General features: G+C 40.3%; 43 protein-coding genes and 1 pseudogene (2 of these 44 only partly in view). 29 read left to right on the top strand and 15 right to left on the bottom strand.

Translation table 11 applies throughout. The features are described from left to right. Positions 1-137: the start of a 4Fe-4S dicluster domain-containing protein gene (locus tag GD630_RS19350; RefSeq protein ID WP_007748547.1), read on the bottom strand. 1333 nt of this gene lie to the left of the window's left edge; only the first 137 of its 1470 coding nucleotides appear in the window; its start codon is at positions 135-137; its stop codon lies beyond the left edge, outside the window. A 218-nt stretch (positions 138-355) separates the two neighbouring features. Between GD630_RS19350 and GD630_RS19345 the strand changes: the two genes are divergently transcribed. From GD630_RS19345 to GD630_RS19325, 5 genes are all read left to right on the top strand, one after another. Continuing rightward, positions 356-1063 (top strand): DUF5039 domain-containing protein, encoded by a 708-nt coding sequence (locus tag GD630_RS19345; protein ID WP_143868034.1) that lies wholly within the window; start codon positions 356-358, stop codon positions 1061-1063. A gap of 796 nt (positions 1064-1859) precedes the next feature. Beyond that, on the top strand, positions 1860-2132 hold the full coding sequence (locus GD630_RS19340; RefSeq protein ID WP_004314007.1) for a co-chaperone GroES: 273 nt from the start codon (positions 1860-1862) through the stop codon (positions 2130-2132). 43 nt (positions 2133-2175) lie between these two features. Then, positions 2176-3813, top strand: a complete 1638-nt coding sequence (gene groL, locus GD630_RS19335) for a chaperonin GroEL (RefSeq protein ID WP_007748528.1) — start codon at positions 2176-2178, stop codon at positions 3811-3813. Between the two features lie 142 nt (positions 3814-3955). Further along, positions 3956-5239, top strand: coding sequence for an AAA family ATPase (locus tag GD630_RS19330; RefSeq protein WP_143868030.1), 1284 nt, complete (start codon positions 3956-3958; stop codon positions 5237-5239). After that, entirely contained in the window at positions 5223-5741 is a 519-nt protein-coding gene (locus GD630_RS19325; RefSeq protein WP_143868028.1) for a hypothetical protein, read from the top strand. The genes GD630_RS19330 and GD630_RS19325 overlap by 17 nt, the downstream gene beginning before the upstream one ends. A gap of 67 nt (positions 5742-5808) precedes the next feature. On the opposite strand, the gene GD630_RS19320 is transcribed toward GD630_RS19325, so the two are convergent. From GD630_RS19320 to GD630_RS19305, 4 genes are all read right to left on the bottom strand, one after another. Next, complete coding sequence (locus tag GD630_RS19320; protein ID WP_143868026.1) at positions 5809-6306, bottom strand: GDYXXLXY domain-containing protein; 498 nt, start codon at positions 6304-6306, stop codon at positions 5809-5811. Next, complete coding sequence (locus tag GD630_RS19315) at positions 6293-7264, bottom strand: DUF4401 domain-containing protein (protein ID WP_143868024.1); 972 nt, start codon at positions 7262-7264, stop codon at positions 6293-6295. The genes GD630_RS19320 and GD630_RS19315 overlap by 14 nt, the downstream gene beginning before the upstream one ends. Continuing rightward, the gene (locus GD630_RS19310) at positions 7248-8165 is read right to left on the bottom strand and encodes a DUF2157 domain-containing protein (RefSeq protein ID WP_143868022.1); all 918 of its coding nucleotides are present in this window, start codon (positions 8163-8165) and stop codon (positions 7248-7250) included. The genes GD630_RS19315 and GD630_RS19310 overlap by 17 nt, the downstream gene beginning before the upstream one ends. Before the next feature lie 167 nt (positions 8166-8332). Continuing rightward, the gene (locus GD630_RS19305) at positions 8333-10072 is read right to left on the bottom strand and encodes a thiamine pyrophosphate-dependent enzyme (protein WP_143868020.1); all 1740 of its coding nucleotides are present in this window, start codon (positions 10070-10072) and stop codon (positions 8333-8335) included. 236 nt (positions 10073-10308) lie between these two features. On the opposite strand from GD630_RS19305, the gene GD630_RS19300 reads away from it, so the two are divergent. The 5 genes from GD630_RS19300 (at position 10309) to GD630_RS19280 (ending at position 15072) form a co-directional block, all read left to right on the top strand. Beyond that, the gene (locus GD630_RS19300; RefSeq protein WP_007758501.1) at positions 10309-10527 is read left to right on the top strand and encodes a winged helix-turn-helix domain-containing protein; all 219 of its coding nucleotides are present in this window, start codon (positions 10309-10311) and stop codon (positions 10525-10527) included. Positions 10528-10793: 266 nt separating this feature from the next. Next, positions 10794-11993, top strand: coding sequence for a BamA/TamA family outer membrane protein (locus tag GD630_RS19295; protein WP_182505666.1), 1200 nt, complete (start codon positions 10794-10796; stop codon positions 11991-11993). Further along, positions 11980-13683, top strand: a complete 1704-nt coding sequence (locus GD630_RS19290) for a phosphoethanolamine transferase (RefSeq protein ID WP_143868018.1) — start codon at positions 11980-11982, stop codon at positions 13681-13683. Before GD630_RS19295 ends, GD630_RS19290 begins: the two co-directional genes overlap by 14 nt. A gap of 94 nt (positions 13684-13777) precedes the next feature. Further along, on the top strand, positions 13778-14743 hold the full coding sequence (locus GD630_RS19285; RefSeq protein WP_143868016.1) for a DnaJ C-terminal domain-containing protein: 966 nt from the start codon (positions 13778-13780) through the stop codon (positions 14741-14743). A 14-nt stretch (positions 14744-14757) separates the two neighbouring features. Continuing rightward, positions 14758-15072 (top strand): chaperone modulator CbpM, encoded by a 315-nt coding sequence (locus tag GD630_RS19280; protein ID WP_007758508.1) that lies wholly within the window; start codon positions 14758-14760, stop codon positions 15070-15072. A 94-nt stretch (positions 15073-15166) separates the two neighbouring features. Here the strand turns inward: GD630_RS19280 and GD630_RS19275 are convergent, their stop codons facing one another. The 3 genes from GD630_RS19275 to GD630_RS19265 are packed head-to-tail and all read right to left on the bottom strand — an operon-like array spanning position 15167 to position 18774. Next, on the bottom strand, positions 15167-16873 hold the full coding sequence (locus tag GD630_RS19275) for an acyl-CoA dehydrogenase family protein (protein ID WP_143868014.1): 1707 nt from the start codon (positions 16871-16873) through the stop codon (positions 15167-15169). A gap of 6 nt (positions 16874-16879) precedes the next feature. Beyond that, positions 16880-17899 (bottom strand): electron transfer flavoprotein subunit alpha/FixB family protein, encoded by a 1020-nt coding sequence (locus GD630_RS19270; RefSeq protein WP_007758514.1) that lies wholly within the window; start codon positions 17897-17899, stop codon positions 16880-16882. Between the two features lie 2 nt (positions 17900-17901). Beyond that, complete coding sequence (locus GD630_RS19265) at positions 17902-18774, bottom strand: electron transfer flavoprotein subunit beta/FixA family protein (protein ID WP_143868012.1); 873 nt, start codon at positions 18772-18774, stop codon at positions 17902-17904. A 274-nt stretch (positions 18775-19048) separates the two neighbouring features. On the opposite strand from GD630_RS19265, the gene GD630_RS19260 reads away from it, so the two are divergent. The 6 genes from GD630_RS19260 (at position 19049) to GD630_RS19235 (ending at position 28044) form a co-directional block, all read left to right on the top strand. Beyond that, a complete protein-coding gene (locus tag GD630_RS19260) occupies positions 19049-19633 on the top strand; it encodes an RNA polymerase sigma-70 factor (RefSeq protein ID WP_143868010.1) in 585 nt (194 codons plus the stop codon). A 24-nt stretch (positions 19634-19657) separates the two neighbouring features. After that, on the top strand, positions 19658-20638 hold the full coding sequence (locus GD630_RS19255) for a FecR family protein (RefSeq protein ID WP_182505782.1): 981 nt from the start codon (positions 19658-19660) through the stop codon (positions 20636-20638). 169 nt (positions 20639-20807) lie between these two features. Next, entirely contained in the window at positions 20808-24098 is a 3291-nt protein-coding gene (locus tag GD630_RS19250; RefSeq protein WP_007758522.1) for a SusC/RagA family TonB-linked outer membrane protein, read from the top strand. 15 nt (positions 24099-24113) lie between these two features. Next, on the top strand, positions 24114-25655 hold the full coding sequence (locus tag GD630_RS19245; RefSeq protein WP_143868007.1) for a SusD/RagB family nutrient-binding outer membrane lipoprotein: 1542 nt from the start codon (positions 24114-24116) through the stop codon (positions 25653-25655). A gap of 32 nt (positions 25656-25687) precedes the next feature. Next, on the top strand, positions 25688-26806 hold the full coding sequence (locus GD630_RS19240) for a glycoside hydrolase family 18 (RefSeq protein ID WP_143868005.1): 1119 nt from the start codon (positions 25688-25690) through the stop codon (positions 26804-26806). 29 nt (positions 26807-26835) lie between these two features. Further along, complete coding sequence (locus GD630_RS19235; RefSeq protein ID WP_143868003.1) at positions 26836-28044, top strand: BT_3987 domain-containing protein; 1209 nt, start codon at positions 26836-26838, stop codon at positions 28042-28044. Between the two features lie 170 nt (positions 28045-28214). On the opposite strand, the gene GD630_RS19230 is transcribed toward GD630_RS19235, so the two are convergent. The 4 genes from GD630_RS19230 to GD630_RS19215 all read right to left on the bottom strand — a co-directional run bounded on the left by GD630_RS19230 (position 28215) and on the right by GD630_RS19215 (position 34436). Next, on the bottom strand, positions 28215-28895 hold the full coding sequence (locus tag GD630_RS19230) for a hypothetical protein (RefSeq protein ID WP_143868001.1): 681 nt from the start codon (positions 28893-28895) through the stop codon (positions 28215-28217). 135 nt (positions 28896-29030) lie between these two features. After that, complete coding sequence (locus tag GD630_RS19225; RefSeq protein ID WP_143867999.1) at positions 29031-31880, bottom strand: TonB-dependent receptor; 2850 nt, start codon at positions 31878-31880, stop codon at positions 29031-29033. Positions 31881-31885: 5 nt separating this feature from the next. Further along, a complete protein-coding gene (locus GD630_RS19220; RefSeq protein WP_143867997.1) occupies positions 31886-33202 on the bottom strand; it encodes a DUF4925 domain-containing protein in 1317 nt (438 codons plus the stop codon). Between the two features lie 28 nt (positions 33203-33230). Beyond that, positions 33231-34436 carry a DUF4925 domain-containing protein gene (locus GD630_RS19215; RefSeq protein ID WP_143867995.1) on the bottom strand — a complete coding sequence of 402 codons (1206 nt, stop codon included), beginning with the start codon at positions 34434-34436 and terminating at the stop codon, positions 33231-33233. A 237-nt stretch (positions 34437-34673) separates the two neighbouring features. Between GD630_RS19215 and GD630_RS19210 the strand changes: the two genes are divergently transcribed. After that, positions 34674-35525, top strand: coding sequence for a helix-turn-helix domain-containing protein (locus GD630_RS19210; protein WP_143867993.1), 852 nt, complete (start codon positions 34674-34676; stop codon positions 35523-35525). A gap of 95 nt (positions 35526-35620) precedes the next feature. On the opposite strand, the gene GD630_RS19205 is transcribed toward GD630_RS19210, so the two are convergent. Both GD630_RS19205 and GD630_RS19200 read right to left on the bottom strand, forming a co-directional pair. Further along, positions 35621-36805, bottom strand: a complete 1185-nt coding sequence (locus GD630_RS19205; protein WP_007758534.1) for a C1 family peptidase — start codon at positions 36803-36805, stop codon at positions 35621-35623. A 178-nt stretch (positions 36806-36983) separates the two neighbouring features. Beyond that, entirely contained in the window at positions 36984-37514 is a 531-nt protein-coding gene (locus tag GD630_RS19200) for a hypothetical protein (RefSeq protein ID WP_143867991.1), read from the bottom strand. A gap of 222 nt (positions 37515-37736) precedes the next feature. On the opposite strand from GD630_RS19200, the gene GD630_RS19195 reads away from it, so the two are divergent. The 11 genes and pseudogenes from GD630_RS19195 (at position 37737) to GD630_RS19140 (ending at position 56089) form a co-directional block, all read left to right on the top strand. After that, positions 37737-38603: a patatin-like phospholipase family protein gene (locus GD630_RS19195; protein WP_143867989.1), complete on the top strand. Its 867-nt coding sequence runs from the start codon at positions 37737-37739 to the stop codon at positions 38601-38603. Positions 38604-38718: 115 nt separating this feature from the next. Beyond that, the gene (locus GD630_RS19190) at positions 38719-39699 is read left to right on the top strand and encodes a glycoside hydrolase family 71/99-like protein (protein ID WP_238482943.1); all 981 of its coding nucleotides are present in this window, start codon (positions 38719-38721) and stop codon (positions 39697-39699) included. Next, positions 39686-40189 (top strand): annotated as a pseudogene (locus GD630_RS19185) (fibronectin type III-like domain-contianing protein); the annotation flags it as partial. The gene GD630_RS19190 and the pseudogene GD630_RS19185, both read left to right, overlap by 14 nt. 680 nt (positions 40190-40869) lie before the next feature. Continuing rightward, on the top strand, positions 40870-43974 hold the full coding sequence (locus GD630_RS19175; protein WP_182505665.1) for a SusC/RagA family TonB-linked outer membrane protein: 3105 nt from the start codon (positions 40870-40872) through the stop codon (positions 43972-43974). Positions 43975-43994: 20 nt separating this feature from the next. Then, on the top strand, positions 43995-45704 hold the full coding sequence (locus GD630_RS19170; RefSeq protein WP_143867983.1) for a RagB/SusD family nutrient uptake outer membrane protein: 1710 nt from the start codon (positions 43995-43997) through the stop codon (positions 45702-45704). A 12-nt stretch (positions 45705-45716) separates the two neighbouring features. Beyond that, positions 45717-47108 (top strand): DUF4960 domain-containing protein, encoded by a 1392-nt coding sequence (locus GD630_RS19165; protein WP_182505664.1) that lies wholly within the window; start codon positions 45717-45719, stop codon positions 47106-47108. 28 nt (positions 47109-47136) lie between these two features. Next, a complete protein-coding gene (locus GD630_RS19160) occupies positions 47137-48726 on the top strand; it encodes a glycoside hydrolase family 32 protein (protein WP_143867979.1) in 1590 nt (529 codons plus the stop codon). A gap of 135 nt (positions 48727-48861) precedes the next feature. Then, positions 48862-50691, top strand: a complete 1830-nt coding sequence (locus tag GD630_RS19155; RefSeq protein WP_143867977.1) for a DUF4980 domain-containing protein — start codon at positions 48862-48864, stop codon at positions 50689-50691. Positions 50692-50792: 101 nt separating this feature from the next. After that, the gene (locus tag GD630_RS19150) at positions 50793-51959 is read left to right on the top strand and encodes an MFS transporter (protein ID WP_143867975.1); all 1167 of its coding nucleotides are present in this window, start codon (positions 50793-50795) and stop codon (positions 51957-51959) included. A gap of 35 nt (positions 51960-51994) precedes the next feature. Further along, a complete protein-coding gene (locus tag GD630_RS19145) occupies positions 51995-52882 on the top strand; it encodes a carbohydrate kinase family protein (RefSeq protein WP_007748309.1) in 888 nt (295 codons plus the stop codon). A gap of 429 nt (positions 52883-53311) precedes the next feature. Further along, complete coding sequence (locus GD630_RS19140) at positions 53312-56089, top strand: substrate-binding domain-containing protein (RefSeq protein ID WP_143867973.1); 2778 nt, start codon at positions 53312-53314, stop codon at positions 56087-56089. A gap of 79 nt (positions 56090-56168) precedes the next feature. Here GD630_RS19140 and GD630_RS19135 read toward each other — a convergent pair whose 3' ends face one another. Continuing rightward, complete coding sequence (locus tag GD630_RS19135) at positions 56169-57482, bottom strand: LruC domain-containing protein (protein WP_143867971.1); 1314 nt, start codon at positions 57480-57482, stop codon at positions 56169-56171. Between the two features lie 175 nt (positions 57483-57657). Between GD630_RS19135 and GD630_RS19130 the strand changes: the two genes are divergently transcribed. After that, a protein-coding gene (locus GD630_RS19130; RefSeq protein WP_143867969.1) for an MGMT family protein crosses the window boundary here: on the top strand, positions 57658-57671 show its 5' end (the start). The gene runs 325 nt beyond the window's last position; 14 of the gene's 339 nt are visible here — the first part of the coding sequence; it begins with the start codon at positions 57658-57660; its stop codon lies beyond the right edge, outside the window.

Genomic DNA, 57671 nt, shown 5'->3' with positions numbered 1-57671 from the left:
ATCGGCTTCGATCTTCGGGGACTCAGTTCTACGGGGAGCCGGTCTATCTTTTCTATTAACTGGTCGTTTTTCCAGAGTCTTACAAGGTCTGCCAGCAATTTGTGCCGGACAATCATAATATTATTCGTAAATGCCATATTGTAATAAAAATAAAGAGATTATTAGTTAGCCGGTGCAAAGATACGAACACTATTTCAATATTTAAGTTTTTTGCAATAAAAGAAAATAAACAGGCGAAGTGAGGTGGTTCGCTGGAAATTCCTATATTTGTATTATGAAAAAATGAAACCTCATGGAAGAAGATAATAAAGCATGGCAAACTGTGCATTTACTTACTTAATTTTAATTTATTATTATGAAAACAACATTATTAGGCGTCCTTTGTCTATTCATTTCGGGATGGGGGAGTATGCAGACCGCATTAGCGCAGGATTTACAGGAAATGGAGAAAAGTTTGTCGGCCATCAATGAAGAACTGAATCAGAAAACAAAAGAGTATAGTTGGCAACTTGTGAGTGCTTACGCAGACTATTGTGAAGCGAATAATAAGTATATCAGTTGGAATGATGTGCCTTACCTGCAGGAGATTGTTGAGTATAACCGTCCTGCTTCATTGGAAAATTACCGGTTTGAACATAAAGTCTGTAAAGATGCGCTGGATAAGTTCTTAAATACATATAAGGAATATAGGGAACTTAAAAAGAGACAAACGGAGGTTGTATCTAAGGAAGAGAAAGAGGCGTTGTCGGCAGCTTTTTCTGCTTTTTGGAAGAAGTTGAGAAGTGAAGACAATGCTTACAAAGAATTATATTATGCGGAACGGAAGACCGTTTGTAAATATAGATCGGAAGCTTTGCGATATATGATTGAACAATATAAAAAGGATAATAAGGCAGTGCCCACTTCCATGATAAAATACTCAGACCGTTCTTATCTGTTACAGAAAGGTTCAGCTTTGGAACTGTTGGATAAAGAAGTGAACGCATTGGAAAGTGTTCAAAGGGAACTTGTACGGAAAATCACAAGAGCGAAGTATGGCTTGACTGAGGCCGAAGAAAAGTAAGAAAAGACTTTCTATCTGTCTGATTTACCGGAATTAAGTTGTATGATGTCCGTGTGTCGTACAAATGTGGTATGCCCTTCACCTTTTCGCTATAACGCCTTATTCATGGGCGTTAGCTGGTGAAGGGCATATCTTTCACCCTCTTTTCTCTTTTTTTAAGGCTTTCTATGCATACCGACAATTGGTCTGATGGCGGGCGTATATTGTAGATAAACCTCATTCCTATAAGATCCGAACTCCCTTTTTATAGGCACTGAACTTCTTTTGGGTTATGGATAAACTATAAACGAAGGCTTTGATTATAAAAACGAAGCCTTTGTTTTTATAAACGCAAGCTTTGTTTTTACAAACGCAACTTGCGTTTATAGATTGCGACTGGTGCAAAAGAATTTTATATTCGGAAGAAGGGAGGTTTATCTATAATAGAAAAGAAGTTTAGTGCCTATGGAAAGCAAGCTTGTTATTAATGGACCTGAGGTGTAAGTGCGGGTGAAGATGTCGCCCTTCACCCGCTAACACCGATGAATAAGGAGTTACAGTGAAAAGGTGAAGGCTATTAATATATCAAACTCATGTTATAATAAGGTATAATATGATTCCTGTGCGAAAACTTTCGCACGGGAATCATTTGTTTTTGCCATAACGAGGTAGGCGGACAGCCATTTTGTCAGTTCAATTTCTGACAAAGAATCACTAAACTGCTTTGGCACACTTTTCGCAATGTTTTTAGCGTTCCGCCTAAAAATGACGGGTAACATCTAAACATTAAATGTATAACTAAAATATAAAAGTAACTATGAACATTAAACCATTAGCAGACAGAGTGCTTATCCTCCCTGCACCTGCAGAAGAAAAAACAATTGGTGGTATCATTATTCCTGATACAGCAAAAGAAAAACCTTTGAAGGGTGAAGTTGTGGCAGTAGGTCACGGTACGAAAGACGAAGAAATGGTATTGAAAGTAGGCGATACAGTTCTTTATGGTAAATATGCCGGAACAGAACTTGACGTTGAAGGTACTAAATATCTAATTATGCGTCAGAGCGACGTTCTCGCTGTTTTGGGTTAATTAATAATAGTAGATAGTAAAATTTTAAATAGTAAATAAAGAGATGGCAAAAGAAATATTATTCAATATCGATGCCCGTGACCAATTGAAAAAAGGTGTCGACGCTTTGGCGAATGCAGTAAAAGTAACTCTTGGTCCGAAAGGACGTAACGTTATCATTGAGAAGAAGTTCGGTGCTCCGCACATCACAAAAGACGGTGTGACAGTAGCTAAAGAAATCGAATTGGCTGACGCTTATCAGAATACTGGTGCACAGTTGGTAAAAGAGGTCGCTTCTAAGACAGGTGACGATGCAGGTGACGGTACAACTACTGCAACTGTTCTTGCTCAGGCTATCGTAGCTGAAGGTTTGAAGAACGTAACAGCAGGTGCCAGCCCGATGGATATCAAACGCGGTATCGACAAGGCTGTTGCCAAAGTGGTGGAATCAATCAAGAACCAAGCTGAAACAGTAGGTGACAACTACGATAAGATCGAGCAAGTGGCTACTGTATCTGCAAACAATGATCCGGTAATCGGTAAATTGATTGCTGACGCTATGCGTAAAGTTTCTAAAGACGGTGTTATCACTATCGAAGAAGCTAAGGGTACTGATACTACCATCGGCGTAGTGGAAGGTATGCAGTTCGACCGTGGTTACTTGTCGGCTTATTTCGTAACAAATACGGAAAAGATGGAATGTGAGATGGAGAAACCTTACATCCTGATCTACGACAAGAAGATTTCTAACCTGAAAGATTTCTTGCCTATCCTTGAACCGGCTGTACAGACAGGTCGTCCTCTGTTGGTAATTGCAGAAGATGTAGATAGCGAAGCGTTGACTACATTGGTAGTAAACCGTCTGCGTTCTCAATTGAAGATTTGTGCAGTGAAGGCTCCGGGCTTCGGTGATCGTCGTAAAGAAATGCTTGAAGATATTGCTATCCTGACAGGTGGTGTTGTTATCAGTGAAGAAAAAGGTTTGAAACTGGAACAGGCTACCATCGAAATGTTGGGTACTGCCGACAAGGTTACTGTTTCTAAAGACAATACAACAATCGTAAACGGTGCAGGTGACAAAGCCAACATCAAAGAACGTTGCGAACAGATCAAAGCTCAGATTGCTTCAACTAAGTCTGATTATGACCGCGAGAAATTGCAGGAACGTCTGGCTAAATTGTCAGGTGGTGTAGCTGTTCTCTATGTAGGTGCTGCTTCTGAAGTGGAAATGAAAGAAAAGAAAGACCGTGTAGATGACGCATTGCGTGCAACCCGTGCTGCTATCGAAGAAGGTATTATTCCGGGTGGTGGCGTAGCTTACATCCGTGCCATCGAATCTTTGGAAGGTCTGACAGGTGACAATGCTGATGAGACAACCGGTATTGGTATCATCAAACGCGCCATCGAGGAACCGCTTCGTGAGATTGTAGCTAATGCCGGTAAAGAAGGTGCTGTAGTTGTTCAGAAAGTACGTGAAGGAAAGGGTGACTTCGGTTACAATGCCCGTACGGATGTTTACGAAAACTTGCACGCTGCCGGTGTAGTAGACCCTGCTAAGGTTGCTCGTGTAGCTTTGGAAAATGCAGCTTCTATCGCTGGTATGTTCCTGACTACTGAATGTGTAATCGTAGAAAAGAAGGAAGATAAGCCAGAAATGCCGATGGGTGCTCCCGGAATGGGAGGCATGGGTGGAATGATGTAATTCCGGCTTTCGCAGAATGAATATAGAAGTCGCTTTCGGTTTACCGAAAGCGACTTTTTTGTTATAAACTGTTCTGAAACTTAAAAGAATCTCTTTTTGTTTCTTATCTTTGCATATCATCTATATTATAGAATATATCTGTATGGATAAAATAGTAGAACTGTCGGTTGAGAATTTTAAGGCTGTAAAGAAGGCGGATATCGCTTTGAATGGAATAACGGTTGTATCCGGTATTAATGGTTGTGGAAAGAGTAGTTTGTCACAACTGTTGTATTATTCATTTTATTATGCGAATCATTTTAATGAAATAATAGATTCTGCTTTAAATGATGAATTGCTTCGTTATGTTGAAGTTTTAAGGCAAATAGAGAGGGAAGTAAACGGTCTCACATCTGTCAATTCAATTATTTTACGTCCTGTTTCTGTCGCAGATAAAATGAAGTATTTGCAATATGTAGAGGAATTGTTTACTCGTTTTCTATCTTACAAAGATTTTGTATACAATCAGAAAGATGAGGATATAATAAATTCTTGTAAACGCATTGTGCGAATTATCAAGAATATGTTTGACGATTCGCTAGATGATTTGGATGAATTGTTAGGTCTATTTTATAAAGAAATAGAAGCATTGTTTGATGGCGCATCGAGAGATAAAGAAAAGCGACGATATTTCTTACTACACGATTATCTGGATTTTTATTTGAAAGGTGTGTATCCTCAAAAATGGGTGATTCGAGAATATGGGGTTTCTTTTGCAGGTGGAGAGACGAAGTCGGTTCCTTTACTTCATTATATAAAAAGAGTTGCCTATATTGATACTCCGATGATAGTAGGGAGTCAATTGACTGGTGGTAAAGATTATTGGATGAAGTTATCAACTTTATTGAATGATCATTCTCAAATAGGCGAAAAAGTTCCTTTATATAAGAATCTTACTCAAATAATGAAAGGGGAGCCTCTTATAGAAAAAGACGATATTCGTAACCCAAAATTGTCTTATAAAAGAGACGATGGAAAAATATTCGATTTGAAAGATTGTGCCACAGGAATAAAATCATTTTCTATTTTACAACTGCTGTTGAAGAATGGTTTTCTTCAAAAAGACACACTACTTATTATTGATGAGCCGGAAGCTCATTTACACCCTCAATGGATCGTGGAATATGCACGGATGATTGTCTTGCTCCATAAAGAGATTGGAGTAAAGTTTTTTGTAGCCAGTCATAGTACAGATATGATAAGTGCTATTCGATATATTGCCGCGAAAGAGGAAGTGCAAGACAAATTAAACTTTTATTTAGCCGAGGATTCGGAAGACACTCCTTATGAATATACATATCGTGATTTAGGTCTTGACATAGATCCTATTTTTAAATCATTTAATAAATCCTTAGATAAAATTGATGAGTATGGAGCCTGCGAATAAGTTGCAATGTAAGTGCCTTTCGATAGACTCTTATTGTTTTTCTGAAGAATTTGTAAAGCTGTATTCTGCATTTTATGTTAGTTTGGATGAATTGCTTATTCGGGAAGGAGCTCCTAAAAAAATCCCAGAGTGTAAAAGAACAATTTTAGTGGTTGACGTTGACCGATGGGAGATAGCACAAGCGAGAAGACAACATCGTTGTCTGAATAGTACGATGGATTTTGTTGCGTTACTCAGCAATAAAAAGATGCTTCTGGTTGATGCTAAATTTAGGGTAGAAACAAATGAACTTAATTCATCCTTCATTCAAGATATAAAAGCTAAGTTAGTTTATACAAAGCCTTTGTTTTATACTCATTTGCCTATTCATGAGAAGGTCATTTTATTGTTTCAAACCAAGAAGGTAGAACAATGTAGAAATAGAATAAGGCGATTGATGAATAATAAATCTGATATTGAAGTGATGGATATTGCATATTTCTATGAAAAGTATATTATCTGAAAATAAATGCTTGAAAGCATAAATGTAAAAGGTTGTGTCGGCGTTTTGATACAACCTCTTTCGTTTTTTATTTGCCAGGTTGAATACGATGAAAGTCTTTATCATACAGTCCTACAAGTAAGTTTTGTCCTTTATCATTCACTTTCAGTCCGCCATATACGGCTTTTTGATAAAGGGTATCCTGTCCTTCTTCGAAGAAGAAAGATTCGGCACCGAGGAAGAGCCTGTGATGTACTATTTTATATTTGATGACCAGTTCATCACTATTTACAGGTTCTAAAGTATTTTGCAGTCGCACTATTTCTCCTACCTGATTACTGTCAGTTCGAAGTACGGCATAACCGCGTGTGGCAGTTTGTTCGTCTACCGGAGCTGATGAGGCTTCCTGGTAGTTAAGTCTCATATAGTCTCCTTGCATAAGAGAGCGGGGATCGACAGGAACTAACTGTAACAAAACCAACCGTCCGTCTTTCAAGATTTGCTCTTTCTTATAAACCGACCAGTTGAAATACCCTAGTAACAGTATCAGGTTTACGATAATCAATATTCGGCTATATTTTTTCATGTCTTGTTCTTTTTTGAGTGAAGAAATACCAGGCTGTAATACATGCAATTCCGATGAAGAAAAGCGTAATGGATTTGGTGAGCAGGCTCAAATTCAAATCATAATAGTATTTGGAAACGGCATAGATAAAGAGAAGGAGTGCAGCGGCACACTCTGCTCTATAACCATAATGAAAACATATTAAAATCAGTAGCAAACTACCGGATAAATAAGGAGCAAATACGGTAGGCAGACAAATGATAATACAAAGAATATAGATACCAACCTGATTCACAGGATTATCCCCTTTCATGACCTGTATGATTTGTTGAATCATGATGAGAAGTCCTACCCATATATAAACGGACAATATGCCCGATACGAGCCAGCTATTTGTTTCCGATACCAGGTCGCTGATTGATAATCCTCCCAGTGAGACGATACTGGATATAAATAAACCGGCATGAAATGGTCTGTATTTGGAAAAGTAATTTTTCGTCTCTGTACCCTCAAACAGCTTTTCGAAAGCATTGATAAATAGAAATGCTCCGAGGATAGGGATTACTGCTATTTGCAGGGGATAAAATGAAGAAAAGACATAGGCAACTTCTCCAAATAAAGATATATTAAACAGAATGACTGAAAGAAAGGGGAGAATGAATCCTCTCGATAAAAAGAAAGTGAGTATACTGATTATTATAAGTATAAAGAAGAGGGCATGAATATTAGCACTCATGCCAAAGCCTGCCAATACGCATCCTGCTATATATAAAGTGATGTTCATCGCATCCAGAAAAGGCCGGATAACGACGCGGCTGATTATTAACGTAGTAATGATTAACAAAGTTCCTATAATCAGACTGGAAATCTCGGATTGAATGATTCTGGCAAGTGCCAGAAATCCCAGAAAGAAAATAGCCGTCAGGATTCCCCCGATAATAGATACGACTTGAATAGTGAGGTTATGCTTCTGTGCCATACCATTGCTTTTTTAGATGAAGAATGATGTAAATAAGTAAAGTTGTCCCGGTGATGACAATGATTCCTCCATAGAAGAATATCTGAACATCCCTAAGATCACTTTTAGATATGAATGTAGTCAATAAATTCATTAATGTGGCAAAAGGAATGATAGCTAGATAGAACAGACTCTTTTCTCTCCATCCGTACCAAAGTCCCGCTGCGAATAGAAGGACAGTAGTTATGAGAGGAACAGATAATATGGTATAATCATCACAGATGGCCGCCATTAACAAAAAGCTGGTGTGTAGAATGGTAGCCAACGAAAGAAGACTGACAAACCAACGATTGTTTCTGTTCAAATGACCTTTTGCACTCATCCATTCCGTAATAATAGTTGCCACGGCACATATCCAGGTTACTGCATTGCCCAATAGAGTTATTTCCCAAGAGCCATAGCCGGCAATTTGTATATTATACAGCCATATCGTAGTACAAAGTAATCCGATGAACGTCAGCCATAACGGAGCGAAGCGGATAGCAATCGCCCAAAGAATGGTGAAAAGAGTCCATCCCAGAAAGAGATCGTAAGCATCGGCCCCTGTTTGGTAAATTTGTCCGAAGACAGCGAAAAGCGTACCTATCAGAAATGTAGCTCCGGTGAGGAGAATTTGTTTGACGAGCTTACTCCAACGGGTAAATGTAGCGAGCAGGACAGAGGCTACTAATAATACTTCTACCATTCCTAATTTTGCAAATTTAGGTAGTTCATCCCAGTTATAGGCAAAAAAGAAGACGATGCCTGCCACTGTAAAACCAACACCCACTGCCAATAAAAAAATAGAAAGGAATTGATTCCACTGTTTTTTATCAGCATGTAGAGCTTGTCGGGATAAAGGCGAAAAGTCGGGCTTTTCCATGTGTTTTTACTTTTTGATAATTGCAAACATAAGAAAATAAAATGATTTCCACTTCAAGATAGACTATAAAATAGACTATAAAAAGGTATGACTTACCTTATTGCGATTAGCAATAATAGTAAGTCATACTTTGGGAGAGGTATTGAAGAACTTAAAAAGAGAATAACTTAAAATACCTCCCGTATATGCTTAAAGTTAGAATTGATGGTATCAATAACTTCTTGTGAGCGACCGTTGATTAACAACTTGTACATCGACTGTGCAAAACCCACCATTTGTCCGAATTCAATTTTCGGAGGCATGGCCAGTGCATTCGGATCAGTCATGATATTGACAAGTACCGGACCATCCAGTTCGAATGCATTAAGTAAGGTAGTCAACACCTCTTCCGGATCGCTGACATTAAACCCTGCCATTCCCATCGCTTCAGCCACTTGGGCAAAGTCGGGATTCAGCATATTTGTTTGCCAGTCCGGCAGTCCGTCCACTTCCATTTCCAACTTCACCATTCCTAGTGAGCGGTTGTTGAATACGATGATTTTGATCGGCAACTTATATTGGACAACTGTTTCCAAATCTCCTAAAGTCATAGACAATCCGCCGTCTCCGCAAAGTGCCACTACCTGACGATCCGGATAAGCTAGTGCGGCACCGATGGCTTGCGGCAAAGCATTTGCCATAGAACCATGATTGAAAGATCCCAGCATGTGGCGTTTGCCTGTCGCTTGCAGATAACGCGCTCCCCATACACAAGTCATTCCTGTATCTACTGTGAACACAGCATCGTCCGAGCTTAGTTTGTCTATTTCAGACATCACATATTCGGGATGAATCTTATTTACATTGCCTTTATCTTCCGTGTAAGCAGCCAGATCCTTCTTTACTCCTTCATATCTTTTGAGTTGTTTCAACAGGAACGAATCATCCGTCTTCGGATTCAGCATACGCAATAAACTTTGGATGCTAAGTTTAACATCGCCGCAAAGTCCGATATCAACCTTTGCTCGACGTCCCAGACGTTCGGGCTTTATGTCAATCTGTGCTATCTTGATGTCATCCGGTAAGAAAGCGGAATATGGAAAGTCGGTGCCGAGCATGAGAAGCACTTCGGCTTCATGCATACTGTAATAGCCCGACGGCATTCCCAGCAATCCGGTCATACCCACTTCATACGGATTTTCATATTGCACCTCCATCTTTCCTTTGAAAGTATATACAACCGGAGCATTCAACTTCTCGGAAAGCGCGATCACTTCCTCATGAGCTCCCCGGCAACCGATGCCGCAGAAAAGAGTGATACGTGTATGTTTGTTTAACATGTCGGCTAATTGAGCCAGATCTTCTTCCGACGGACAAACTTCCGGTGGGGCAGGATAGTTGATAACCGACGAGTCGACAGCAACGGCAGAAGCCTTTGCCAAGTCACCCGGAAGCCCGATGACGGACACCCCTTTGCGGGTGACAGCTGTTTGTATGGCCGACTGGAGCATACGTGGAAATTGTGTGGGAGTAGTGGCTACTTCATTATAATAACTGCAATCGTTAAAAAGTTTGATGGTATTCGTCTCCTGAAAATATTCCGTACCGAACTCTCCGGTAGGAATTGTAGAGGCGATGGCGATTACCGGTGCGCCGGATCGGTGTGCGTCATACAAGCCGTTAATCAGATGAACATGTCCCGGCCCGCTACTTCCCGCGCAGCATCCCGGGCGACCGGTCAGTTGTGCTTCTGCCGCAGCGGCATACGCCCCTGTTTCTTCGTGGCGCACATGTATCCATTTTATTTGATCGTTTTTTCTGACTGCTTCGTTTACTTCATTCAGACTGTCGCCTGTTACGGCGTAGATGCGTTCAACTCCGGATTTTACCAGAGTATCTATCAACTGTTCTGCTATTTTTTTTGCCATAGCTGTAATTGGTTTAGGATTGATTTTTATGTAATAACAGATGGCTGCAAAGAAAAGTTCTAATTTAACATATGCTAATAACGCCTTTGTGTCGGGACACATCACCGCTTTTATGTTAAAATTAATTCTGTAACAACTTTCTAGTGAAGATGTATAAACAATTGCAATATCCTTTTGTTATCTTTATAGGCGAAATCTTAACCTAATGTATTAAACCTCTTAATAACTCTAGAAAAATGAACAAAAATGAAATCGGCGTGAATGCCGGTAAGGTTTGGCAACTGCTTAGCAATAATGAGAAGTGGAGCTATGGACTTTTGAAGAGAAAATCCGGGCTGAAAGATAAAGAGCTGGGTGCCGCTTTGGGGTGGTTGTCAAGAGAGAGCAAAATAGAGTTCGATCAGTGCGATGAAGAACTTTATGTATATCTCTGTGTGAATGTTTATATTGGCTAAAAGAGTCTGACGCTTTAACGGGAACAGAAGAGTCTCCGGAGGAATGACGGAACGGTCAGGACTTTGGAGATTCTCGTTTTTTATTCTTTTTCCGCTTTGTGTATCGGAGGCATTGAACCTTCTTTTGATGCCACAAAGGAGGATGTAGACGAATTTATAAGACTTTTAAAACGTTAAAAAGGAAATCCGGAACAACAAAAACGCCTAAATCTCTGTTTTTATAAGAAGTTTGAAACTAACTTTGTCCGCAATGTTTTCTACTTCTTATGATTATGGATACTAGACAGAACAGGCTAATCATATTCGCGATTTTGTTATTGACACAAACCCCATTGGGCGCGCAACTGCATTCTACAATAATTGAACTGCCGGAGGATTCTATACCTGTAACTATTGAAGATTCTGTTCCGGCGAAGCGCAGCTTCTTTAAGAAGTTTCTTGATTATTTCAATGATGCCAATAAGGAAAAAAAGAATAAAAAGTTTGATTTCAGTGTGATAGGCGGCCCTCACTATTCCAGTGATACCAAGTTCGGACTCGGACTGGTGGCAGCCGGATTATATCGCACCGATCGGATTGATTCGCTTCTTCCTCCTTCCAATGTCTCTCTTTACGGAGATGTGTCGACGGTTGGCTTCTATCTGTTGGGAGTTCGTGGAAACCATTTGTTCCCGCAAGATAAATACCGGTTGAATTACAATTTGTATTTCTATTCTTTCCCCAGCCTGTATTGGGGACAGGGATATGACAATGGAGCGAACTCTGATAACGAAAGTGATTATAAACGTTTTCAGGCACAGGTGAAAGTCGATTTTATGTTCCGGCTGGCAAAGAACTTCTACATCGGACCGATGGTCGTATTCGATTATATCGACGGATGGAACTTTGAGAAACCGGAACTATGGGAAGGAATGGCTGCGCGAACTACCAATACCAGCCTAGGACTTTCCCTCCTTTATGATTCTCGTGACTTCCTGACCAATGCATATCATGGCTATTACTTGCGGATAGACCAAAGGTTCAGTCCGTCTTTTCTCGGTAATAAATATGCGTTTAGCAGCACAGAACTCACTACCAGCTATTATCAACCGGTATGGAAGGGCGGAGTACTGGCAGGGCAATTCCACACATTGCTTACTTATGGAGATACTCCCTGGGGCTTGATGGCAACGCTGGGAAGCTCTTACTCCATGCGCGGATATTATGAAGGACGCTATCGGGACAAGTGTGCTATAGATGCACAGATAGAACTCCGTCAACACGTATGGAAGCGGAATGGAGTGGCTGTATGGGCAGGAGCGGGAACGATTTTTCCACGACTCTCCGAGTTCACCCCGAAACACATTCTGCCTAACTATGGTTTCGGTTATCGTTGGGAGTTTAAGAAGAGAGTAAATGTACGTTTGGATTTAGGGTTTGGCAAACACCAGACCGGATTTATTTTTAACATCAATGAAGCTTTTTAAGAATATAAAGAATTGGTTGGAGAATCAGGAACATCTGTTTTATCTGTTTCTGTTTATCTTGATAGTACCTAATATAGTACTCTGTTTTACAGAACCTTTACCATTTATGGCAAAAGTCGCCAATGTGTTGTTACCTTTCGGTTGCTATTACCTGTTGATGACTTTGTCGAGGAATTGTGGCAAGATGCTTTGGATCTTATTCCTGTTCCTGTTCTTCGGAGCCTTTCAGATCGTGTTACTTTATTTATTCGGCCAGTCCATTATCGCTGTCGATATGTTTCTGAATCTGGTCACCACCAATTCGAGTGAGGCATTGGAACTGCTCGATAATCTTACGCCTGCCATTATTGCTGTAATCATACTCTATGTACCTGCCCTGATATTAGGGACGATTTCAATTATACGTAAACGGAAACTCACGGTAGAGTTCATTCGCAGGGAACGGAAGAGAGCCTTCCTGGTCTTTGGAATCTCCCTTCTTAGTCTTGTCGGAGCCTATGTGCAGGATTCGGGATATGAGTTGAAATCTGATTTATACCCGCTAAACGTATGCTACAACGTAGGTCTTGCCTTTCAAAGAACAGCTCTGACACAGGATTACCACCGTACATCCAAAGACTTTACTTTCCATGCCCGGGCTACTCATCCGGAGGGAAGACGGGAAGTATATGTAATGGTCATAGGAGAAACCTCCCGTGCCCTAAACTGGCAACTGTATGGTTACGAACGTGAAACGAACCCGCTCTTATCCCGGCAAACGGGTCTGATTGCTTTCCCGAAAGTGTTGACAGAGTCGAATACGACACATAAAAGTGTCCCCATGCTGATGTCGGACGCTACCGCCTGCAACTACGACTCTATCTACCATCAAAAAGGAATCATCACCGCTTTCAAAGAGGCAGGATTCCGGACGGCTTTTTTCTCCAACCAACGTTACAACCATTCGTTTATCGACTTCTTCGGAATGGAAGCCGATACGTATGATTTTATAAAAGAAGATTCGGCCGGTTCTACCTATAATCCTTCTGACGATGAACTTCTGAAATTGGTGGAGGAGGAACTAGCGAAAGGTGCAACGAAACAATTCATCGTACTTCACACCTACGGTTCCCACTTTAACTATCGCGAACGTTACCCGTCGGAAGATGCTTTCTTTACACCCGATTATCCGGTTGATGCGGAAAAGAAATACCGGGATAATCTGATAAATGCCTACGATAACTCTATCCGTTATACGGACCGCTTTTTGTCACGGCTTATCCGTATATTGGAAAATCAGCAGGCAGATGCCGCCATGCTCTATACTTCGGATCATGGAGAGGATATTTTCGACGATTCCCGTCATCTGTTCCTCCACGCTTCTCCTGTACCTTCTTATTATCAGCTTCATGTGCCATTCCTGATTTGGATGTCCGATGACTACCGCGAAACGTATCCCGAACGCTGGAATACCGCTATTGAAAATAAGGATAAGAATGTTTCTTCCAGCAGCTCTTTCTTCCCTACAATGCTGTCCTTAGGCGGAATAGAAACTCCTTACCGGGATGATTCGCAGGCTGTGACGGCTCCGGACTACGTAATGAAACCAAGGGTTTATCTGAATGATCACAATGAACCCCGTTCATTGGATGATTTGGGCATGAAGAAGCAAGACTTCCGAATGCTGGAGGAGAGGAATATAAAGTATTAAATATTAGGTATTAATCCTTGTTAATTTTTACATCCAAAAGCGTGCTTGGCGTGTTATTTGCCGTATGATGTATGAACGATTAAATTCATAAAACATGGCCTATATAGATTATTATAAAGTTCTTGGGGTAGACAAGAGTGCTTCTCAGGATGATATCAAAAAGGCTTTTCGTAAGTTGGCCAGGAAATATCATCCCGACTTGAATCCGAATGATCCGAGTGCAAAGGATAAGTTTCAGGAGATCAATGAAGCAAATGAAGTGCTGAGTGATCCGGAGAAACGTAAAAAGTATGATGAGTACGGAGAGCATTGGAAGCATGCCGATGAGTTCGAAGCACAGAAGCGGGCACAGCAACAGGCCGGAGGCTTTGGCGGTGCAGGCGGGTTCGGCGGATTCGGTGGCGGACAGGGTTTCTCTGACGGCAACGGGACGTATTGGTACAGTTCCGATGGAGAAGGATTTTCCGGTGGTAACGCCAGTGGATTTTCCGATTTCTTCGAATCGATGTTCGGTGGACATCGGGGTGGAAGAGGACAGGGTGCTGCAGGATTTCGTGGGCAGGACTTTAATGCAGAGCTGCATTTGTCTCTTCGTGATGCTGCTCAAACGCATAAGCAGATATTGACCGTCAATGGTAAACAGGTACGTATCACTATTCCAGCCGGTGTGGCTAACGGGCAAGTCATTAAACTGAAAGGCTATGGTGCCGAAGGTGTCAATGGTGGACCGGCCGGTGATCTGTATATTACTTTTGTCATAGCAGAAGACCCGGTGTTCAAACGTCTGGGTGATGATCTGTACGTAGATGTGGAGGTAGACCTTTACTCTGCCGTATTGGGAGGCGAAAAAGTGGTTGATACGCTGGATGGTAAAGTGAAACTGAAGATAAAGCCGGAAACACAGAACGGAACGAAAGTCCGTCTGAAAGGCAAAGGATTCCCAGTATATAAAAAGGAAGGACAATTTGGTGACTTGATTGTGACCTATTCTGTCAAGATTCCAACAAACTTGACGGACAGACAGAAAGAGTTGTTCCGTGAGTTACAGAGTATGAACTAAAAAGAATGAGTGCTATGCAGACTGAATTAATTATTGTCAGTGAATACTGTCACAAATGTCATATTGAGCCTTCATTCATAGATATGTTGGAAGAAGGTGGTTTGATAAATGTACATACCGAAGGAGGTGAGCATTATTTGTTTTTGTCAGAACTTCCGAGTGTTGAACGTTATAGCAGAATGTATTATGATCTTGCCATTAACATGGAAGGTATCGATGCAATTCATCATTTGCTGGAAAGAATGGAGGCTATGAGACGTGAAATGAATTCACTCCGTAATCAGCTTTTATTGTATCGGGAACGGGAAATAGAAGATGCGGATTGGTGACAATGTAGGAAGGGCGGCTATAATGAAGAAATAAGAAAGACTGGACTCAATTTTGTTGGGTCCAGCCTTTTTTATTATTAGACCGGAAACTTTCTTACTTCTTGTAGAAAGCCAAATCTTCTTTGTCGAAATTTTCGATGAATCCGGCGTGTTTTTCTACTTCTGCTTCCGCATAATTCAGATATACGTGTGCAGATTTAGCAAACAGTTCGGGATTCTTGCTAGCGTCTTGAATTAACAGGTGGCACATGATAATATCGGCAGCCATTTCCATCAGTCTGCGAGCAGTGAAATCAAGTAATTCCTGGTCTTGCGCTTCTTTTACAGCGTTGGTGCTTGCTTCAAATTTGTTAGCCATCTTCTTCAGACGGGACATTAACGGTTCCATTTCCGGTGAACAGGGAATGGTCTCAAACTCGCGGATAGTGGCGATATAAGAGCCATTGGTGACATAACGGATGGCGGCTACAGTCTGCAATTGGGTAGTTCCTTCGTAGATACTGGTGATACGTGCGTCGCGGTAGATACGTTGACAAGCATATTCCATCATGAATCCTGAACCACCATGAATCTGGATACAGTCGTATGCGTTCTGGTTGGCGTATTCGGAGTTCATACCTTTGGCTAGCGGAGTAAAGCTGTCGGCCAATTTAGCGTATTTTTTCTGTTCCTGACGTTCTTCCGGAGTCAGCTTACGTTCGCGGGCGATATCATCCAATGCTTTGTAGATGTCTACGTAGCGGGCTGTCTGGTACAGCAAAGCACGTCCGGCATCCAATTTACCTTTCATGATAGCCAGCATATCGTATACTGCCGGGAATTCGATGATTGCTTTGCCGAATTGCTTACGGTCTTTAGCATAAGCCAATCCTTCATTGTAAGCAGCCTGGCTCAATCCTACAGATTGTGCGGCAATACCCAGACGGGCACCGTTCATCAAAGCCATCACGTATTTAATCAAACCGAGTTTACGGTCACCGCAAAGTTCGGCTTTTGCATTCTTGTATACTAATTCGCAAGTAGGAGAACCGTGAATACCGAGTTTGTTTTCGATACGGCGTACGTTTACCCCGCCTTGACGTTTGTCATAAATGAACATAGACAAACCACGACCGTCTCTTGTTCCTTCTTCCGAGCGTGCCAGTACAAGGTGGATATCAGCGTCTCCGTTTGTAATGAAACGTTTCACACCGTTCAGCAACCAGCAGCCGTCTTTTTCACTGTAAGTAGCTTTCAGCATAACTGATTGAAGGTCGGAACCTGCGTCCGGTTCTGTCAAGTCCATAGACATGGTTTCACCTTGACATACACGAGGGATGAAACGGCTGTGCTGGTCGGCATTACCGAATTCGTACAGTGTTTCGATACAGTCCTGCAAAGACCAGATATTTCCGAAACCTGCATCGGCAGCGGCTACGATTTCTGCACACATGGTGTACGGAGTGATCGGGAAATTCAAACCACCGAATTTGCGTGGCATGGTCATGCCATTCAGCCCGGCTTTTACCATAGCGTCCAAATTCTGTTTGGTTCCGGAAGCGTATTCTACACGGCCATTGGCGCAGTGAGGACCTTCTTCATCTACACCTTCTGCATTAGCAGCTATGATTTCCCCAGTGATTTCTCCGGTAATCTCCAATACTTTATCGTATGAGTCTACAGCATCTTCAAAATCCAGCGGAGCATAGTCGAATTCATCTTTATCTCTGTAATTGCGTTCTTTGAGTTCGCAAATACGTTTCATCATCGGATTGTTCAAGTGAAACTTGAGTTCCGGTATGTCTGTATAATAATTAGCCATTTTTCCTTACTTGCTATTTTGTTTATAATACTTAATCATCTTCGGCACAACTTCTTCGATAGTTCCATTGATTACATAGTCGGCAATTGTATTGATCGGAGCGTCCGGGTCGTTATTGATGGAGATGATGATACCACTTTCCTGCATACCGGCGATATGCTGAATCTGTCCGGATATACCGCAGGCGATGTAGAGTTTCGGACGGACTGTGACACCAGTCTGGCCGATTTGGCGGTCATGGTCTGCAAAACCTGCGTCAACAGCGGCACGGCTGGCGCCTACTTCTGCATGAAGTTCTTTAGCGAGGTCGAACAGGAGGTCGAAGTTTTCTTTCGAACCTACACCATATCCACCGGCTACGATAATAGGAGAACCTTTCAAGTTGTTTTTAGCCTTTTCTACGTGGCGTTCGATAACTTTCACTACATAGTCCGTATCGGCTACATACTTCTTTACGTCGTGACGGATTACTTCTCCCTGATAAGTCGGAGAGAGGATTTCTTTCTTCATTACACCTTCGCGAACGGTTGCCATCTGTGGGCGGTGTTCCGGATTCACAATCGTAGCAACGATGTTACCACCGAATGCCGGACGGATCTGATACAGCAGATTCTTGTAAGTCTTACCTTCTTTTTTGTCTTCGTGGTCACCGATTTCAAGTGAAGTACAGTCAGCAGTCAGTCCACTGGTCAAAGCGGAAGAAACGCGCGGGCCGAGATCACGACCGATAACGGTAGCACCCATCAGGCAGATTTGCGGTTTTTCTTCTTTGAAAAGATTTACCAGGATAGAAGTATGGGGAAGTGAAGTATAAGGGTAAAGCCCTTCACCGTCGAAAACGTGGAGTTTGTCTACTCCGTAAGGAAGGATTTGTTTTTCAATCTCTTTGAGGCCTGTTCCTGCAACCACAGCTTCGAGCTGGCAGTTCAATTGGTTGGCTAACGAACGACCTTTGGTCAGAAGTTCGAGGCTGACGTCTGCAACGTTACCTTCTTCTATTTCGCAATATACAAATAAGTTATTCATGATTATCCGATGGTGTGGTTAGCTAATAGTTCAACAATCAGGTCTTCTACGTCACGGTCACTGCCGCTAATGGTTTTGCTCTCTTTAGCCTGGAACACGATGTTCTGGATGGCCTTTACTTTTGTCGGTGAACCGGACAGACCACATTGTGCAAGGTCACCGTTTACATCGGCTACACTCCATTCTACCAGATTCAGATAATCACGCTTGTCATACAAGTCGGTATAATCAAGGTTACCTTGTTGTTTTTCGGTAACTGTTTTGGCGTGTTTGTATTTCTGGACTAGTTTCGCATTGCGCGGACGGCAAGGAGCGGCAGAACCATTTACAGTAATCACGATAGGTAACGGGCCTTCTACGGTTTCCACGCCACCGTCAATATGGCGTTTCACTTTAATCTTGCCTTCACCTACCTCCAGAATCTCTTCTGCGTATGTGATTTGTGTCAATCCCAGCTTTTCTGCTACCTGCGGACCTACCTGCGCTGTGTCACCGTCGATAGCCTGGCGACCACCGATAATGATATCGCAGTCACCGATTTTGCGGATGGCAGTGGCTAGTGCGTAAGATGTCGCCAATGTATCTGCACCGGCGAAGGCACGGTCAGTCAGTAAGTAACCGTTATCTGCACCACGGAAAAGTCCTTCACGAATAATATCGGCTGCCCGTCCCGGACCCATTGTCAGGATGGTTACGGTAGAGCCTGGATGAGCATCTTTCAATCGAAGCGCTTGCTCGAGAGCATTCAGGTCTTCGGGGTTGAAGATGGCGGGGAGTGCCGCACGGTTAATCGTTCCGTCGGCTTTCATGGCATCTTTCCCAACATTACGTGTGTCGGGAACTTGTTTTGCCAATACAACAATTTTCAAACTCATGTTATAAATTTTAGTATTAGTATTTCTACAAGTTAGTAGCCAGTAGTCAAGTAGTAATGTCTTGCTATTCAAACTATCCGGTTAACTATCAGCGTGCAAATTTACTCAAACACTTGGTTCTGACAAGAAATCCAAGCGAAAAATGTACATTGTTAAGCATTTCTTTGTTCTGTTAGTTATATGTATATCACTGTTCTTTTCGATAAAAAAAGGTTTTTGTATTGCTTATGTGCAACTAATATGTTTATTTTGCTTGCTATTATTTGGGAATATTATGGAGAATGATAAAAGACAAATGGAGAAGGACTTTCAATCTTTCTTCACTGTTAACTTTCCTAAAGTGAAGAACTTTGCTCGAAAGTTACTGAAATCGGACGAAGATGCAGAAGACGTTGCTCAAGATGTTTTTTGTAAACTGTGGCAACAACCGGAAATGTGGCAACATCCTAATGATAAATTGGATGGGTATATCTTTGTAACAACACGGAATATTATTCTTAATATGTTTAAGCATCAGCGTATAGAGCAAGAGTACCAGGCAAGTTTTGCGGAAAATGCGATACTTTGTGAAATAATAGAAGATGATCAGGCACTAAAGGATATCTATTATAAAGAGTTACTTATGATTCTCCGGCTTGCTTTAACAAAAATGCCTGAGCGTCGGAGGATGATATTTGAGGCCAGCAGATTTCAGGGACTAAGCAATAAAGATATTGCGGAAAAATTAGGTGTTTCTATCCGTACGGTAGAGCACCAAATTTATCTAGCATTAATAGACCTAAAGAAAATACTTCTTTTTTTAGTTTTTTTCTCTTCTCTCTTAAGTAGTATAATGATTTTAGTTGTCTTTAAAGTATAAGGCAGAAATAATAATGAAATAATGATGAAGAATTATATTCGACAAGTGATAGAACTTTTTAGTCAGAATGACTATCCGGTTTCCGTCCAAAAGCAATTCCGGCATTGGTTGGCTGATGAAGAACATAAGGAAGAAAAAATGGAAGCGCTCACTTCTCTTTGGGAAGAAGCCAGACAGCAGCGAGTTCCTCAGGGAATGCAGCAGTCTATACGCCGTATGCAACAAAATATAGGTATGCGTCCTGTCTCTTCGCAAAAGAGGTATATATTACGTATTTGGCAGGTAGCGTCGGTATTGTTGCTGGCTGTATCGTCGGTTTCTATCTATTTATTATTGGAAAAAGACGATTTCTCCAGTGATTTGATAGAATGTCATATACCAACTGCAGAAATACATGAACTGACATTACCGGATGGTACTTCCGTTATGTTGAATTCAAAAAGTACTTTGTTTTATCCGGAAAGTTTTAATGGCAAAACCAGAAGTGTATATCTGATAGGTGAGGGCTATTTTAAGGTAAGGCCGGATAAGGAACATCCCTTTATTGTGAAAGGAGCTGATTTTCAGGTTACAGCTTTGGGGACTGAGTTTAATGTAAATACTTATTCGGAGAATGACGAAGTGTACACTACTTTAGTTTCGGGCAGTGTAAAAGTGGAGTATGATAATTTAGTCTCAAGTGTTATATTGAAGCCTAATCAGCAGTTATCTTATAACAAACTTACTAAGAAAAGTCGTTTGCAACAATCACAAGTTGATGATGTAATAGCTTGGCAACGTGGAGAGCTTGTATTTAGTGATGCACATTTGGAAGATATATTCACGAGACTAGAACATAAGTATCCATATACTTTTGTATATAGTTTCCATAGTTTGAATAATAATACTTATAGTTTCCGTTTCCCGAAGAATGTGACGTTGGAAGAAATTATGCTAATTATTTCACAAGTAGTTGGAGATATCCACTATGTGATTAAAGACAATAAATGCTATATAACTAATTGAAAAATAACCCCTATGTCTAATTATTAACTTAACACACCATGAAAAAAAATATCCGGAGGGAACTGCCATTCCTTCCGGATATGAAATCGAAAAATTCCTTAATATTAGCGTGTTACTAACGCAATCCAATCAAAATAGAATTAATAACCAATTTACTAATACCAGGAAAATGCTACAAATGTATAAAGAAATAGCAGGACGAGTGCTCCAAAAACAGGTTTTTCTTACTTTTTTAGTATTATTAATGATGCAGACCTCTGTTTTTGGGCAAAAAGATAGTAAAATAACTATCCAGCAGAAAAATATGACTGTAATTGAGGCTTTAAAATCTGTGGAAAGACAAACTAAAATGTCTATCAATTATAGTGATTCTCAATTGAAAAGCAAAAAGCTTACCAATCTGAACTTGAAAAATGCGCTTATAACTACTGCGCTTGATACAATCTTAAAAGGAACAGGTTTCACTTATCAAATCCGTGATAATTATGTTATAGTTACCGAACAAAAGTCGGTAGCACCTTCTGTAGTGAAGAATATAAGAGGCAAGGTAGTTGATGAAAATGGAGAACCACTGATTGGTGTGAATATCTCGGTGGAAGGTAGTTCTACGGGAACTATAACTGATATGAATGGAAACTTTATGATAAAAGCTTCCGATAAATCTAAGTTGAAAATATCTTATATAGGGTATGCAACTCAAATGGTTGCCGTTTCAAATAAAGATTTTTATCAGGTTGTGTTAAAACAGGACGCTGAAGTCTTGGATGAAGTTGTTGTAACCGCATTAGGTATAAAACGTGCGGAAAAGGCTTTGTCATATAATGTACAACAGGTGAAAGGGGATGAATTGACTACTGTGAAAGACGCTAACTTCATATCTTCATTGAATGGAAAGGTTGCCGGTGTTACCATTAATTCTTCCAATTCAACCGGTGGCGCATCCCGTGTTGTTATGCGTGGTATAAAGTCTATCACTTCTTCCAACTTGGCGCTTTATGTGATTGATGGTGTGCCCATGTATAATATGATGAATGGTGGCAATTCACAAAGCGTTTTTGCTGACCAACCGGGTACGGATGGGGCGGCTGATATTAATCCGGAAGATATAGAGTCTATCTCTATGCTGACAGGACCTTCCGCCGCTGCATTGTATGGTAATGCTGCCGCTGCGGGTGTAGTGCTGATTACCACTAAAAAAGGATCTGTTGACAAGACGTCTGTGACAGTATCTAACAATACAACTTTCTCAAAAGTGGCGATGATGCCAGAAATGCAGAGTAAGTACGGAAATGTGGCAGGAAATGTGGATAGCTGGGGACCAATTGTGAATAGCAATTATGATCCGCGCGATTTCTTCCGTACAGGTAGTAACGTGATAAACTCTGTAGCTTTGTCTACCGGTAATCAAAAGAACCAGAGTTATTTGTCGGCTTCCACTACCAATACAACAAATATCCTGCCGAACAGTGGATATAACCGTTATAATTTCACTGTACGCAACACGACCAGTTTTTTGAAAGATAAAATGACACTGGATGCCGGTGCAAGCTATATTCTTCAGAACGATAAAAATATGGTATCTCAAGGATACTATTATAATCCACTGCCCGGACTTTATCGATTCCCCCGTTCGGAAAATTTTGAGGATGTGCGTATGTTTGAGCGTTACAATGAGGGTTTAGGTATAATGGAACAGTATTGGCCTTACGGAGAAATTTCCAGTGGACTGGCAAATCCATATTGGGTACAAAACCGTCAGATACGTGAGAATAAGAAAACACGTTATATGGTGAATGCTTCTCTGAAATATCAAATATTTGATTGGTTGGATGTCACAGGTCGTGTGAAAATTGACAATTATGAAAATCGTAAGACATACAAGGCGTATGCTTCTACCGGTAGTCTGACTGCAGGAGACAGAGGAACATATCATGATACTTGGGCTCAGTCAAAGACTACTTATGCAGATGCCATTGCTACGGTAAATAAGAACTTTAACGATTGGTCTGTGAATGTAAACTTGGGTGTATCTTTGAATGACAGTCGTTATGAATCGATCGGATATGAAGGCGGCTTGAAGATTTATAACTTCTTTGCTGTTCATAATTTGGATTTTGATAAAGCATGGAAACCAAAGCAAGAGGGTTGGCATGATCAGACTAGAGCTATCTTTGCGAATGCAGAACTAGGTTGGAAGTCAATGCTTTATTTAACGGTAACCGGACGTAATGACTGGGATTCAAGATTGGCTTTCTCTGATTATAAATCATTCTTCTATCCGTCGGTAGGGCTTTCGGCTATTCTTACAAGTATGTTTGATACACCGGAATGGTTAAGTTTTTTGAAAGTTCGTGGTTCATATACTGAGGTAGGTAATTCTTACGATCGTTTTATGACTACTGTCACTTATCCATATGATGAAGCGTCGCATAATTGGAACACGACTTCTGTTTACCCGAATACTAAATTGAAACCAGAACGCACAAAATCATGGGAAGTGGGGGTAGACGCCAGATTTCTGAATGATATCAGTTTCAACTTAACTTACTATCGTTCCAATACTTACAATCAGACTTTCCATGCAACTTTGTCTGCTTCTTCCGGATATTCATCTATTCCTATCCAAAGTGGAAATATTATGAATGAAGGTATTGAAATGTCTTTAGGATATGATAAGAAGTGGGGAGATTTCTCTTTCAACACTAATTATACGTTGACTTGGAATCGTAATGAAATAAAACAATTAGCTGATGGCGCTTATAATTATGCTACCGGAGAGCCGATCGTAATGCCGGAGTTGGATGTTTTGCATTATGGACAATTAGATGCCCGTCTGCTTTTGCGTGTAGGTGGTTCAATGGGAGATGTATATGGTCAGAAAGTGCTGAAACGCGATCTCAATGGATATATCCTTAATGAGGAAGGAGTAGGTCTTGCCCTTGAAAATAAGGAAACTCATTTGGGATCTATCTTGCCAAAGATGAATATGGGATGGAATTTGGGATTCGGATATAAAGGTATAAATCTGGGTATGACATTTACCGGACGTTTTGGAGGTATTGTACTAAGTGAAACGCAATCAGTATTGAATGCTGCCGGTGTGTCTAAAATTAGTGCGGATGTTCGTGATGCGGGTGGCGTACCGATTAATCAAGCCAAAATAGATGCGCGCAATTACTTCCAGACAATTCAAACAGCTTCCGTTTACTATACATATAGTGCTACAAACGTGCGTTTGGGTGAATTAAGCCTGAGTTATACATTGCCGAAGAAATGGTTTGCCAATAAATTAGGTATGACTGTCGGACTTGTAGGAAAGAATCTGTGGATGATTTATTGCAAAGCACCTTTCGACCCGGAACTGACTACTTCGGCTGCGTCTAATTTCTATCAGGGATTTGATGCATATATGCTCCCAAGTACGAGAAACTTTGGATTTAATGTCAAATTTCAGTTTTAAATAGTAAATATAGGTATGAACAAGATAATAAAATATATTGGAGCAAGTGCGGTTATATGCTTGATGGCAGGATGTACTACTAATTTTGAGGATTTCAACACCAATCCGTACCAGCCTTCTAAAGTGCCGGCTAATACATTGCTGTCGGGAATGTTTAATGTATATGCAGCACCTATGCAAAATGACTGTCAGCATATAAATTGTATGTGGGCTTGTTTTAGCGGACAAATTACCGCACCTAATACTTGGTCAAAAGGGGAAAATCTTTTTGCTTATTACAATGCGATGGAGGATCATAACGCTGCTACCTGGGCTAAAATATATGCACGCATTTATCCTAACTTCTTCCGGATTGAGGAAGCTACGGAGAAAAAGGGTGTTATCTACGCTATGGCTCAGTTGACACGTATTTATGCAATGCAGATGATGGCCTCCCTGCAAGGTCCTATCCCTTACTCTAAAGTGAAATCGGGTGATATAAGGGCTGCTTATGACGACGAACCGACTGCCTGGCGTGCCATGTTCGATGATTTGGATAATGTAATTACTATATTGAAATCTGCAGCGGAATTGGGAATTAACCAGGATTTGGCAGCAGTAGATCAATTTTATGGCGGAAATTGCGAAAAATGGATGAAATTTGCCAATACATTAAAACTTAGAATGGCTATCCGGGTGTCCGGAGTAGCAGATTATGCTCAGGCTAAAGCTGAAGAAGCTGTACGTGGTGGTGTGTTGGAGTCTGTTTCCGATAGTTCGTATGACACAACTAGCAGTGGTATCAATGAAAATGGCTATGCTATTGTGAGTGGATGGGGCGAAGTGAGAGCTAATGCTTGTATTACCTCATATATGAATGGGTATAAGGACCCACGACGTTCCGCTTATTTTACTAAGCAAGCGGCTGGCTTTTCTGAAGATTATGTAGGAGTCCGTTCGGGATCTTCGGTAGCTCCAAGTCCTTCTGATTATCAGAACTATAGTAACCTGATGATAACGACTGATAAAACATTGCCGCAACCGGTGATGTATGCTGCAGAAGCAGCTTTCCTACGTGCTGAAGGCGAGCTGAAAGGCTGGGATATGCAGGGTGATGCGGAGACTTTCTATGAACGGGGAATTCGGTTGTCATTTGAGGAATTTAAAGTAACCGGAGTAGATGAGTATTTGGTTGATGATGAATCGAAACCGGGAAATTACGTTGATCCCAATCACTCTGCCGACAATTATAGTAATTTGTCTACTATCACTATTAAATGGGACAAAAGTGCCACTCCGGAGGAAATGTTGGAGAGAGTGCTTACTCAAAAGTGGATAGCTCTCTATCCGGATCCTTTAAATGGCTGGTCGGATTTCCGTCGTACGGGATTCCCGAAAATATTTCCGGCAACACATTCTGCAAATCCGGATTGTAAACCGGCTCGCGGGCAACGCCGTCTTCGTTTTGCTGACACAGAGTATAATACGAATAAAGAAAATGTGGAGGCTGCTGTGACTATGCTTAGTGATGGGAGAGACTCTAATGGTACAGATTTGTGGTGGGCTTTGAAAAATTAGAGATTATTAATGGTTAATTTTAAGATTATAGTATGAGAAAATTAATATATTTCATATTTGCGTCTGTCGCTGTACTAGTATTTGTGCAATGTAGTGACTGGACTGAAATGGAGAATAAATTTACTGAACCGGTGAATATTAATAGCGAGGATTACTATCGAGCCTTGCGTGAATATAAAAAAACAGATCATCCTATTTGTTTTGGATGGTATAGCGATTGGTCGGGGACAGGTGACAATATGAATAACCAATTGAGAGGTATTCCCGACTCCATGGATTTAGTATCTTTGTGGGGCGGCGCTTTCAATTTGACAGAAGCGCAGAAAAGTGATCTTAAAGAGGTTAGGGAAAAGAAAGGAACTCGGATATTGTATTGCCAGCATATCATGGATATTGGTAGAAGTATGACACCTGCTTCTGTGGAGAATGACCATGTAGTAGACGGTGTGCAATATAACTCTTATGCAGAAGCTATGGCAGCTTATTGGGGATGGTATGCAACCGGATATCATCCGACTTACAATAATCACTATGGTGATGGCTCCCCAGAGGGTATTGAGGCTGCTATCCGTAAATATGCACGGGTTATTGCGGATTCTGTCAATAAGTATGACTATGACGGTTTTGATATTGACTATGAACCGAATTACGGTTATCCGGGTAACATTTCCAGTCATCCGGAACGTATGCACATTCTTCTTGATGAGTTATCGAAGAATTTTGGACCGAAGTCGGGAACAGGCCGTATTCTTATGGTGGATGGAGAACCTCAGACTTTGAATACTGAATCCGGTGGACTATTGGATTATTATGTGATTCAAGCATATTATAGTCGGGGTGATACTGATTTAGATACTCGTTTCAATAAACTGTTGGCTAAATTCGGATCAATAGAAGATGAAGCTACAATTCTTCGTAAAACAGTTTGGTGTGAAGACTTCGAGAAACATAAATCAGATGGAGGACCACAGTTTACGACTCGTGACGGTGTGACGACGTATTCTTTAAAGGGAATGTCTATGTATTATCGTTCAGGATTGGATGCACGTATCGGTGGTGTAGGAGCGTATCGTTTTAACTTGTGTCGTCCGGTAAATGACTATTTTTTTATGCGCGAAGTGATTCAGGTGATGAATCCTGCCCAACATTAATACTATGAATATAACTAAAAATGAAAACTATGAAGATGATTAGATTTTCTAAATATGTGGTATTGGTAATTATTCTGACATCAGTCTTTGGTTGTGATGATGCGGAAATGAAGGCCATTGATAATGGATTATATATTCAGGAGGCCGCACCTTCTAATAAATTCGATCAACAGATGGAGACACAATTGATTGATGAAGGCGAAGTTGTGAAAACATTGACTATTCGTTTGGTTCGTGCTATTGAGCAAGATATAACTGTAACTTTGGATATTGATCAACAATTGCTTGATGATTATAATCAAAGGAATGATGCGAATTATCAGGTTCTTCCGGAAGAGTTTAGGAGTTTTGAAAAAGAAGTAACGATTACTGCTGGCGATGTATCGGCTCCTGTTGTTAATCTTACTATAAAACCATATACGGCTCCAAATGGTGAAGCTTACGCTATTCCAATTAGAATTACTTCTGTTGAAGGACCGATAGAGATGAAAGGAAATGCGAATCATATGCTTTATTTGCTGACCTCTCCCAATAAACAAAAAGCGGTAATCTTACAAAATAGTAATACTACCCAGATTCGATTTAAAAATGAAATCCCAGTCGACCAATGGACTATAGAATATTGGCTTAGAGTTGATAATCATAATAAGTGGGATCTTAATGGCTATGTGGGACTTAGTAATAAATGGCTTAGACAATACATTTATCATGATGGTTCTGCTCCTATTTTATTTAATCAGATATTGCCTCGTTATTGGGCTGATGGTGTTGCCCAAATAGCTCCTACTTTGCAATTTCATATGGATAATCCGGGATTTGATATGGATAGTGAGGAATTTTGGTGGCCTGATATTTGGTATCATATTGCTTATACTTATGATGGAACCCAAATAACTTTATATAAAGATGGAACAAAGAATGTTAGCAAGGCTGATACGAGAGAGCATGCATTTTCGAGTATGACGCTTGCTGGTGGTAGTTTCTCTTATGGCGGTTATAGTATGCAAGTAGAATTTGCTCAGATTCGTCTTTGGAAAAAATGTTTGACGCCAACAGCAATTCAGGATGGTATGTCACGTCAGATATCAGGAAATACGGATGGTTTGATTGGATATTGGAAATGTGATGAGGGCAGTGGCAAAGTTTTAAAGGATAGTAGTCCTAATGGGAATGACATAACTCTAGATGGAACGCCTAAATGGAGTGAGCTATATAATTTTGCTCATCCTAACGATTAGCTGTTGTTAATGCTATAATTTAGAGAAAGGAGGAAGCTTTGATTTGAAGTCTCCTCCTTTTCTTTTACTATTCATTCATGTTACTTTCTACCGGACATAATATGTTTTAATTGGAATAAAGTGATCTGATTTGATTGTAGGATTGGAGTTTTATTAGAGGAATGAATAAACTAAAGAGTAATTCCGAATACAAAATAGACCTGTTCCTCGTAAGGGTTAGCTATTAATTTTCCGAATATGGGCAAAGAAAAATTGGAGGTAATTTTGAGTTCTTTTGTTGCGGATAACCCGACGTTGACTACATTGAATTTATTGGAATAAAAACTTTCCCAAGGTGTAAAGCCTGCTTCGATACTTAGATTTACGTCCTTCACATTGAAAGGATAACTCAATTCACAGTAACTGGACCAAGCGCGTTTCCCGTTTTCCCGGTAGTCATTTCCTGCAAATGTGGTGTACCAGCTTACAGATAGTGGAAATTTTTCGCTAAACATATATCCGGCTCCTATTTCAAAAGTATGTCCGGTGGAGTGTGAACTGTAATTGAAATATTTGAAAGGTTCATCCTCTGTTTGGGTAAAGTAGTTATTGAAGTAAAGAGTCAGGTTTTTATACTCATATTCTAGTGAAAGGTCTATTTCATTATTTTTTTCCCGGAACTCGGTGGAACCCCAAGCATAGACGGTCAACCCTTTCCAGTTGAGGCCGAGTGAGGGTTGCACACTTGCATTGCCGCTGTCAATACCACGCCAGATATAGCTGCTGACGAAATCTGCATTTACAAAAACTTCTTGTGCCTGTGCAAAGGCTGCGTAAAATAGGATTGCAATAAGTACAATATGTCTTTTCATTTTATCGGTTGTATTTCTTTGTTTTCGGGTGCAAAGATACGTAATATATAAATTAAATGTGACTGGATAGGGCAAAAAAGGAAACGACTGCATTATGCAGCCGTTTCGTAATCAATTATAAATCTTAATAGTCATTTAGAAAGTGACATCCATTTTCAGTACGAAAGTGCGTGGAGCGGCAACCGCCATAGGACGATAGCTGTATTCTTTGTTCAATAGGTTATTTACCATAAATTGGAACGCTACTTCTTTGGTTGCTTTTACTCCAAAACGCAGGTCGACGGTAGCATAATCCGTATTGTGTTTTTTCCAGTAAGTAGCCAGTGTCTCGCCTTTTGAATAGCCGAAGAGAATACCGCGTACATAGTCCATCAGATCTTTCTGCTGTTTATCACGTTCGTCCATCATCAAATAGTCTACTGCGAGAATTTTACTCTTCCATGCAATGTTGGCACCTACATTGATACGCTTCCACTGGAAATCTACCGTAGCTTTAAAGCTATGTTTAGGACGGTATTTCAGATATTTTCCCGTATTTGATTTCTCCTTCATCTGTAACGGGTCGGTATAAAGTCCTTCTACGGCATTGCGTTCCTGATAATCAGCATCACGAGGTTCGGTATATACATATCCTAAGTTATAGAATAGTTTTGTATTTTTATTGAAGTTGTACACACCGTTTGTAGAGATTTCAATACCGTAGATTTGTGCTTTCGATACATTATGAAATTGGGCACCGATTCCAAAGCCTTTACCGTCTGACAACATCTGAATGGCATCGCCAATACTGTTGATCATCGTATAGTTGGCATTGTTGAACAAACCGAACTGGAATTCAACCATATCTTTATATTGCGTATAGAATCCTGCAAGGTCTACAAATCCTTGCAGATTGCCGACTTTATATCCCTGTTTGAATCCTAATTCCGCATTAAATCCCTTTTCCGGTTTGATGTCCAGATTAGGATAGATACCGACTCCACCGATATCTTTACGCAGGTATTTTTCATTGATGGACGGGTTGCGGTATCCCTGTCCGAAGCTGGCACGGATAAAACTGTAATCAGCCAATTGATAATTTAATCCGGCACGGAAAACAGGACGGAAGGGGACCTTTGTTCCGAATATTTTTGTTTCCGCCTCTCGGTGATGGCTGTTTACGCGGTAGTATTCGGCACGTACACCGGCCGATACGCTCAGACGGTCCCAAAAACGTTGGTCATATTGCAGGAAAGCGGCAATGTTGTCACTTTTATATATCTCATCCATTACGGCAGAATCATAGCGGATATGTTCGAATGTAACCCCCGTAGTGATTTGCGCACCACTGTTCCATTTTTTATTAAATTGGTAGTCGAGGTAATAGTCGAAATTCTTGTCCGTCTGTGTTTTCGGATTAATGCGTGACGGATTAATAACATTAGATAGCCAAGGAACGAGATCACTGGGCAATTTATCATCCTGTATCAGTTTGTCTAAATCAGCGGGCAGCCCGTGATCCATAGTCCATGAGATTAAGTCGCAATAGTCGGCGGTTGTTGCATTCGGGAATATATTTCCTAATGAAGTGAATATTCCATTCATTGCATTTTCCAGATTTCCATTGATAAGTCCTGAACCAATGCCAACTAATGCCGGGTAAAGTGAACTGTAATCACCTCCTGCTATATTCTGTATTGTTTGGGCATCGGTTCCCATATTCCCTAGAATATCGGTAATGGAGGCTCCGTTGGTGGGGCGTATAATGTTGTCGGCACTATAATAGAAGCGGCCTTTAATCTTATGTGATGTACCGTTCTCCGGATTCACATAGTTGATGAAAGGGTCGATATGGAAGTTATTTTCTTCACGTCCCATGTTGGTGAAAGGAGATGGCTTGTATACTTCTGTCGGCGAACGCCAGATAAAGAAATCTCCATATTGGTTGGACAGGAAGTCAACATTGAATCCATAGTTCAACAGTTTCATACCCATATCCGGCTGATGATAGGTCAGGCTCCCACCCATCCGGAAACGTTTGTTGTATCCTTGTTCGCGATATCCTTCGTCGGTGAAGAGATTAATACCTCCGCTAACGTCGAAATTACCGATACGGCGGGAGTGGGAAAGGTCGAATCCTTCGTAAATAGGATTGCGTACACCACTAAGAAGGCTTCCACGCAAGATAGGTTTCACTGCGTATTTATCCTCTTTCCAAAAGCTCTTGTCGCTCCATTGATATTCATCATTTTCTGCATCACCATATACACCGACGTAAGCACTGAACCTGGTTTTCGGAGTTAGTCCCGGCCGGGCGGTACGGATATTGATAATACCATTCAGTGCTGACGAACCATATAGTACCGAAGAAGCTCCTTTTATCACTTCCACTTGTTCTACATTTTCTAGAGGTACGGTGTTCCAATTTATTTCTCCGGTTTTAGGGTTGAGTGTACTCATTCCGTCTACCAGAATTTGGCTACGTGCACCTACTCCGTAGGTCCATCCGCTACCACCACGCATGGAAGGCTGTTTATCTACAATATCTACTCCGGGAAGTGTACGAAGGGTAGAGGAGATATCTGTCGGTGCCTGGCGGGCAATATCTCCTGATTTGACTACATCCATAGAGACGGTAACATCGCTCAACTTCTGCTCAAAACGTCCTGCACTGACCACTACTTCTTCCAGTAGCTTGGTGCTTTCTTTCATATAGACGTCTTTGGTGACAATTTCACGTTTATTGATCACAATAGGCATTAGCACATCTTCATAACCTACATAACTGAAAACAAGGTCAACTCCTCCTTCTGGAAGTTTGATTTCATATTCTCCGTTGATGTTGGATACTACTCCCTGATTGCCGTGAAGCTTATAAGTGACGGCTGCTCCTACCAATGGTTCATTGGTCTTTGCATCGTATATATGTCCTTTAAGGGTTTGGGCAAAACTATTCCCAAATCCAATAAGACTAATTAATAAAGTTAGGATATGTAGTTTTTTCATTTTTCTTATTTTTTATTGCTTTGTACAAGCTCTAAACCAAATTCGATTTTTTGGGGCGAAAGGAAAGCTTTCGAAATTCCATCTAAAAACGCAGAGATTATGCTTCCTAATGCTTGCATATCCTCTGGAAGCATACTAATTACTAATGGACTCAAGTCTGGAAGTAATTTAGCTATAGGAGTAAATTCTTCTTTATCTAAATAAATATGAGTGTGCCCCTCTTTTGAGGTAACAAGCATTGGAATTCCTGTAGTTAACCAATTAAAAAGTGCTTTGAAAGAGGTATCATTGATATTGATCAGAAATCCAAGTGTGTCGTTGTTTAGACTTTGATTAAGGGTAGTTAGTAGTTCTTTCAATTTCATCGGATCCATTTGAGAGATAGCATCAATGATTGCATTAATTATATTTGCATCTATATGCTTGTCGCTAGCTATTTGAGAAATTATATTGGCTAAGTTTAATTTTAATATAAACTTGTCATTTTTCTGATGCCAGTTAGCAAACCCTTTAGGAGATGGAATGTATTTGCGATTAGCAATATGAGGAGTGATCATATCTTGTGTCAGTGGAACTGAGAGAAAGCCAAAAATAGTTTCCATATCTAGTCCTGATAGTGGTTCATTAGAATAGGAGGCTGTTATATTTCCATCTGCTCTTAAAGTTATATCTTGTAAAACTTGTGGTAAGATATAGCTTAAAATGTTTTGAATTGCATTACCCCATGTCTGAGTTGTGGCTCCGCTTTCTGAAGCTTCTATGTCTGCATAAAAATAGCATGATGCATTTAAAACTTGTCCATCAACTTCTTGCCATGTATATTCATCTCCCCATATATCCCCCACTACAATCCTTTTGATACCGTTAATAACTGTAGGTAGTTTGTAGGTGTTTGCCCATAACTCAGCATTACCCATGTGAAGATTGGATATATTTAATGTTAACTGCCCTTTTGTGACACGCCCTTCGTATCTAAAGGAGGTTAAAGTGTTCTCTCCCATTCCACTCCCGGAAAAAGAATATCCTTCCTCATCTCCGGAAAGAGGGATGGATACCATTTTTAATTCTTTCTCTCCCGGTAAAATATCATAAAGAGTAACAATAGCTGTTTCTCCGGTTACAGTACTAAAGTCTACAGATTTTCCAATCATCGTTTCTCCATTATAGGTAAGAATTAAGTTTGGATTGGGATTTGATAGCTTGTTTGAATAATTAGCTGTCACATCTACCGGAGCCGGTCCGTAATGATCATTATCACAAGATGTCAGTAAACTGAGCGTTATGACAAGGAAGCCTGTCATTAAAATAGATATCTTTTTCATTGTTCTTTCTTTTTGATGGTTAAGATAATTATTGTTGAATAGTGAGATCGACTCCTATTTCCATTTTGTCTAATAATGTGGTAACTTCTTTTAAATCCATTTTCAATAATGACGAAATGATATTGACGAACGGTGTAAGACTTTCTTTATTGAAATAGATATAGGTATGATCCTTTGTTGTTTGGCTGATTTCCATTGGAACACCATTCTTTAGCCATGACATTAGCATAGTGAAAGTGACATCGTCTACCTTTAAAATATACGTCAGTATTTGATTATTCAGAACAGTATTGAGAGCGCTTAATGCTAGTTTCAATCGTACTGGATCAGATTTGATAAGTGCTTCGCTAATGCCGATGATGAGTTGATTATCTATTTCTTGTCCATTATTTTGAGTAATAAGGGAGATGATGGCGGGTATGTTCAATTGTAATACAAATGAATTATCATCTGTTTGATTCCAATAAGCTAATCCTATAGGGGAAGGAACATAGGTACGTTGTCGAAGCAGGCTTTTAAACTCTGCGTCTGTTTTATTTGCATTGGCAATCTCTATAATTTCATCAAGGTTTATGGAACTGGTAGTATAATTGGCAGTAACAAGCCCATTTCTCTCTAACGTTAAATCTTTCAATATATAAGGAAAAAGTACGTCTAAAACATTGGTTGCAGTCTGTTTTATTTGTAGGATGATTGGTTTTATCGATTCGTTTTCTTCTTTTACTGTTATGTTTACATAACTAGCTCCACTATTGCGTACTGTTACTTCTTCGGTTGTTGTATGTGAGTAGGCGGGGAATACGTATGTATTCGCAACAGAACCGTAATGAGCCATCGTCACCTCAAGTGACAATTGCATAGCTTTCGGTGTAATTCTACCGCTATATTTAACTTCAGCCCCTGTTTTCGTAACGCTCGTCCCATTGAATGTATAAGCATCTTTTTCTCCACTTTCATTCAATTGCACATCATTGATTGGAGTTGTGTTTTCTCCCGGAATTACATCGTTTAATGTCAGTGTTCCTGTCTCACTGTCTTCCGTTTTAAAGTTGACTGTTTTTCCAGCCAATTTCTCTCCACTGTAGGTTAGGTCTAAAGTGTATGGCTTGATATACGAACCATATTCCTGGCTGATTTCTCCCGGCCAAAAGAGTTTGTCGTTGTAGGTTTTCTCGCAGGAAGCCAAGAGTAAAGCCATACAGGCGACATAAAATAGTTTCTTAGAAGTTTTCATTCTCTTTTAGTTTTTATTAGAATATTAATTAAAACTCTGCAAAGGTCGTTTAATGTTTATTTGCTATCAAGCTCCATATTTGGGATTCAATGTTCTATATTTACTATTTTAATTCGTATAATCTAATGAAATATTAAATAGATGTTCCATTTATTAGATATGTTGTTCTATTCTTAATGTGTTATAACAAAGGTCTCAAAAGAAAAACTATCTTTGGGCAACTTAATTTTTTTGATTATGATAATAGATGGTAATCTTCCTAAATTTGATCTTCCTATTGATTTTATAGCGGATGATAATATTACTGGTGATATATTAAATATGTATAGTCGATTTCCCTGTCAGATAAAAGCCGGGCTTTTTATACTTTGTACGGAGGGAACTGTTCGTGCCACCATAAATTTGTTGGAGGTAGTCATTCGTCGAAATGACTTTATCACTCTTCTTCCTAATTCATTTATCCAAATACATGAAGTATCTTCGGATACCCGTGTTTGCTTTGCCGGATTTTCTTCTGACTTTGTCGCCTCAGTGAATTATGTCGATTCGTTGTTGGGCTTATTGCCAAACATACTGAATACTCCGGTTGTTCCTTTACCGGAAGAGATTGCAACTTTGTTTCGTAATGCTTATAGCTTATTAATCAGGGCTTATTCTTTGCCTAATACATTGGAAAATAAAGAAATCCTTCGTTCTATTCTTACCATCTTTTTTCAAGGAGTGAAAGAGTTGTATAGTCGACAACAAACAGTAGTGAATGAACCTCTCAAACGTGAACATGAATTATATCGGCAATTTGTTCAAATATTAATGGCGAATTACACAAAAGAGCATGAAGTTGCTTTCTATGCTGATAAATGCGGAGTGACACCGGCACATTTCTCCAGTACAATTCGAAAGGCAAGTGGGCATAGTCCGTTGGTGATTATTACAGGTATGATAATAATGAATGCTAAGGCACAATTAAAGTCTACCCGTTTACCGGTGAAAGAAATAGCATTCTCGTTAGGCTTTAGCAATTTGTCTTTTTTCAATAAATATTTTCGGAAGCATGTAGGGATGACTCCACAGGAATATAGAGAGAAGTAATTATGAAATAAAAGAACGGGATTCCTGTACATTTGATGTAGGGATACCGTTCTTTATTAGTCAGTTATGTTTTTTAATACTATTTTCTGGCAGACTTATTTGATACCCAGTTTCTTGGCAATTTCCTTAGGAAGTGCATCCTTGTGTACTAGAATATTCATAGTCTTATAAGCAACAAAGGCTTTGGAGGCATACCAGATACCGTTATATTTGCCGGCTTTTCCCCAAGAATTCTTTACCATGAAATATTCTTTCCCTGTCTGATCTTTGGCGATTCCATAGATTTGCATTCCGTGGTCATCTGTTGTTTCCCAGTTATCAAAAGCAGCCTGACGCATTTCTTGAGTAATTTCCATTTCCGGTGATGGTTTGCTACTCAATTCTCTGCGTTTGTCGGCAGGAGTCATACCTGTCCAACGGGCCATATCCGAACCTGAAAGTTCAGCTCCTTTGATGATATCCGGCATAACGGCGGTACCATTGCGGCTGAACCCTTGTTCACTGACATCACTACCCCATGCAAAAGTATATCCTTTCTTTACGGCATTGTCCATTACAGCCATCAGTTCATCGATTGGCAGGTTGTATGACAGACCGTTACGCCAATTATCCTGAACTTCTACGGCAAATTGAGTATAGAACGGATGATGAGTATAAGAAGTCAGTGATACATAGTCATCGCAGTTCAGACCAAGTGATTCGGCGAAACTTTTCGGCGTATATTCTTTTCCTTTGTAAGTGAACTTCTCAGGACATTCTCCCAAATATGTATCATAAATAGCTGTCAGACCGTTTTTCCAAACCGGAGTCAATTTGCTTAACTTGCCTTTGGCTATTGCATTAATGTATCCTTCGGCAACTGCGTCCAGTTCATTGTGCACCGGTAGAGTATCACCATACATGATACCCGGCATTACTTCTTGCGGAACGATACCGTAATTCTTAATACAATACATCACATCATAGAAACTTCCACCCGGTGAGAAAGAACTGTCACCATGATAGCGTACATAATTCACTCCACGGTCTTCCATCGTTTTGTGTACTACAAACATTTCAGAAAGGTCATATTCACCTTTTCCTAGCCGGAGTAATTCGGACTCTACGAATCCAAGAGTAGAGAAACTCCAGCAGGTGCTCGAACGGTTCTGGTTCTTAATGGAAGTAATCGGATTTTCTTTCACTGTCGTGAAAACGAAGCCCTCTTCGGGTTTTGTGTCTTGTGCCGTCATGCTTAGGCTGAATAAGCCCAAAGCAGCGATAAGGATACTCTTTTTCATTCTTATGACATTAATATTAAATTTGTTTTGGTTGCAAATATAAGGATTCCTCTTTTGATAACCATCCGTTTGAATTAATATGTATAAAAAAAGAATGAATATTAGTATATTGGGGTACAAAAATACCGCTTTGTTCTAACAACAAAGCGGTATAGGTAGATGCATCATTAGATGCGTGTTATTCTTTCTTTTCCTTATCCTTGGATGTTACTATGTAATCTTCTTTAATGAATTCATCATAGACACGTTTCGGATGGTCAAACGGTGCAGTTCCGTTTTTCTGTTCGTTGAAGTTTTCCCGGCGGAATTGTTTTAATTTCAGATTGTCTTCTGCGTACTCTCTAAGTTTTTTAGGCTCGTTTCCATAAAGCGAACTTTCGGTCACATCGGAATTGAGCAAACTCTCTTTGGGGGTAATAGTCGGCAGAAGTACTTGTTCCAATAGTCCACGATAGGCTCCGTTATATTCGCACCATACGATGTCATTGGTTACGAATATGCGATAGGAGTACTTTGACCATGCGGTTTTGATTTCAATGGACGTAGCATAAATCTCAATAGTGGCTTCTGAACCATACGCCTGGTCACGGATCACAACGGTCGTCCGACCGCTAAGTTCTTCCTTCACGGAAGTTTGCCATTTTTCGGAATTCATGATTTCTTCGATGATTTCCGGCAAATTTTCTTTAATCTCAAACTGTATTCTCATGGTGCTTGCCTGCGGGCAGGACTTTTTAAATTTTTCCTCCTTAAACAATTAAGCTAGCCTAAAGTTACATATATTGAACCGAAAAAACAAGTATCTGTTTAAATATTTGCTATTTTTGCCCAACAATCAGCCTTTTTGTTTGAATTTGTCATAAATATGCAATAAAAGACAAAGGCTTGTTTATGCAACATAGAGTGTGAAAACGAGAATGGGAGTAAGGATATGAAAGATTTGAAAGTAGATGAATCTATAGGATTGGTATTGGAAGGCGGAGGTATGCGCGGTGTGTTTACTTGTGGTGTACTCGACTATCTGATGGATCACAATATTCGTTTTCCTTATACGATAGGAGTATCGGCAGGAGCGTGTAATGGGTTGTCGTATGTTTCCCGTCAACGGGGACGTGCCAAATACAGCAATATTGACTTGTTGGAGAAATACAACTATATCGGTTTGAAGTATTTACTCAAGAAGCGTAACATTCTCGATTTCGATTTACTTTTCAATGAGTTCCCCGAGCATATCCTTCCTTACGATTATGAAACTTATTTTGCTTCATCCGATCGTTTTGTGATGGTGACTACGAATTGCGTGACGGGAGAGGCCAATTACTTTGAAGAGAAGAAAGATAAAAAGCGAGTGATCGATATCGTTCGTGCTTCCAGCAGTCTGCCTTTTGTTTGCCCTATTGCTTATGTAGACGGTATACCGATGCTCGATGGAGGAATTGTAGATTCCATTCCCCTGCAACGGGCTATTGCGGATGGTTACACACATAATGTCGTTGTGCTTACCCGTAACAGGGGTTATCGGAAAGATTCGAAGGATATTCGCATTCCGGCATTTGTTTATCGGAAATATCCGAAGTTACGTGAAGCGTTGAGCCGTCGTTGTGCTGTTTATAATGAACAATTGGAAGTGGTGGAGCGTATGGAAGACGAAGGAAAGATTATCGTTATCCGTCCATTGAAGCCTGTGGTGGTAGACCGTATTGAAAAGAATGTGCGCAAACTAACGGAATTTTATGAAGAGGGATACGCGTGTGCACAGGCTTTGTCTCATTATTTTTCTACTTTTTCCCCCGATTAATTCGATTTTAAGTCTTTATTAATTCCTTTTAGTGGGATTTATTAAGGGGCGCTCCTTTACTTTGCTGAAAAATAGTATTGGAGAACTTTTAATATAACATGAAAAACAAAGGAATATGGTAAAAAGATTTAGTTGGTTGGTTTTTTGTTTATTGTTTTCAGTAGGTATAACAGCCAAAGGTGGAGGCAGGCAATATAACTCTTATAAGGGGTTAGTGATGGCCGGTTATCAGGGGTGGTTCAATACCCCTGATGACGGCTCCGGCCGCAGCTGGCATCATTATAATGGTCCGAAGGGTTTTCGTCCCGGTTCCTGTTCAGTTGATTTTTGGCCGGAAGTGTCGGAATATAAAAAACTCTATAAGACAGAGTTTACTTTTGAGGATGGCAAACCAGCATCAGTCTTTTCTTCTTATGACGAATCTACAGTCGAACTTCATTTTAAGTGGATGAACCAATATGGGTTGGATGGAGTATTTATGCAACGCTTTGTTTCCGAAATTCGGAATGAAAGCGGATTGAAACATTTCAATAAAGTCCTCAATTCGGCAATGAAGGCAGCAAATAAATACGAACGGGCTATCTGTGTGATGTATGACTTGAGTGGTATGAAGCCGGGAGAAGAAGGGTTGTTATTAAAAGATATTGCAGAAATCGCACGTCAATATTCTATAAAAGATCATGTCAAGAATCCGTCTTATCTATATCATAATGGGAAACCGTTGGTTACCGTATGGGGAGTTGGATTTAATGATAACCGACGTTATGGGCTGAAAGAGGCGGAGCGTATTATTGACGGTTTAAAATTGCAAGGATTCAGTGTAATGCTTGGAGTGCCTACCCAATGGCGCGAACTGAAAGGAGATACAGAATCAGATCCCCACCTTCATCAGCTTATCAGAAAATGCGATATCGTGATGCCTTGGTTCGTAGGACGTTATAATGAAAACACTTATCCAAAATTTCAAAAATTGGTAGAGGCGGATATCCAATGGGCAAAGAAGAATCAAGTGGATTATGCTCCATTGGTATTTCCGGGTTTCTCGTGGGACAATATGAAAGGTCAAGATCACAATTCATTCGTTTGGAGACTATAATCCGGCGGGTCGTTTACCGCTGACTTATTACAAGTCTTTGGAGGAACTTTCACCCTTTGATGATTATGATATAACCAAAGGACGTACTTATCAGTATTTTAAGAAAGACGTGCTCTATCCGTTTGGCTACGGACTTAGTTATACGACTTTTAAATATAATAATCTGGAAGTAACTGATGCGGGAAAAACGATGAATGTATCATTCACGTTGAAAAATGCAGGTAAGCGGGCTGGCGATGAAGTGGCGCAAGTTTACGTTAAATTGCCGGAAGTCGCAGGTGGTATGCAAGCTATCAAACAGTTGAAAGGTTTCCGACGTATTGCTTTAAAGGCAGGAGAAAGTAGGAAAGTAGAGATTACGGTTGATAAAGAGTAACTTCGGTATTGGGATGAAAAACAGACCTGTTTTGTTGTGCCGCAAGGTTCGTTTACTTTTATGGTAGGAGCTTCATCCTGTGATATTCGTTTGGAGAACACTACAATTTTGTAGTGTTCGTCATCTTAAAGTAGTTTTCGTTATCATGTGATAAAAAGGAAGGGTATCTTGAAAATAGGAGGAGATGGTAAATATTAGGATGAAATATCGTTTAATATCTGATTAATTATACCTGCTCTTGCTTTTCATAGATAGATTTCGTATCTTTATAGTTTTTACTCCTTTTGAAAAGGAGTGGTTGTCTTATAAGGTGACATTCGTCACGTTATAAAGTGCCATTTATCCCTTTGCAAGGTGACAATGGTCACGTTATAAGGGGACCACTTCCCGGCTACATAAAAGTACCTAGTTTTTCGCACTGAAAGTTTTTAATCTCCGCACTGAAAAGTCTTATACAATAAGAGATTTCGGATAAGAATCAATGAGAAACCCTACCGTAAATAGAAGCTTTTAGGCTTATTGCTTTACGGTAGGGCTTTTTCAAAATAAGGTTGAGTTCTGATATAAGAATACTTTGTTACCATAAAAACTATGTCAATGCACTCATGTATAAAGATGGGGAATACCATTTGTATTTTCAATATAATCCATCAAATAGCACTCTATGCAACATATATTACAGCCTTTGAAACATTTTTTTTAGTCGATTGATATAAATCAACCGTAATTTGCATCATCGATAAAGATAAAATTCGTACTTTTAAATTAATAACATCAAACTAATGCTCAGTATTATGAAGAACAAAAAACTTCTTTGCAGCGTTTGTTTCCTGTTTACTTTCATGTCAGCCCTCTGCGGGCAAAACATAACAGTGAAAGGAAACGTTACTTCCAAAACGGATGGCCAGCCGATTATTGGCGCTTCCGTCATTGAGACTATATCCACAACTAATGGAACGATTACCGATTTTGACGGTAACTTCACGCTTTCTGTTCCTACTAATGCTACTTTAAAGATTTCGTATATCGGTTATAAGCCCGTGACTGTGAAAGCGGCTACCTCTATCCAAGTTTTATTGGAAGAAGATACGCAAATGGTGGATGAAGTGGTGGTGACAGGTTATACTACTCAGCGTAAAGCCGATTTGACCGGTGCGGTATCTGTGGTAAAAGTTGATGAAATTCAGAAACAAGGTGAAAACAATCCGGTAAAAGCACTCCAAGGGCGTGTTCCCGGTATGAGTATTACTGCTGATGGTAATCCAAGTGGTACGGCTACTGTTCGTATTCGTGGTATCGGTACATTGAACAACAACGACCCTCTTTATATCATTGATGGTGTGCCTTCTAAAGCAGGTATGCATGAACTGAATGGAAATGATATTGAATCTATCCAGGTTCTGAAAGATGCGGCTTCTGCTTCTATTTATGGTTCGCGTGCCGCAAATGGTGTTATCATCATTACTACTAAACAAGGTAGGAAAGGACAGATTAAGATTAATTTCGACGCTTCGGTTTCCGCATCTATGTACCAGTCTAAATTGGATATGATGAATACTGAGCAATATGGGCGTACATTATGGCAAGCCAATGTGAACAGTGGTAAGAATCCGAATGCTAATTCTATCGGTTATCAATACGACTGGGGATATAATGCTGAAGGCTATCCTGTGTTGGATAACATCTATGTTCCCAAATTTATTGATGATGCCAATACAATAGCAACAGGTGATACGGACTGGTTTGATGAAATCACACGTACCGGCTTTATTCAACAATACAATCTTTCGTTGAGTAATGGAACGGAAAGAGGTAATTATTTCTTTTCTCTGGGATATTATAAAAATGACGGTTTGATTAAATATACAAACTTCGACCGTATTTCTGCACGTATTAATAGTGATTATAAGGTGATAGATAATATTCTGACTATCGGTGAGCATTTCACTCTGAACCGTACGACGGAAGTCCAAGCTCCAGAGAATATCATGAGTGACGCCATGATTGCCCTTCCCATGATTCCCGTACACACTGTGGATGGAACGAATTGGGGAGGTCCCAACAGTACTATGCCCGACCGCCAAAATGTGGCTCGTGTAATTTATGATAATCGGAACAACCGATATACTTATTGGCGTTTGTTCGGTGATGCGTATGTAAACCTGAACCCGGTGAAAGGACTTAATATCCGTTCCACTTTTGGATTGGACTATGCACAGAAGTATCAACGTAATTTTACGCTTCCTTACAACACCGGTTTCCTGAACAGTGATAAGGATGCGGTTGAGATGAAACAGGAGCATTTCACCAAATGGATGTGGAATGCTGTGGCCACTTACGAATTGGAGATTGGCAAACATCGTGGAGATGTTATGGCAGGTATGGAGTTGAATCGTGAAGACGATATAAACTTTGCTGCTTACCGTGAAGGATTTGCGATTCTGACTCCCGATTATATGTATCCTTCCGCAGGAGTAGGACAGTCACAGGCAAGTGGCGGAGCAGGTGGTTTCTCACTGGTTTCTTTCTTCGGAAAACTGAACTATTCGTATGCTGATAAATATTTACTTTCATTTACCCTCCGTCGTGACGGTTCTTCCCGTTTTGGTAGCAATAATAAATATGCTACTTTCCCTTCCGTTTCTTTGGGATGGCGTATTAGTCAGGAGGCTTTTATGGAAAAAACTAAAGATGTGATTGACGATTTGAAAATTCGTGCGGCTTGGGGACAAACCGGTAATCAGGATATTGAAAATTACGCACGCTATTCTATCTACGAATCTAAATACGGTACAGGCAATCCTCCTACTTATGGAACTTCTTATGATATTACCGGAAGTAACGGCGGTAGTTTGCTTCCTTCCGGATTTGTGCGTACTCAGATTGGAAATGATGATATCAAGTGGGAAACTACTACACAAACCAATGTCGGTATGGATTTCAGTTTGTTTAATCAGACATTGTATGGCTCTGCCGAATATTACTATAAAAAAACAACGGATATTTTGATAAAACCGTCTTACATCGGTATTCTTGGAGAAGGTGGCGGGCAGTGGAGAAATGCCGGTTCGATGGAAAACAAGGGCTTTGAGTTTAATTTGGGCTATCGCAATAAGACGGCTTTCGGGCTTAGCTATGATATTAACGCGAACCTCGGTTTGTATCGGAACAAGATTTTGTTTGTACCGGGTGAAGTGGCTTCTACCGGAGATTTCGGCGGTGACGGGGTGATGAACATTATCGGTCATTCTATCAATATGAGAGCCGGTTACATTGCCGACGGTATTTTCAAGTCACAGGAAGAAGTGGACAATCATGCCGATCAGACCGGAAAAGGCGTAGGGCGTATCCGCTATAAAGATTTGGATAATAATGGTGTTATTGATACTAAGGACCAGACTTGGATCGGAAATCCGAATCCTGATTTCACGTATGGACTCAATATCTATCTGGAATATAAGAACTTTGATTTGACTATGTTTTGGCAAGGTGTGCAGGGAGTGGACGTTTATAATGAGGTGAAGAAGAATACCGACTTCTGGTCGGTAGGCGATATGAATGCTAATCGTGGCACCCGTCTGTTGGGAGCATGGACTCCGCAGAATCCGGGATCGGATATTCCTGCTGTTTGTTTGGAAGACTTGAATAATGAAAAGAGAATTTCCAGTTATTATGTAGAAAACGGTTCTTATCTGAAACTTCGGAATTTACAATTAGGTTATACATTACCGACAGATATCTCGAAGAAAATAAAGATGGAACGTTTGCGATTCTATTTCAGCGCACAGAATTTGCTGACCATCAAAAGTAAGAACTTTACCGGTATGGATCCGGAAAATCCGAATTTCGGTTATCCGATTCCTCTCAATCTTACATTCGGTTTCAACATAGGTTTTTAATTCATTAAATAACGATAATTATGAAAATCAAGAATATATATATATCCTCTTTGCTGTTGGTAGTCTCGTTGGTCGGTACTACAGGTTGCAATGACTTTTTGGAAAGAGACTTACAGGGAAGTTCTGACGAGGGACAAACGATTAGTCCCGATAATGTGGACAATCTGGTAATTGCTGCTTACGCTCACATGGTGTCCGGTGAGGATATGAACAGTTCTTTCAGCCTTTGGCCGTATGGAAATGTCCGTGCAGATGATGCTTATAAAGGCGGGGCAAACTCCGAAGACGGTTCGCATTTCCATTTTCTGGAGATTGCTACGGGGATGACTACTGACAATTGGGCTTTTGATGATATCTGGTATCGTCTTTATTCGGGGGTGGCACGTGCCAATGCTGCTTTGAAATCTTTGGATGGTATGGATGCAAATACTTATCCGCAGAAGAATGAACGTATCGGTGAGATGCGTTTCTTACGTGGTCATTATATGTTTCTGTTGAAAGTGATGTTCAAGCATATCGTTTATGTAGATGAAACGATTCCTACTTCGGACTATACCAAGATTTCTAACCGACAGTATACTAACGACCAACTTTGGCAGAAGATAGCAGATGACTTTAAGTTTGCATATGATCATCTTCCCGATACACAGGTGGAAAAAGGGCGTCCTACGCAGGCTGCTGCATCGGCCTATCTGGCAAAGGTGATGCTTTACAAAGCTTATCGCCAAAATGAAAAGAATGAAGTGATCGAAATTAATGAAGAGGATTTGAAAGCTGTAATTACGTATACGGATAATGCTATCATGACTGCCGGAGGTTTTGGCCTGGAAGAAGATTTTGCATATAATTTTCTGCCGCAATATGAGAACGGAAAGGAATCTATTTGGGCTGTCCAATATTCGCAGGATGATAATACGATGTATGGCAACTTGAACTTTGGTAATGAGTTGACAGCTCCGCAATTCTTCGGGTGTTGTGATTTTCAGAAGCCTAGCCAAAACTTGGTGAATGCTTTCCGCACGGAAAACGGTAGGCCGATGTTCGATACTTACAATGAGAAAGATAATTATGATGTGCAAGGCAACTACGATCCCCGTTTATTCCACACGGTGGCGATTCCGGGATTTCCTTATAAGTATAATGTGAACTATATTTTTGATAAGACGTGGACACGTAACGAACAGGAATATTATGGTCTTTATTCATCTTTAAAAGAGAATGTGGACCCCGATTGTTCTTGCCTGAAGAAAGTGAATTCTCCGTTTGTTGCTAATTCGATGAACCGTATTGTATTGCGTTATGCAGATGTAGTGCTGATGCGTGCCGAGGCATTGATTCAGTTGAATCGTTTGTCGGAAGCATTGCCGTTGGTCAATGAGATACGTAACCGTGCAGCCCGTAGTACTACGCTTGTTTTTGATTATGGGGCAAGTTTTAAAGTAGAACCGTATACAATGGCCGAATGGACTGATCGGGACATTGCTATGAGAGACCTGAAATGGGAACGTCGTCTTGAATTGGCATTGGAAGGAAGCCGCTTCTTTGATTTAGTTCGTTGGGGAGATGCGGCAAAAGTGATGAATCAATATTATGCGTCGGAAGCTAGTCGTCGTTCTTATTATTCGGATGCAAATTTTACAGCAGGAAAAAATGAATATCTGCCTATTCCTCAGAAGCAGATCAATTATAGTGGTGGTTTGTATCAGCAAAATAATGGTTGGGAGAAATAATAAATGGGAATTATGAAGACTTTGATAGATAAAATATATATGGTGTTACTGGCTGCACTTTTACTTTCTGCAGCTGGATGTAGTGATGATGAAGACACATCGTTGGCTTTGAATGGTGATACATGGATTACTTCTTTCCATATCGAAGGTTATGATAACTTTATCGTTGAGCAGGATAATCAGGCGAGAAGCATTAAAGTACATGTGGAAGATGATACAGATGTGACAAATTTAATTCCGGTATTTACTTTGTCCGAAGGGGCTACGGCGAATTTGGAAAGTGGTAAACCTGTTAACTTTACAATGCCCGTAGTGGTAAAAGTCACAAACGGAAATGTATTTATGAATTATACGATTTCCGTAGAATTGGATAAGCCGCAGATTACTGGATTTATGATAGGAGAGTATGCGGGCAGAATTGATGAAACAAACAAGGAAATCGTTGTGTATGTACTTGAAAACATGGATATTACCGCTTTGTCTCCAGTCGTTACTGTTCCTGATGGTGCTACGGTAAGCCCGTTGTCAGGCACTACATTGGATTTCACTACACCTAAAGAATATACGGTTACAAATCATTTGAATGCAGCCACTTATACGGTGAAGGTAGAAAAGGTAAGAACTTTTGTTTCAATGGCATTTATCGGAACTGCTGCAACTATTGATGAACTGACTAATAATGAAGAAAAAGCCGCTGCCCAATGGATGTTGGATAATATGCCGGGGGCAAGGTATATTTCATATTCAGATTTGAGGGATGATAACCCGAAAGTGAAACTTGATCCGGAACAGATAAAAGTCATTTGGATTCATGATGATAATCCTATCTATGATGATAGTGGATTTAATTGGAATTCAAAGAATAATATTAAGAATTATTATCAGACAGGTGGAAATTTGTTATTATCTCGTGGAGCTTTACGATATATCGTAAAAGATCGGTGGGCTATTTCTATGGATGGTAGAGATCCTAATAATCAATTTGGGAGTGAAGATTCTAAGACTGTTACAGATAAACCTTGGGGCTTTTCAATAAAGGGTATCTCTCATGAAATATTTGATGGCTTAGTAACTGAGGATAATTCTAATATTTATTTAATAAATACAGGTTATCATATTCTTAATTGGGGATTTCAATGGTGTATAGATTGGGAACCTTATTTGGGAATAGAAGGATGGAGACAACAAACTGGTGCAATAGAGTTGGGGTATGATGTTTCCAATCACAATGCAGTGCCTATCGCTGAATTCCCTTCTCGCCAGATAGGAGGAAATAGTAGTGGAAAGGTAATATGTATTGGCATGGCAGCTTATGATTGGTATGATGAAAACCAATCAGATAATCAATATCGTGGTAATATCGAGAAACTTACCTCTAATGCACTCGATTACTTAAGCAAGTAAAGTATAATCTGATAAAGAAAAGCAAATTATGAAAACTATGATATTAATGGCTTCAATACTGTGTCTGTCAATATCGTTTGCTGCTTGCAGCGATGATAACAGTCCGGTAATCACAGATAAAAATCTGAATGAAACGACAACATTCTTTAGTTCGACGGAACCGAACAATTATACGACTTATTACAAACCTTATGTTGGTTATGTAGGTGATCCAATGCCTTTTTTTGATCCGGTAAGTAAAGAGTTTCGTATTCTTTACCTTCAGGATGATCGTGACGGTAATTCTACTATCTATCATCCTATCCACGAATTGGCAACTACGGATGTGGCAAACTATATCTCTTTCCGCGAAGCAATACCATGCGGAACAGCAGTAGAAGATGATCCGGCTATCGGGACAGGAAGTACTGTTTATGATGAGGCTACGAAAACTTATTATACTTATTATACAGGACATAAAGCTACCGAACCTCGTGAAGTAATATTGTTGGCTACTTCCAAAGATTGTAAAACCTGGACTAAAGACCGTTCATTCCGTTTATCGGCTCCAATAGAAGCAGGGTATGATAAAAATGAATTCCGCGATCCATATGTTTTTTATGATGCAACTGCGCAATGTTATAGGATGTTAGTTTCTGCTCTGAAAAATGGGGATGGATATATTATAGAGTTTACTTCTACCAATTTGCATGATTGGGATTTAAAACCGGAACCGTTCTTCAATAATATTTGGGGGCGTTTCTATGAATGTCCGGATGTTTTTCAGATGGGAAGTTATTGGTATATGGTTTATTCTTCACAAGGAACAAAAAATGAACCGGCCGTTGTCCAATATTTCTATGCGCAGACTTTGGAAGAATTGAAGGGAATAGCTGTAGAGAGTGGGCAGTTCCCTACTTTCGTACCCCATGAAGGATGGTTAGATGGAGTTGGTTTTTATGCTGGAAAAACAGCGAGCGATGATACAAATCGTTATCTTTGGGGATGGTGTCCGACACGTGAAGGGCAGAAAACCACAGGTGCCAAAAGTTGGGCAGGAGCGTTGGTTGCTCATAGATTGATTCAGAACGGAGATGGAACATTAAGTTTGGATGTTCCACAAGCGATTTCCGCCAAATATTCCCAATCGGTGACATTGACTGAAAAGACGAAGGTAGGGGATGTAACGGTCAGCACTTCTTCTTATACATTGAAAGCAAATTCATTTGTCCGCTTCGCCCGTTTGAGAAACCGGAACAAAATAACCATGACTGCAACAATCCCTGAAGAGAATGAAGCCGTATTCGGACTTTCATTTGTCGATTGCAGTGATAAGGCAGAAAAGGCGCGTATTTTCATTGAAGATAAATATAATTTCCTGAAGTTGAAAGAAGTAGAAGTAAATGAGAAAACAGGTGAATGGAATGATGCGGGTGCTATAACAGAACGTGCTATAACTCCGGCTGCTGACAATGTATATCATATAGAGGTCTATACTGAAGAATCTGTGTGCGTAGTCTATATAAATGGAAGGTATGCTTTCACCAACCGTATTTATGATTTGGCTAAAAATCCTTGGGCTATTTTTTGTACTGAGGGTGAAGTGACTGTATCTGATATAAAATTGAGTACTTATTAATTGAGAAAGTAACATCTTTTATAGCGTTTGAAACAAATGTGATAGGCGCTCCGATGCATTGCGCCTATCTTTGCATTGCAACAACCAAGAAATATGATACTATTAATAATAAGTAATAACCTTAATACCATAAACATGAATGTATTTTTACCTTTGAGAAAACTTCAGACTCTTCTGATTTGTTCCATTTTTATGAATATCTCGCTTCTGGCTTTAGCTGCAGATCCTTCTCTATTAATGAAAGATTTAGGAGAAGGACATTGTTTGGTGCGTGTCAATACTACTCAGAAATACTTGTTATTACCGGTAGAAGATGCATCGCCTGACGTACGTATCAGTATGATTGCTGATAACAAAGAAGTGAAGAGCTTTGATGTCCGTCTGGCTATTAACAAGGTAGATTATTTTGTTCCGGTAGACCTTTCCGATTATTCCGGTAAGTTGGTTTCATTTAAATTCAAAATGAATTCAAATGATCCGGTACGTGTCAATCTTTCACCGGATAACACCGCTTGCTGTAGGGAAATGAAGTTGTCCGATACCTTCGATACAACTAATCGTGAAAAGTTCCGTCCTGTTTATCACTTCTCACCTCTTTATGGATGGATGAATGATCCCAACGGAATGGTATATAAAGACGGAGAATATCATTTGTTTTATCAACATAATCCATACGGTTCCAAATGGGGAAATATGAATTGGGGACATGCTATCAGTAAAGACTTAATCAATTGGGAACATCGGCCTGATGCTATAACTCCGGATGCGTTTGGCACTATTTTCAGTGGTTCGGCTGTGGTGGATCATAATAATACAGCTGGTTTTGGTGCAGGTGCTATCATCGCTATCTATACACAGAACGGTGATCGTCAGGTACAAAGTATCGCTTACAGTACCAACAATGGACGTACTTTTACAAAGTATGCGGATAATCCGGTGTTGGTATCTGAAGCCCGCGATTTCCGCGATCCGAAAGTCTTTTGGTATGAAGGGACAAAACGTTGGATTATGGTACTTGCCGTAGGGCAGGAAATGCAGATTTTCTCTTCTCCCAATTTGAAAAACTGGACTTTTGAAAGCAGTTTCGGTAAGGGACAAGGTGCTCACGGAAATGTTTGGGAATGTCCGGATTTATTTGAACTTCCCGTGGAAGGTACGAATGAAAAGAAATGGGTATTGCTTTGTAGTCTTGGTGACGGCCCTTTCGGTGACTCGGCCACTCAATACTTTGTCGGAACGTTCAACGGAAAAGAATTTGTAAACGAATCACCCTCCAAAACCAAATGGATGGACTGGGGAAAAGACCATTACGCCACTGTAACTTGGAGTGATGCTCCCGACAACCGTCGCATTGCTATCGCATGGATGAGCAACTGGCAATATGCAAACGATGTTCCTACCTCTCAATACCGTAGCCCGAACTCTGTTCCTCGCGATTTGAGCCTGTTCACCGTAGATGGCGAGACTTATCTTCAGTCTGCTCCCTCTCCCGAACTGCTGAAACTGCGTGACGTCTCCAAGAAACGCTCGTTCAAAGTGAACGGAACACGTATCATCAAAGACATGATTGCCGGCAATGAGGGTGCATACGAAATAGAACTGACTATCGAAAATCAACATGCGGATATAATCGGCTTCCGTCTCTACAATGACAAAGGCGAAGAAGTGGATATGCAATATGACATGAAAGAAAAGAAATTCTCGATGGACCGCCGCAAAAGCGGAGATGTAGGTTTCAATGAGAACTTCCCAATGCTGACCTGGACGGCTATTGAGAGTGGAATAGACGAATTGAAACTCCGTCTGTTTGTCGACAAATCCAGTGTGGAAGCCTTTGGCGATGGCGGACGTTTTGTGATGACTAATCAGGTGTTCCCGTCGGAACCTTACACTCATATCGACTTTTACAGTAAAGGAGGAGCGTATAAAGTAGATTCGTTTGTGATTTACAAGTTGAAGAAATAAACTCATTCTCCTTACTCTATGTGCTCTTTACCCGCTTCTTTGTTTTAGGGTGATGTACATTGCCCTATGGAAACAGAATTCATCGTATAAAAGATAAAATAATGGAAAACAGTAAAAACTCTTCCCTCTCCAAACTAGTCCCGGTGATGCTTTGCTTCTTCGCCATGGGATTTGTTGACTTGGTAGGCATTGCCTCCAATTACGTAAAGGCGGATCTTGGTCTGTCGGACTCACAGGCGAATATCTTTCCGTCATTAGTATTCTTCTGGTTCCTGATTTTCTCCGTACCCACCGGCATGTTGATGAGCCGCATTGGTCAGAAGAAAACCGTATTGCTTAGTTTGATTGTGACTTTCGCTTCTCTGTTGCTACCTGTTTTCGGCGACAGCTATATGCTGATGCTGATTTCCTTCTCCCTCTTGGGCATTGGAAATGCGTTGATGCAGACTTCCCTGAACCCGTTGCTTTCCAATATCGTACGTGGCGACCGTCTGGCAAGTAGCCTGACTTTCGGTCAGTTTGTGAAAGCCATTGCTTCTTTTCTGGCTCCTTACATCGCCATGTGGGGAGCGACGCAGGCCATTCCGACTTTCGATTTAGGCTGGCGCGTGTTATTTCCTATTTATATGGTTGTAGCGATCATTGCCATTCTCTTGCTCAATATTACTCAGATTGAAGAAGAAAAAGAGGAAGGCGAACCGTCAACTTTCGGACAATGTCTGGCGTTGCTTGGCAAACCGTTTATCCTGCTTTGTTTTATTGGCATCATGTGTCATGTCGGTATTGATGTAGGTACAAATACTACCGCTCCAAAGATTCTGATGGAACGTCTTGGCATGGGGCTGGATGACGCTGCTTTTGCTACAAGCCTTTATTTTATCTTCCGTACGGCTGGCTGCTTCTTAGGATCGTTCATCTTACGCAAGATGTCGGCAAAATCTTTCTTTGGCATTAGTGTGATGATGATGTTGGTAGCGATGGCAGGATTGTTTGCTTTCCATGAAAAGACAATGATTTATGCCTGCATTGCATTGATTGGTTTTGGTAATTCCAATGTATTCTCTGTTATTTTCTCGCAGGCGTTACTCTATCTTCCGGCAAAAAAGAATGAGGTTTCCGGCTTGATGATTATGGGACTTTTCGGAGGAACAGTGTTTCCGTTGGCTATGGGAGTTGCCTCCGATGCAATGGGACAGAGTGGGGCGGTAGCCGTAATGACGGTAGGCGTACTGTATCTTTTGTTTTATACGTTCCGTATTAGAAAATAAATTAATAACTTTGGAAACAATAAAATCTGTAAGTCATGAATAATATAATTGTAGGAATGGGCGAAGCACTTTGGGATGTGTTGCCCGAAGGAAAGAAAATTGGTGGTGCTCCGGCAAACTTTGCCTATCATGTATCGCAGTTTGGCTTTGACAGCCGCGTAGTAAGTGCCGTGGGGAATGATGAACTGGGAGATGAGATTCTGAGAGTATTCAATGAAAAGAAACTGAAAACACAGATTGAACGGGTGGATTATCCTACCGGTACGGTGCAGGTAACGTTGGATGATGAGGGTGTCCCTTGTTATGAAATTAAGGAAGGGGTTGCATGGGACAATATTCCTTTTACAGATGAACTGAAACGTTTGGCTTTGAATACACGTGCTGTTTGCTTCGGATCATTGGCGCAACGCAATGAGGTGAGCCGTGCCACTATCAATCGTTTTTTGGATACAATGCCTGATATAGACGGGCAATTGAAAATTTTTGATATTAATCTCCGACAGGATTTTTATTCAAAGGAGGTTATTCGTGAGTCCTGCCAGCGTTGCAACGTGTTGAAGATAAATGACGAAGAATTAGTGACCATTAGCCGTATGTTTGGCTATCCGGGTATTGACTTGCAGGATAAATGCTGGATTTTGTTAGCTAAGTATAATCTGAAGATGTTGATTCTGACTTGTGGTATCAATGGAAGTTACGTATTTACTCCGGGAGTTGTTTCCTTCCAAGAGACCCCGAGAGTTCCCGTAGCTGATACAGTGGGAGCTGGTGACTCCTTTACAGCAACGTTCTGTGCTTCTATTCTCAATGGTAAGTCGGTTCCCGAAGCTCATAAACTGGCTGTTGAAGCTTCCGCTTATGTATGTACGCAAAGCGGTGCAATGCCGGAACTTCCGCAGGTACTGAAAGATAGGATGTTGTAAAAGCCTATACGATAGAATATAATAAAACTCTCATGAACTTCAATCTCATGGGAGTTTTATTATGACCTTACATAAGAGGTATGGGTATAAAAAAAGGAGCAACGCCTTGCTCCAACCTTTGTTAACCTTAAATCTAATACTATGAAAAACACAATGCAAAGATACGGACTTCTGTGAAACTAGCAAATAATCCAAATAAAAAGAGATGTTTTATAACATTGATTAAGTGTTTGCCTAACTCTTTATACTTTTATTAATGAAATCTGGCTTTGTTGTGCCACTGTTTGCGGGTAGAAGGAGGCTTGTTTATAAAGCAGATTTGAGGCTTTTTACTTTCTGTTTTTAAGAGAAAACCATTATCTTTATCCCGATATATGACAAATAGATAGTATGGTAAAAGATATAATCTACGAAAAAATACACAATACTATGGGATATTTACGTTGGATAGTGATCTTGTTTTGTTTTCTCGGAATGGTAGCCTGCCATCAAGATGTGCCGCATTTCCGTATTGGTGTGGCTCAATGTAGTGATGATTCTTGGCGGCACAAGATGAATGATGAGATTCTTCGTGAAGCCATGTTTTACGATGGGGTGGCGGTTGAAATCCGGTCGGCTGGAGATGATAACCGCAAGCAGGCGGAAGATGTCCGTTATTTTATGGATAAAGGAGTTGATTTACTTATTATCTCAGCCAACGAGGCGGCTCCGATGACTCCCGTCGTGGAAGAAGCCTATCGGAAAGGAATCCCTGTCATTTTGATAGACCGGAAGATTCTATCTGATAAATATACTGCATATATCGGTGCCGATAATTATGAAATAGGCCGTGCGGTTGGGAATTATATTGCATCAAGCTTGCGGGGAAAAGGGAATGTGGTGGAGCTTACAGGGCTGGGAGGTTCGACCCCTGCGATGGAGCGTCATCAGGGATTTATGGCAGCCATCAGTAATTTCCCGGATATAAAGCTGATTGATAAAGCGGATGCGGCATGGGAGAGTGGTCCGGCTGAAGTGGAGATGGATAGTATGCTCTGTCGTCATCCGAAAATCGATGCGGTGTATGCACATAATGACCGCATAGCTCCGGGAGCTTATCGGGCTGCCAAGAAAGTAGGTAGGGAGAAAGAAATGCTCTTTGTTGGTATTGATGCTTTGCCGGGTAAAGGAAACGGATTGGAACTTGTGCTTGACAGTGTGCTGAATGCTACTTTTATTTATCCTACAAATGGTGATAAGGTAATGCAGTTGGCTATGAATATTCTTGAAAAAAAGCCTTATCCTAGAGAAACCGTAATGAATACGGCCGTCGTAGACCACACGAATGCTCATGTCATGCAACTCCAGACTACGCATATATCTGAATTGGATCAGAAAATCGAAACATTGAACGGACGTATCGGAGGGTATTTGTCACGTGTTGCTACCCAACAGGTTGTCATGTATGGTGGTCTGGTTATCCTTTTGTTGGTGGCAGGTTTGTTATTAGTAGTATATAAATCTCTTCGCTCCAAGAATCGCTTGAATAGAGAACTTTCCGAACAGAAGAGACAGTTAGAGGAACAGCGTGACAAACTGGAAGAGCAACGTGATAAATTGGAAGAACAGAGGGATCAGCTTATACAGCTTTCTCATCAATTGGAAGAAGCGACTCATGCCAAATTGGTTTTCTTTACGAATATTTCTCATGATTTCCGTACTCCACTGACATTAGTTGCCGATCCGGTGGAGCATTTATTGGCTGATAAAACGTTGAATGGAGACCAGCATCGGATGTTGATGTTGATTCAGCGGAATGTGAATATCCTTTTGCGTCTGGTCAATCAGATTTTGGATTTTCGAAAGTATGAGAATGGTATGATGGAATATACACCTGTTCCTGTAGATATTCTTTCTTCTTTTGAAGGGTGGAATGAGTCGTTTCTCGCAGTGGTGCGAAAGAAACATATTCATTTCTCTTTTGATAAGCTGGCGGATACGGATTATCATACATTGGCGGACGTGGAAAAATTGGAACGCATTTATTTTAATCTTCTTTCTAATGCTTTCAAGTTTACTCCGGAAAATGGAAAGGTAACCGTTCGTCTGTCTCCTTTGACAAAAGAGGATGGGCGTTGGATTCGTTTTACTGTTGCTAACACCGGTTCTATGATTTCTGTGGAACATATTCGGAATATTTTCGACCGTTTTTACAGAATAGATATGCATCATGCAGGTTCGGGGATTGGCTTGGCACTTGTGAAAGCTTTTGTCGAATTGCATAAAGGAACTATTTCTGTAGAAAGTGATGAAAAACAAGGAACAATCTTTACGGTTGATTTACCGATGCAGACTTGTGAGGTAACCGTTTCGGTGGATAGCCCATTGTCTTCTTCCATTGGGGCTTCGGTCTCTTCTGCTTTAAATAATGCTCAAGTAGCTGAGGAAGAGGAAACTGAAAGAGATTATGATTCTTCCAAACCTTCCGTCCTTATCATTGACGATAATGCAGATATCCGTTCGTATGTACATAGTTTGCTTCATGCCGATTATACTGTTATTGAGGCTGTAGATGGTTCGGAAGGGATTCGTAAAGCTATGAAATATGTTCCGGATTTGATTATTTCTGATGTGATGATGCCGGGAATTGACGGCATTGAGTGCTGTCGTAGGTTAAAAAGCGAGTTGCAGACATGTCATATTCCTGTTATTCTGTTGACAGCCTGTTCTTTGGATGAACAACGGATTCAGGGATATGACGGTGGTGCCGATTCATATATTTCCAAACCTTTTAGTTCACAACTGCTGTTGGCTCGTGTCCGTAATTTGATTGATTCGCATCGTCGCTTGAAGCAGTTCTTTGGCGACGGGCAGACATTGGCGAAAGAGGATGTTTGTGATATGGATAAGAACTTTGTGGAGAAATTCAAGTCTTTACTTGACGCAAAGCTAGGGGATTCTAATCTGAATGTGGAGGATTTAGGAAAAGATATGGGACTGAGCCGTGTACAACTTTATCGTAAGATAAAGTCCCTTACTAATTACTCTCCTAATGAGTTGCTTCGGATTGCTCGTCTGAAGAAAGCGGCTTCTCTACTTGCTTCATCGGATATGACAGTGGCGGAGATTGGTTATGAAGTAGGTTTCAGTTCTCCTTCTTATTTCACAAAATGTTATAAAGAACAGTTTGGAGAGAGTCCGACAGACTTCTTAAAAAGAAAAGGATAATAAAATTACAATTGGTATGATATGATAAATCCCGGTAAGATGTTGATAGCTTACCGGGATTTATTATATAGGATAGGAATTAGTCGTTATAGATCAACAGACTCTTATCTGCATTACCTTGACCGTACCAATTTTGTTCATTTTTACCGCCGCTTGTCGCCCATTTTTTGAATCCGGGATAAGCTTTCAGGAAATCGGCTGCTTCAATAGCATGAGCTACGTTACCCGGTACTCTCAATCCCCAAATCAGGCGTTCTTTACTAAAGTAATAGTTGTCGTCTTCTTCATCTCCATCGGATTCATATACCGGCAATAAATCCGGATTATTGAAGGGATATTTATAAAATGCCGGTTCAATACCGTTTGCATGTATCTCAGTTTTGTCTCCGTCTTTACGTGCTATATATAAGTCGAATTCGTCGTCCTCCAATATCTCTTTTACTTCCTTTGCTGTGTTGAGCTTGATTTCAATCTCAAATTCAGGCAACTCTTCTGTATCTACTAAAGCAGTCTTTTCAACATTGAAGTATCGGCTTCCTGCAGGTTGGGGTAAATTGAGAATTAGGTCACTACAGTCAATAATGAATTTTTCTTTATCCATGTATTTCACTTCAAATTCCTTATCTGTTGTTTTAGGATCGGTGATTTTGACGCTTTCCACATCCTTCTGATCAATTTCTTTAAGTCTTAAATAAGGATAGTAAAGATATATTCCACCACGAGCTTTTATACGTAGCTTGATTGTCATCAAGTCACTCATATACTCATTGCCTTTTTTCTTGTATGCATTGAACTTTACTTTATAATTGATCACGAAGTCGTTGAAATCATAGTCACCCAATATTGGGAACTGATCTTCATACATGATAGTACCCCAGTCTTTTTTAGGGTGGTAGACGACTCCTTGGCTGTATCGTATATCTTCTTCGATGTCATGTCCTGTGTCTTTGTCGCTTCCACGTGTGACTGATCGTGTCTGTGTAGTAACCGATTGGGCTATAGGTAATGAGAAGCTACCGTCTTCATTGATCCTAACGGATATTGATTCCTTTTCATTTGGGCCCGTTTCGTATTGTGCATATAATGTTTTTACATAAGTAGGGATACTTAATGGAAGCTTTGATTCTCCGTCATGTACAAGAATAGTTGCTATTTTTTCTTTCTCACTACATTTCTCATCCAAGAATAGAGAGACCATTGTAGAGGTCTTAGCTGATACTGTACCTTCGGCAGTTCGAGTTAATTTCCATTGGAAATCCGCAGGTATATCCAAGTCTTTCATTTGGAGTTCCTTTTCAGGCTGTTTGCTTTCATCATAAAGATTCTTCTCACAGGAACTGAAAGCTAAGGTTCCTAACAAACAAGAAGCAAATAGAACAGTCTTCTTTTTCATAATGATGTTGCTTGTCTCGTTAATAATAAAACTACTTTTATGCCACAAAGGTCGTAATAATTTGTATATAAAGCAAGTAAAGTTGCATATATTGTTTGTTATGCCTTAATAATTTGCAAATATTCGTCTTTTTACCTAGCTTTGAGGAAGAAAAATAAGTAAAAGAGAAGGGTTAATGAAGGATTATAA

This window comes from Bacteroides zhangwenhongii (assembly GCF_009193325.2).
Classification (GTDB): domain Bacteria; phylum Bacteroidota; class Bacteroidia; order Bacteroidales; family Bacteroidaceae; genus Bacteroides; species Bacteroides zhangwenhongii.
Note: the sequence above shows the minus strand (reverse complement) of the source record. Positions and strands in the feature narration are given on the sequence as shown.

Excerpts from the sequence above, each read along its gene's own strand:
- GD630_RS19310 (WP_143868022.1), bottom strand. The coding sequence starts at position 8,165 with ATGGAAAAGCCCGACTTTTCGCCTTTATCCCGACAAGCTCTACATGCT.
- GD630_RS19230 (WP_143868001.1), bottom strand. The coding sequence starts at position 28,895 with ATGAAAAGACATATTGTACTTATTGCAATCCTATTTTACGCAGCCTTT.
- GD630_RS19275 (WP_143868014.1), bottom strand. The coding sequence starts at position 16,873 with ATGGCTAATTATTATACAGACATACCGGAACTCAAGTTTCACTTGAAC.
- GD630_RS19270 (WP_007758514.1), bottom strand. The coding sequence starts at position 17,899 with ATGAATAACTTATTTGTATATTGCGAAATAGAAGAAGGTAACGTTGCA.
- GD630_RS19150 (WP_143867975.1), top strand. The coding sequence starts at position 50,793 with ATGGAAAACAGTAAAAACTCTTCCCTCTCCAAACTAGTCCCGGTGATG.
- GD630_RS19255 (WP_182505782.1), top strand. The coding sequence starts at position 19,658 with ATGAAGAATTATATTCGACAAGTGATAGAACTTTTTAGTCAGAATGAC.
- GD630_RS19315 (WP_143868024.1), bottom strand. The coding sequence starts at position 7,264 with ATGGCACAGAAGCATAACCTCACTATTCAAGTCGTATCTATTATCGGG.
- GD630_RS19195 (WP_143867989.1), top strand. The coding sequence starts at position 37,737 with ATGAAAGATTTGAAAGTAGATGAATCTATAGGATTGGTATTGGAAGGC.
- GD630_RS19155 (WP_143867977.1), top strand. The coding sequence starts at position 48,862 with ATGAATGTATTTTTACCTTTGAGAAAACTTCAGACTCTTCTGATTTGT.
- GD630_RS19325 (WP_143868028.1), top strand. The coding sequence starts at position 5,223 with ATGGAGCCTGCGAATAAGTTGCAATGTAAGTGCCTTTCGATAGACTCT.
- GD630_RS19260 (WP_143868010.1), top strand. The coding sequence starts at position 19,049 with ATGGAGAATGATAAAAGACAAATGGAGAAGGACTTTCAATCTTTCTTC.
- GD630_RS19165 (WP_182505664.1), top strand. The coding sequence starts at position 45,717 with ATGAAGACTTTGATAGATAAAATATATATGGTGTTACTGGCTGCACTT.
- GD630_RS19340 (WP_004314007.1), top strand. The coding sequence starts at position 1,860 with ATGAACATTAAACCATTAGCAGACAGAGTGCTTATCCTCCCTGCACCT.
- GD630_RS19290 (WP_143868018.1), top strand. The coding sequence starts at position 11,980 with ATGAAGCTTTTTAAGAATATAAAGAATTGGTTGGAGAATCAGGAACAT.
- GD630_RS19190 (WP_238482943.1), top strand. The coding sequence starts at position 38,719 with ATGGTAAAAAGATTTAGTTGGTTGGTTTTTTGTTTATTGTTTTCAGTA.
- GD630_RS19145 (WP_007748309.1), top strand. The coding sequence starts at position 51,995 with ATGAATAATATAATTGTAGGAATGGGCGAAGCACTTTGGGATGTGTTG.
- GD630_RS19330 (WP_143868030.1), top strand. The coding sequence starts at position 3,956 with ATGGATAAAATAGTAGAACTGTCGGTTGAGAATTTTAAGGCTGTAAAG.
- GD630_RS19320 (WP_143868026.1), bottom strand. The coding sequence starts at position 6,306 with ATGAAAAAATATAGCCGAATATTGATTATCGTAAACCTGATACTGTTA.
- GD630_RS19240 (WP_143868005.1), top strand. The coding sequence starts at position 25,688 with ATGAGAAAATTAATATATTTCATATTTGCGTCTGTCGCTGTACTAGTA.
- GD630_RS19205 (WP_007758534.1), bottom strand. The coding sequence starts at position 36,805 with ATGAAAAAGAGTATCCTTATCGCTGCTTTGGGCTTATTCAGCCTAAGC.
- GD630_RS19245 (WP_143868007.1), top strand. The coding sequence starts at position 24,114 with ATGAACAAGATAATAAAATATATTGGAGCAAGTGCGGTTATATGCTTG.
- GD630_RS19305 (WP_143868020.1), bottom strand. The coding sequence starts at position 10,072 with ATGGCAAAAAAAATAGCAGAACAGTTGATAGATACTCTGGTAAAATCC.
- GD630_RS19265 (WP_143868012.1), bottom strand. The coding sequence starts at position 18,774 with ATGAGTTTGAAAATTGTTGTATTGGCAAAACAAGTTCCCGACACACGT.
- GD630_RS19200 (WP_143867991.1), bottom strand. The coding sequence starts at position 37,514 with ATGAGAATACAGTTTGAGATTAAAGAAAATTTGCCGGAAATCATCGAA.
- GD630_RS19175 (WP_182505665.1), top strand. The coding sequence starts at position 40,870 with ATGAAGAACAAAAAACTTCTTTGCAGCGTTTGTTTCCTGTTTACTTTC.
- GD630_RS19345 (WP_143868034.1), top strand. The coding sequence starts at position 356 with ATGAAAACAACATTATTAGGCGTCCTTTGTCTATTCATTTCGGGATGG.
- GD630_RS19250 (WP_007758522.1), top strand. The coding sequence starts at position 20,808 with ATGCTACAAATGTATAAAGAAATAGCAGGACGAGTGCTCCAAAAACAG.
- GD630_RS19160 (WP_143867979.1), top strand. The coding sequence starts at position 47,137 with ATGAAAACTATGATATTAATGGCTTCAATACTGTGTCTGTCAATATCG.
- GD630_RS19280 (WP_007758508.1), top strand. The coding sequence starts at position 14,758 with ATGCAGACTGAATTAATTATTGTCAGTGAATACTGTCACAAATGTCAT.
- groL (WP_007748528.1), top strand. The coding sequence starts at position 2,176 with ATGGCAAAAGAAATATTATTCAATATCGATGCCCGTGACCAATTGAAA.
- GD630_RS19210 (WP_143867993.1), top strand. The coding sequence starts at position 34,674 with ATGATAATAGATGGTAATCTTCCTAAATTTGATCTTCCTATTGATTTT.
- GD630_RS19295 (WP_182505666.1), top strand. The coding sequence starts at position 10,794 with ATGATTATGGATACTAGACAGAACAGGCTAATCATATTCGCGATTTTG.
- GD630_RS19225 (WP_143867999.1), bottom strand. The coding sequence starts at position 31,880 with ATGAAAAAACTACATATCCTAACTTTATTAATTAGTCTTATTGGATTT.
- GD630_RS19215 (WP_143867995.1), bottom strand. The coding sequence starts at position 34,436 with ATGAAAACTTCTAAGAAACTATTTTATGTCGCCTGTATGGCTTTACTC.
- GD630_RS19235 (WP_143868003.1), top strand. The coding sequence starts at position 26,836 with ATGAAGATGATTAGATTTTCTAAATATGTGGTATTGGTAATTATTCTG.
- GD630_RS19220 (WP_143867997.1), bottom strand. The coding sequence starts at position 33,202 with ATGAAAAAGATATCTATTTTAATGACAGGCTTCCTTGTCATAACGCTC.
- GD630_RS19140 (WP_143867973.1), top strand. The coding sequence starts at position 53,312 with ATGGGATATTTACGTTGGATAGTGATCTTGTTTTGTTTTCTCGGAATG.
- GD630_RS19135 (WP_143867971.1), bottom strand. The coding sequence starts at position 57,482 with ATGAAAAAGAAGACTGTTCTATTTGCTTCTTGTTTGTTAGGAACCTTA.
- GD630_RS19300 (WP_007758501.1), top strand. The coding sequence starts at position 10,309 with ATGAACAAAAATGAAATCGGCGTGAATGCCGGTAAGGTTTGGCAACTG.
- GD630_RS19170 (WP_143867983.1), top strand. The coding sequence starts at position 43,995 with ATGAAAATCAAGAATATATATATATCCTCTTTGCTGTTGGTAGTCTCG.
- GD630_RS19285 (WP_143868016.1), top strand. The coding sequence starts at position 13,778 with ATGGCCTATATAGATTATTATAAAGTTCTTGGGGTAGACAAGAGTGCT.